Source organism: Hydrogenophaga sp. L76 (assembly GCF_057654755.1).
Genome location: NZ_CM172807.1, coordinates 223,859 through 281,308, shown reverse-complemented (window position 1 = coordinate 281,308; position 57,450 = coordinate 223,859). Strand labels below are relative to the sequence as shown.

The following is a 57,450-nucleotide window of genomic DNA, read 5'->3' as shown; positions in this document are numbered from 1 at the left end:
TGTGCCGTCGAAATCGGTCAGGCGAACCTCGGTCAGCAGGGCGGGCGTTCCACAGGAACCCTGCTTGTCGATGCCCCGCTCGGGCACCAGCAGGCTGACCGTGGCGGTGGTCTCGGTCATGCCAAAACCCTGGTTGACCGGGATCTGGCGTTCGGCGTAGCGCTGCAGCAGCGGCACCGGCATGGGCGCACCCCCCACGGCGATGGTGCGCAGGCTCGACAGATCGGCCGCGGCAAAGGCGGGGTGCTGGCTCATGAAGAGCAGCATGGAGGGCACGGCAAAGGTCACGCTCACGCGGTACCTCGCCATGTCGCGCATCACGCCCTCGGCGTCCCAGGCACGGTGCAGCACCAGGTGGGCGCCGGCCTGCAGGGCCGGCAAAGACACCGAACAGAGGCCACCCACATGAAACAGCGGTGCGAAGTTGAGCACCACGTCTTCGCAGCGCAGACCGTTGCTCAGGATGCCGTTGAGGTTGTTGGTCCAGAAGTTGCCATGCGTGAGCATGGCCCCCTTGGGATGGCCGGTGGTCCCCGAGGTGTACATGATCAGCGCCACTTCGTCGGGCTGCACGGGCACCTCGGGCGGCACGCTGGCAGGCGCCACGTCCAGCGGTGGCAGCGCACCCCAGCCCGTCGCCGCGCCGTCCGTCGACAGGTAGTGCCGGCAGCCCAGGCCGCTGCGAATGCCGTCGATCACGGGCCGGTGGTGCACATCGGCCAGCAGCAGGCTCACGCCGGCATCTTCGGCAATGAAGGCGATCTCCGGCCCGGTGAGCCGGAAGTTCAGTGGCACGAAGATGGCATTCAGACGCGCGCTGGCGAACATCGCGACCAGGAAATGCGGATCGTTGAAGCCAAGGTACCCGACGCGATCACCGGGCAGCACGCCATGCGCAGCCAGCACGGCTGAAAACGCCTCGACCCGGCGCTGCAGTTCGGCATAGGTCCAGGTGTGCTCATCACAGGTGAGCGCGGGGCGTGCGGGGTGGCGCCCGGCCACGCGTCGCAGCCACACGGCCAAGCCCAGCACGGGGCTGGGCACGGCGGCCCGGGAGCCGGGCCACTGGGGTTGGGTGCTCATGAAGGGGCTCCGGGTAACGCGGGACTCAGCGGCCGGTCCACACGGGCTTGCGGCGTTCGTTGAACGCGGCCAGGCCTTCCTTGGCGTCTTCGGTCATGGCCAGCAGCGCGATCTGGCTCTCGGTGTAGGCGATGGCCTGGTCGAAGGACATGGCCTCGATGGCGCGCATGGCGTACTTGCCGCGCCGGATGGCCGTGGGCGACTTGTCCACCAGTCGCGCAAGCAGCCAGCTGGTCCTGGCGTCCAGTTCCGATGCCGGCACCACGTGGTTCACCAGGCCGGCGGCCAGCGCATCCTGGGCGCTGATGGGTTCGCCGGTCAGCGCCCACTCGCGCACCAGCCGGCGCGGCACCAGATCCTGCAGCAGGCTGAGCACCTGCATCGGGAACACGCCCACCTTCACCTCGGGCAGGCCGAACAGCGCGTGGTCGGCCACCACGGCCATGTCGGCCATGCACAGCAATCCCATGCCACCGGCCATGCAGGTGCCGTTGATGCGGGCGATGATGGGCAGGGTGGCGTTCTGCGCATCGCGCAGCAGGTCGGCGTAGTCCACGCTGGGCTTGGCGTAGTCGAAGGCAAAGCCTTTGCCGGGCTGCAGGTCGCCGCCGGCGCAGAAGGCCTTGTCGCCCGCGCCGGTGATGACGATGGCGCGCACCTCGGGATCGGCATGCGCCTGCCGGATGCCCTCGCGCATGGCGGCCACCACGCCACCGTGGATGGCATTGCGCTTCTCGGGGCGGTTGATGGTGATCCAGAACGCCTGGCCCCGGCGTTCGAGCAGCACGTCTTGCACGTCACTCATGGGGGTCTCCTTGGTTTGGCTCAGGCGGCGACGGGCGCCTCGATCTCGGCCAGCACGCGGCGCAGGGTGACCTGCTCGCCCACGCCCACGCTCAAGGCGTTCACGCGCCCGCTCACCGGCGCCAGGTGCACGTGTTCCATCTTCATGGCTTCCAGCGTGACGATGGGCTGGCCCGCCTCGACCTGGTCGCCCTCGGCCACCAGCACGGCGACCACGCGCCCGTTCATCGAAGCGCGCACCTTGCCGTCGCCCCCTCCATCGGCTGCGCGCTCGGCCGCGCTGCGGGTGTGGTCATTCACGGCGAGGGGCTGGCCGCGGTAATGCAGCAGCAGCTGGGGGCCGTCGCGCAGGAACACGGCGGTCTCCATCACGCCGTCCAACACCACGCGCACCTGGTGCGGGGTGATCTCCACCAGGTCAAGGGCGTGCTGCCGGCCTTCGACCTGGATGTCGAAGCGGTGCGCGCCGCTCTGGGTGAGCTGGGCATTGTGCTTGGTGCCGTCGATCTCCAGCCGCATGCCCACCGGCAGCGAGTGCGCCAGGCGGCGCAGGCCGGCACGCGTGGGGCTGTGGTTGGCGGTCTCGAACAGCAGCAGCGCGGCCAGGGCCACGGCGCGTTCGCGGGCCGCGGTGTCCACCTGCAGCAGCTCGTCCTGGTGCTGGGCAATGAAGGCGGTGGTGGCGCCGCCGGCGGCAAACACCGGGTGGCGCAGGCAACTGCCCAGGAACACCTGGTTGGTGGTCACGCCCAGCGCCACCGTCTGGTGCAGGCCGAGCAGCAGGCGCCGGCGCGCCTCGTCGCGCGTGGCGCCGTGGGCGATGACCTTGGCGATCATCGAGTCGTAGTAGGGCGGGATCTCGGCGCCGGTGCGCAGCGCCTGCTCCACGCGCAGGTTCTCGGCGGCATGCCACAGCAGCATGGTGCCGCTCTGGGGCATGAAACCCTTGCCCACGTCTTCGGCGCACAGGCGCACTTCGATGGCGTGGCCCTGGAAGGTGACGTCCTCCTGCCGCAGGGGCAGCGCCTCGCCGGCGGCCACCCGCAGCTGCAGCTCCACCAGGTCCAGGCCGGTGATGGCCTCGGTGACCGGGTGCTCCACCTGCAGGCGGGTGTTCATCTCCATGAAGAAGTAGTTCCCTTCCTGGTCCAGCAGGAACTCCAGGGTCCCGGCCCCCTCGTAGCGGATCGCCTTCACAGCGGCCACGGCGGTGGCACCCATGCGCTCGCGCAGCTCGGCATTGACAGCCGGTGACGGAGCCTCTTCGATCACCTTCTGGTGGCGTCGTTGCACCGAACAGTCGCGCTCGCCCAGATGGATGGCGTTGCCATGACGGTCGGCAAAGATCTGGATCTCGATGTGGCGCGGCTCGATGATGGCGCGTTCCAGGATGACCTCGGGATCACCGAAGGCGTTCTGCGCTTCGGACTGCGCGCTGCGCAGCAGGTCGGGGAACTCCCTGGCGCTGTGCACCAGGCGCATGCCACGCCCGCCGCCACCGGCGGTGGCCTTGATCATGACCGGGAAACCGATGCGCCCGGCCTCGGCCAGCAGACGGCCTTCGCTCTGGTCTTCGCCCTGGTAGCCGGGGATGCAGGGCACATCCGCGTCCATCATGATTTTCTTGGCGCCGGCCTTGTGGCCCATGGCGATGATGGCCTCGGGCGAGGGACCGATGAACACCAGCCCCGCCTCGCGGCAGGCGCGGGCAAAGTCTTCGTTCTCGGCCAGGAAGCCGTAGCCCGGGTGCACCGCATCCGCGCCGGTCTGGCGCGCCGCCTCCAGGATGGCGTCGATGCGCAGGTAGGACTGCGAGGGCAGCGGCTCGCCGATGCACACGGCCTGGTCGGCTTCGAGCACATGGCGCGAACCGGTATCGGCGGTGGAGTACACGGCCACCGTCTGGTAGCCCATGGTGCGTGCGGTACGGATCACGCGCAGCGCGATTTCACCGCGGTTGGCGATCAGGATCTTGTGGAAAGGAGTGGATGTGGTCATGGCAGGCATCGGGGGTCAGGCGGCTTTGGGGAAGATGCCCATGTTCTTGCACAGGATCTGGAGCATGACTTCGTCGGCGCCACCACCGATGGAGGGCAGGCGCATGTCGCGGTACAGGCGGGAGATGAGGCTTTCCTTGACGAAGCCCATGCCACCCCAGTACTGCAGGCAGCCGTCGGTGACCTGGCGCACCAGGCGCCCCGCCTTGAGTTTGGCCATGGTGGCGATGTGCGTGGCGTCCTCCTGGCGCACGACCATCTCCACCCCGCGCCAGCACAGCGTGCGCACGGTCTCCACGTCGGCCTGGAACTCGGCCAGCTTGAAGTGCACGAGCTGGTTGTCCAGCAGCGGCCGGCCAAAGACCTTGCGCTCGCGCGTGTATTCGATGGTGATGTCGATGGCGCGCTGGGCGAAGGCCGTGGTGTTCAGCGCGCCCCACAGGCGCTCGATCTGGAACTGCTCCATCTGGTAGATGAAGCCCATGCCCTCCTCGCCGATGCGGTAGCGCTGCGGCACGCGCACTTCGTCGAAAAACAGCTGCGCGGTGTCGGAGGAATCCATGCCGATCTTGCGGATCTTCTTGGCCACCTCGACGCCCCTGGTCTTCATGGGCACGACGATGAGCGACTTGTTCTTGTGCACCGGCCCGTCGGATGTGTTGGCCAGCACGCAGCAGAAGTCGGCCTGGGTGCCATTGGTGGTCCACATCTTGCCGCCGTTGATGACGTAGTCACCGCCGTCCTTGCGGGCCGTGGTCTTGATGGATGCCACGTCGGAGCCGCTGCCCACCTCGGACACTCCCAGGCAGCCCACGAACTCGCCCGAGATGGCCGGTGCCAGGAACTCGGCGCGCAGCTCGTCGCTGCCGCGCTCGGCCAGGGCCGGGGTGCACATGTCGGTCTGCACGCCAATGGCCATGGGGATGCCACCGCAGTTGATCTGCGCCAGCTCTTCGGCCAGCAGCGCGCCGTAGGAATAGTCCAGACCCATGCCGCCGTTCTCGACGGGCTTGTTCAGGCCCAGCAGGCCGAGCTCGCCCATCTGGCAGAACAGTTCGTGGGCGGGAAAGATCTCGGCCTCTTCCCAGGCGTCCACGTGGGGGTTGACCTTCTCGGCGATCCAGCGGCGGATGGTGGACCGGATCTGTTCGTGTTCGTGCGTGAATTGCATGGTGTGACTCCTCGGGCCTCAGGGACGGGCAACGGAAAACTGCATGGTCTGTGGCTCGCGCGCGGCCGATTCGCGGCAGACGGCCAGCACATTGGCCAGCACGGCACGCGTGTCGCGTGGATCGATCACGCCGTCGTCGAGCAGTTGCGCGCTGGTGGTGAACACACTCATCTGGCGATCGAAGCGGTCGATGATGTTCTGCTTGAGCGTGTCGATCTTGGCCTGGTCCACCTCGCCCTTGCGGCGCATGGCCGCCTCGGTGACGATGGCCATGGTCTGTGCGGCCTGCTCGCCACCCATCACCGCCGTCTTGGCGTTGGGCCACGAGAAGCAGAAGCGCGGATGGAAGCCCCGGCCGCACATGCCGTAGTTGCCGGCACCGAACGAGGCGCCGCAGTAGATGGTGATCTGGGGCACCGTGGCACTGGTCACGGCCTGGATCATCTTGGAGCCGTGCTTGATGATGCCGCCCTCTTCATAGGCCCGGCCCACCATGAAACCGGTGGTGTTGTTCAGGTAGAGGATGGGCGTCTTCGACTGGCAGCAGGCCTGGATGAAGTGGGTGGCCTTGGTGGCACCGGCCGGATCGATCGGACCGTTGTTGGTGATGACACCCAGCGGCCAGCCTTCGATCTTGATGTGGCCGCACACGGTCGCGCCGCCGTAGTTTTCGCCAAACTCCAGGAACTCGGAATCGTCCGCGATGCGGGCGATCACCTCTTTCATGTTGACCGGGCGCTTGTGGTCCATCGGCATGACGCCCAGCAGTTCCTCGCTGTCGTAGCGCGGGAGCTTGAAACGGCGTGGCGCGTCGGCTGGCATGCCGTGGTTCCAGTCGATCTGGCCCAGCACTTCGCGGGCGATGCGCAGGGCGTCGCGATCGTCTTCGGCCAGGTAGTCTCCCAGGCCCGAGATCGAGGTGTGCATCGCCGCACCGCCGAGTTCTTCTTCGGTGGCGATTTCGCCCGTGGCGGCCATGAGCAGCGGCGGGCCGGCCAGGAAGGCCCTGGAACGCCCCCGCACCAGGATGATGTAGTCGGACAGGCCCGTCTGGTAGGCACCACCGGCGGTGGACGAACCGTGCGTGACCGTGACCACCGGCAGACCGGCCGCCGACAGCCGCGCCAGATTGCGGAAGCTGCTGCCGCCCCGCACGAAATCCTCGACACGGTAGGTCAAGAGGTTGGCCCCCGCGCTTTCCACGAGCTGCACGTAGGGCAGCTTGTTCTCCAGCGCCAGCTCCTGCACCCGCAGCAGCTTGTCCAGGCCCATGGGCTGGAGCGCGCCGGCGTCGATGCCGGAGTCGGACGCCAGCACCATGCACCGCACGCCATTGACGAAGCCGATGCCGGCGATCACCCCGCCACCGGGCGCGCTCTTGTCCAGATCGGGGTTGTCCAGCCCCAGGCCGGCCAGGGTGGAGAGTTCGAGGAACGGTGCGCCGGAGTCCAGCAGCAGCGACAGGCGTTCACGCGGCAGCATCTGGCCGCGCTTTTCAAAGCGCTCGCGCGAGGCGGCCGATTTCTGACGGGTGCGCGCTTCGTACAGCCGGACGCGGTCCAGCAATGCCTGCATGCCTTCGCGGTTGGCGCGGTAGGCATCGCTGGCGACGGACAAGGATGACTCGATGTTTGCCATGGTGTGCTCGGTTGATACGCTTGGTGCCACGGTGCAACATGGCACCGTGACCGCGCCGGCCGAAGGTCTGAGACCGACCGGTGTGATAGGCATCGTAGGCAGGCAGCGCCGGGCTGTCTTGCGACAATTGGCTGAGTCGGGCGAGGGTTGTCCCTCGGTGGGGCCGCCGGCCGCGCGCCGACGTACCGTGGGTCAGCGACAGCCCACGACGCGGCACTTGTCCAGCAGGGTTTCAGGCTGGTAGGACTGCTTGGTCTGGCGGAAATTGGGCAGGCCCAGGTCCTGCTCGAAGTTGAGCCAGTGCACCTCGGTGCGCTCGGTGCAGAAGTGGTGAAACATGTACTGCGCCAGCCCCTTGAAGCGGTTGAGGCTCTTGGCATAGCGCATGGCGTACACGCCGGGCTGCAACGCCTCGGCCAGCACGAAGCCGCCCGGTTCACCGTCGACGGCATAACCAAAACCTTCCAGGCCCAGCGCGCCGGCCGCGGCCAGGGCCTCCCTGCAAGGCAGCTCGTCGGCGCTGCCCGCGGGCTTGCCCTTGTCGTGCATCCAGCCGTCCAGCACCGCCCGTGCCTGGTCGTGCCATCCGGGGCCATAAGGAGCCGCCTGCACGCCATGGCCCTTGAGCAGCTGCTTCATGAGGTTGCGCTTCTTGTTGAGCAGCGCGCCGCGGTAGTGGCGGAAGTGGTCGGCCGGATACAGGTAGTCGGCGTCATCGCGGCTGGCCGTGTGCTGGTAGCGCAACGGGTCCAGCTGTTGTGCCTGCGCCAGCGGCACGGGGTAGAGGCAGTCGTGGTGGCGCAGCAGGCCGTCGATCACATCGGCGGGCGCGCGATCCAGTGCGAACAGCGGCATGGCGTGGTGCGCGCCATCGTAGGTGAAGCCGCTGATGTACGGCCAGGGTCCGTCGGTGAAGCGGTAGCGGTGTTCGCGGCGGAACAGCCAGAGGTTGGTGAAGGAATACTCGGACAGGCAACGTTCGCCGGTGCCTGCGCACAGGGCGCTGATGAGCGCCCCCACCCGGGTGGCGTGGCTGCGGTCCAGCGCTTGCGGCTCACCGGCCATCATGGGCGGGGTAGACCTCAGATCGCGGGGCGTTGCCCGGGCGCCGGTCCATCGACCGGTGGTCCGGCGAAGCACTGGGCAAAACGGGTCCACTGCTCGGCGGCATCGCCGGACCACTGCAGGCGCGTGTCGGCACGGTTGCGGCGCTGGGTGACGAGCAGGCAGAAGTCCTGCAGGCTGCCACGCACGAAATCGGTCTCCGAAGGATCGCCCCACGCCAGCGGACTGCCGTCCGGCGCCATCAGTTCGACACAGGGTTGCGTGGCGGGCACGGGCAGCTTGCGGTTGACGAAGGTCCAGCCGAAGGTGCTCACGCCGATGTGGGCGATGGCCTTGAGCCGGTGACTGCCAGGACGCGGACGGCGCATCACGTCCCAGACATCCTGCCCGTGAGCCCAGGTCTCCATCAGTCGCGCGGTCGCAAAGGACCGGGCGCTCATGGTCGGGCCATACCAGTTCAGCCGGGCCTTCGGGTCCTGCCGGGCCAGCGCGGCCACCAGCGGCTCAAAAGACGCGCGCCACTGCTCCAGCAGCGCCGGGCCATCCAGGTGCCCAAAGGTGTCGCGTGCCACGGCGCTGATGTGCTCGCCAGAGGCCATAAGCCGATTGAGTGTCTTCGCACCTTCAATGAAACCCTCGGGGTCGGTGACCGACTGCAGGGCGGTCTGGTCGAAGTAGCAGAGGTGCGCCACCTCGTCCCACGGCGTCCAGTCGTAGAAAGCGGTGCGCCGGCGCCAGTCGTCCGGGCTCAGCGTGGCACACAGGTCCGCCAGTTCGCGGTATTCGTCGAGCAGGTCGCGGCAGGTGGATTGCATGGTGGTTCTGTTCTCAAATGCCCAGCTGGCGCGCACCCAGGTCTTTCATGATCTCCTCGGACCCGCCGCCGATCATCATCACCTTGACCTCGCGGTAGATCCGCTCGCTGCGCGTGCCGCGCATGAAGCCCATGCCCCCCAGGATCTGCACCGCCTGGTCCGCGCAGTATTGCATGGCCTGGGTGGACAGCACCTTGGCCATGCAGGTCCGGGCCACGAGCTGGTTGGGGTCCCCCACACGCTCGCGCAAACGCCAAGCCAGGTCATAGATCAGGCTGCGCGCGGCATCGATGCGGGCATACATGTCCATCAGCTTGTGCCGGATGACCTGCCGTTCCGACAGGGGCACGCCGAAGGTCTTGCGCTCGCGCGCCCAGTCCACGGCCTCCTCCAGACACACCTGGGCGTAGGCACAGGCCTGGGCGGACATGCCCAGGCGCTCGCTGTTGAAGTTGTTCATGAACACCTTGAACCCCTGGTTCTCGGTTCCGATCAGGTTGCTGGCCGGGACGCGCACATTGTCAAAGCGCAGGTGGGCCGTATCGGAGGCCCACCAACCCATCTTCTTGAGCGCGGTGCGCGACAGGCCGGCTGCGTCGCCCTCGATGAGCAGGGCGGAGATGCCCGCGGGACCTTTGCTCGCCGGGTCGGTACGGACAGCCACGGTGATGTAGTCTGCGCGCATGCCGGAGGTGATGAACACCTTCTCACCATTGACCACATAGTGGTCACCGTCGCGCACCGCCGTGGTCTTGAGCGCCGCCACGTCCGAGCCGCCCCCGGGTTCGGTCACCGCGAGGGCGGCGATCTTCTCGCCGCTGAGCACCCGGGGAATGATGCGCTGCTTCATGTCGGCGCTGCCATGAGCGGCCACCGGCGGCAGGCCGATGGTGTGCGAGAGCAGCGAAGCGGCGACGCCACCCACACCGCAGCGCGCCATCTCCTCCGAGACGATCAGGTGGTAGAAGACATCGGCGGGTGTGCCGCCGTAGGCTTCGTCATAGCCCACCCCGAGAATCCCCAGATCGGCCGCCTTGCGGTAGAGCTCGCGCGGGAAGGTCTCGGCCTCGTCCCAGTCCGGGGCAAAAGGCGTGATCTCCTTGGCAACGAAGTCGCGCAGCGCGTCGCGAAAAGCGTCGTGCTCGGGCGTGAAATAGTGGGGAGCGGAAGGAAAATCGAACATGGCCGTGGGGTGTTGGGCAACTGGACCGGGGTGCCGGCTGCAGGTTTCGGTTCATTCTAGGATCGGGGTGCCAAGGCAGCTTGTGCCGACTGGCTAAGCTGCCTGGCGCTCAGAGCACGGCGGGGTCGAGCGTGGCGAACTGGTCGTCGGCGTCGATCACCGAGGCCAGCCAGGCCTGTACCTGGGGCAGCTCGTGCGCAAAGAAATAGCGCGCCGCCTCCAGCTTGCCGCGCAGCAGGACCGATTCACCTTCACCGGCGGACAGCCGCTGGGCGGCCAGGCCGGCCACGTCGAGCCACAGCCAGGCCAGCACGGTGTGGCCGAAGCCGCGCAGGTAGCCCATGGCGTTGTGCATCGCCACATCGGCGCGTCCATCGCGCCAGGCCACCTGTGTCGCCGCTCCGATCAGCGCGGCCGCATCCTCCAGCGCATCGGCCATTTGCCCGAGTGACGCCACCCGGCGTGCGCGGGTCGCCGTTTCCTGCACGCGGGCCAGCCACAGCGCCAGGGCGCGCCCGCCTTCGGCACGCACCTTGCGGCCCAGCAGGTCCTGGGCCTGGATGCCGTGCGTGCCTTCGTGAATCATGTTCAGGCGGTTGTCGCGCCAGTGCTGCTCCACCGGGAAGTCCCGTGTGTAGCCGTAGCCCCCGTGCACCTGGATGGCCAGGCTGTTGGCCTCCAGGCACCACTCGCTGGGCCAGCTCTTGGCGACGGGCGTGAGCAGCTCCAGCAAGGTGGCCGCATCGGCTGCGCTGGTGGCTTCGCCGGTGGCCTTTTCATCGACCAGCCGCGCACAGTACAGGCCCAGCGCCAGCCCCCCTTCGGCATAGGCCTTCTGGGCCAGCAGCATGCGCCGCACATCCGGGTGTTCGATGATGGCCTGCTGGGGAACTCCCGGGTCCTTGCCCGCGGGACCACTGGAACGCCCCTGTGGGCGCTGACGCGCATACGCCAGCGACGCTTCGTAGCCGGCGTAACCCAGCATGGTGGCCCCCAGGCCGACCTGGATGCGCGCCTCGTTCATCATGTGGAACATGCACCGGAGCCCGTCACCCGGCGCACCGACGCGGTAACCGACCGCCCCGGCCTGCCCCCGCACCGGGTGGCGGCCCTCGCCGAAGTTCAGCAGGGTGTTGACCGTGCCGCGATAGCCCAGCTTGTGGTTCAGCCCCGCCAGCGACACGTCGTTGCGCTGGCCGCTCAGGCATCCGTCGGCCTCGACCAGCATGCGCGGCACGATGAACAGCGAAAGGCCCTTGACACCTGCCGGCAGCTTGCCGTCGGGGCCGGGAATCTTGGCCAACACGAGATGGATGATGTTGTCGGCCATCTCGTGCTCGCCGCCGGAGATCCACATCTTGTGGCCGGTGATGCGGTAGCGTGGCCCCAGCGGGTCGCTCTCGGCCCCCGCGCCGTCCGGCACCGCGCGGGTGAGGATGTCCCCCAGACTGGATCCGGCCTGGGGCTCGCTCAGGCACATGGTGCCGGTGTAGCGCCCATCGAGCTCGGGCAGGGCGAAGGCGGTCCGTTGCGCCGGCGTGCCGTGGGCCATGAGCAGGTTGGCGTTGGCCGTGGTGAGCATGGCGTAGGCATCGATGCCGATGCTGGCCTTCATGAAGAAGGTGCGCGAGGCGGCCTCCACCACATAAGGCAGCTGCATGCCCCCCACCTCGGCGTCCTGGCCCGCCGCCCGCAGGCCCGCCTCGGCGTGCGCCCGCACCGCCTCCTTCGTCACCTGTGGCAGGGTGACCCGCTCGCCATCAAAGCTGGGCTCCTCGGTATCGACCAGCCGGTTGTGCGGCGCAAATTTGTCCTGGGCCAGCCTCTCGCTGAGGTCCAGCACCGCAGCAAACGTATCGGCCGAGTGGTCGGCAAAGCGCGGGCGCGCGGCAAGCCGGGTGGCTTGCAACCAGTCAAGCAGCAGGAAATCGAGGGTGTTGCGGAAAGTCATGGTGTCGTCGGGGGGCCTTCGTCAGCCCGTTTCAATCATCGTCCACCGATTGTTCAGAACAGCTGCCCACCTGTCTTGCGCGCATTGGCTGAGACACCGGTCGCAGACGGGTCCGCGCTGACCTGCAAGGCACACAGCAGTCGCATCACATCGACATGACGGGCCGCACGCACGGGTTCGTGCAGATCCCCGGGCGGGATGGCGCCGACACAGGGAATGCCGGCGGCACAGGCCATCGGCTGCGGTCCGGACTGCACCCAGGCCACCACCCGCAGCCCGCGGGCCCGCAGATGCGACACGAGCCCGCAGGCCTTCTGCAGACCCTGTTCGCTGCCCTCGCACGCGATGACCACGGGCAGACCCAGTGCCTGCGCCACGTCCCCCATGTTCGGTGTCGGCCCTCCGTCCGGATCTCCCAGCGCATCCACGACGACGACATCCACCCAGGTCGCCAGCACGGCATGGCTGTCGACCACGGCCTCCACATCCACCTCACCGTCGGGCTGGTCCCGCAGATCGGGCTGCGCCGCGGTGCACAGGGCCGACGCTGGGAAGGCAAACGAACTCGCGCCCTGCAGCTGAGCCACCCGATCGCTGCGCCATCTGCCCTGGCGCCACTGCGCATCGCCGGCCAGGGGCAGCAGGCCGGTGATGCGGTAGCCCCGGGTCCGCAGGCTCTCCATCAGGGCGAGCGATGCCCAGTGGACCGCGTCCCCGAAACCGAGCACACAAAAGGAAACTGGTGCGACCCCGTCGGCGGGGCCCTGCAATCGGGCAGACGTCATGACCAAACCGGGGTCCCGGGACGAGAGGTGAAAGATGGCCGCCAGGCGGCCGTCGGGCCAGTGTGGTGGACACCCCCGGTGACCGTCTTGTGCCAACTGGTCAACCCCCGGCGGGCATCGGGTTTTGCGCCACACCGCCTGAACCAGCCACTTGCCGCAAGCCACTGGTGGTACCGCCTGCTACGCTGCCATCGCATTCCATTCATCGGAGACCGACATGGCACAACAAGACAGCATCGTCCGCATCGGCGGCGCCTCGGGTTTCTGGGGCGACAGCATGTTGGGCGCCCCACAGCTCGTCAATTCCGGGCAGATCGACTACCTGGTGTTCGACTACCTGGCCGAGACCACCATGGCCATCCTGGCCGCTGCGCGCAGCAAGAAGCCCGAGCTGGGCTACGCCACCGACTTCGTGGACATCGCCATGAAGGCGGTGCTGCCCGAGGTCATGCGCCGGGGCATCAAGGTGGTGGCCAACGCGGGTGGCATCAACCCGCAGGGCTGTGCCGATGCGCTCAAGGCCTTGGCGGAGTGCCTGGGGCTGGCTCCGCGCATTGCCGTGGTGCTCGGCGACGACATCAGCGCGCAGATGCCCCGCCTGCGCGAACAGGGCACGCGAGACATGTTCACCGGCGAGGCCTTGCCCGAGAAGATTCTCAGCGCCAATGCCTATCTGGGCGCGTTCCCGGTGGCCCAGGCCCTGGCGGCCGGTGCCGACATCGTCATCACCGGCCGCGGCGTGGACAGCGCCACCACCCTGGGCATCCTGATTCATGAGTTTGGCTGGTCTTCGGCCGAACTGGACCAGCTGGCGGGCGGCAGCCTGGCGGGCCACATCATCGAGTGCGGCTGCCAGGCCACCGGCGGCCTGCACACCGACTGGGAGCGCGTGGAGGACTGGCCCAACATCGGCTACCCCATCATCGAGTGCCGCGCCGACGGCAGCTTCGAGGTCACCAAGCCTGCGGGCACCGGCGGTCTCATCGCACGCGCCGCCGTGGCCGAACAGCTGCTCTACGAGATCGGGGACCCAGGCGCCTACCTGTTGCCCGATGTGACCTGCGATTTCCGCTCCGTGGTGATCGAGCAGGTGGCGAGCGAGCGCGTGCGTGTCAGCGGGGCCCGGGGACGGGCGCCCACCGACAGCTACAAGGTCTCGGCCACGCAGCTCGACGGCTACCGCTGCGCGGGCACCATGGTCATCATCGGCATCGATGCCGCGGCCAAGGCCCGCCGCACCGGCGAGGCGGTGATCGCCCGCACGCGCAGCATTCTCCGGTCGCTGGGCATGCCCGACTACACCAGCGCCAATGTCGCCCTGCTGGGTGCGGAAACCCTGTATGGCCCGCACGCCCGGACCAGCGCCTCGCGTGAGGTGATGGTGCGCATCGCGGTCACCCACCCGATGAAGCAGGCGCTGGAGATTTTCGCCCGCGAGATCGTGCCGTCCGGCACCTCCTGGTCGCCTGGCACGACCGGACCGAGCAGCGGACGGCCCAGCGCTTCGCCCAACATCAAGCCCCTGTCGCTGCTGGTGAAGAAAAGCGATGTGCCCGTGAGCGTTGTCGTCGATGGCCAGAGCCATCCCGCCGTCATTGCGCCAGGCACGGGCAGTGCCGAGCCACCGGCCCCGCTGGCACCGGCGGGGTGGGACGATCCCGCCGGCCCGCAGGTCGAGGTGCCACTGGTGCGCCTGGCCTGGGCCCGCAGCGGCGACAAGGGCGATATCTCCAACATCGGCATCATCGCGCGCGACCCGGCCTGGATGTCACTGATCTGGGCCCGCCTGACCCCCGAGGTGGTCAAGGCCTACTTCGCCCACCTCGTCCAGGGTGAGGTGCGGCGCTTCTACCTGCCCGGCATCCATGCCCTGAACATCACCATGAACGACGCCCTGGACGGCGGCGGCCCCGCATCCAGCCGCATGGACCCGCTGGGCAAGGGCATGGGACAGATGCTGCTGGACCTGCCGGTGGCCATTCCGGCGGCACTGGCCCGGCAACTGGACTGACCTGGTCCCAGGCCCATGCCTGCGGCCCAACAAAAAGCCCGCCATCGGCGGGCTTTTTGTTGCATCAGCGGGCGGGGCCGATGTTCACATCGGCCGCCGTCGCTCACTGCATGCCGTAGGTGGCGGGATTCACTTTGGAAAACACCTCGCGCCAGTAGAGCTCTGCATACTGTTCCTCGGTGGTCACGCCCTGCACCAGGTCCGCCCATTTGGCCAGGATGGGACGGAACTCGGCCAGCATCTGCGCGCTGCGCTTGACGCCGTGCTTGGACGCAAAGTAGTCGGCGATGGTCTTCATGTCCTGCTCGATGAAGACCTGCGACTTCTGGACCAGGCCAGGGTCGGTTTCATGCAGGCGGGCGCCGCGCTTCTTCATCTGCTCCAGCACCTCGTTTTCGACACGGTGGTAGGCAAAGGGGACGTTGGCTGCCGCCACAGCGGCGCCACGCAGCAGCGCCGCACGCTGCTCACTGGTCAGACTGCGCCATACCTTGGTGTTCACGTTGGAGCCTGCCGTGGAGAAGATGCCGCCGGGCGCGCCCATTGAGATGTCGGTCACCACCTCGGTCAGACCGAAGTTGCGGATTTCCGGCGATGACAGCACGATGCAGTCGACCACGCCCTGCTTGAGGGCTTCCAGCATTTCATTGGCCGACATGGTGACGGGCGATCCCCCCATCTGAGTGACCCAGCGCGACCAGTTGGCGGCGCCCACACGGAAGCGCTTGCCCTTCATGTCGGCCTCGGACCGGACCGGCTTGTTGCAGATCAGGCCATAGCTCGAACCGCCAACATGCCCGGTGTAGACCTGGTTCTGTTTGGCGAACTCCTGGTGGCATTCAGGACACTTGGTGAAGATGAACTCGGTCATGGCCGGGATGTACACCAGCCCTTCCTTGCCACGCACCTTGTCGCCCATGAGGCGCAGCATCATGGAGGCTTCGGAGATCACGTTGGTGTGCGGATACTCGGACGGGAAATACGGCGTGAGCACAAAGCCGATGTCGGCCATGCCGTCGCGCAGGCCGGCCGAGGTCTCCGCCATGTTGAGCAGCGACATGGCATAGACCTTGACGGTGAGTTTGCCGTCGGTGGCCTTGCCCACCGCCTTGGCCAGCTCCTGCCCGCCCAGGACCGGCAAGGCGCTGGGGGGCTGTCCGATGGCGTAGCGCAGTTCGCGGTTCTGTGCGTGCGAGGGGATGGCGGTGGTGGCGAGTGCGGCCACGGCGGTGGCCGTGCCGAGCACGCGGCGAATCCAGGGGGTCATGCCTTGTCTCCTTGGGCCGTCAAAGGCCCGGTTGGTCGTTGGGTTGAACGCCGAAGCCGCACACACCGGACACCATCACGAAACGGCTTCGAGCCTCTCCATGCTAGGAAGCCAGGCCCCGGCCCGCTTGCGCCCACTGGCTGCGATCGAGCGGGTTTTCCCTAGACCTGATCCACGGCGCGGGGCACCGGTCCCACCTGCGTGCCCAGGTAGGTGCCCGCGAAGACCATGAGCAAGGCCACGGCATGCCAGATCGTCAGCGGCTCGCCCAGCAGGCCGACGGCCGAAACCACCCCGAACAGCGGCACCCAGTACAGCCACACCGCCGCGCGCGCCATGCCCACCAGGCCGATGGCGCGGTTCCACATCAGGTTGCCGATGCCCGTGGACAACATGCCCGACACGATGGCAATGCCCCAGATGTCGGCCGCGCCCGGCATGGCCGGCGCCTCGCCCGTCCACACCGTCTGGACCAGGGTGTGCAGCACCAGGCAGGCCGAGCCCACCGCATGCACGCCGATGCCGATCACCACCGCGTTGAGCCGGGCCGCCAGGCGCTGGATGAACACGGCCCCCAGGGTGAACACCAGCACCGCCAGCACCACCAGGCCGTCACCCACGCCGCCCTGCGCCAGCTCCGCGCCGGGGCGCTGCAGGATGACCAGCGTCACACCGGCCAGCCCCAGCCCCACGCCGGACAGCCGCCGGCCACTGATCCGCTCGCGCAGCAGCCACAGCGCCAGCACGGCCGACATCAGCGGATTCAGCGCGGTGATGAGCGCACCATGGGTGGCCGTGCTGCGCGCCAGACCCGCGGCCAGCAGCCACTGGTTGAGGTACACCATGAGCACACCGCACGCGGCCAGCTGCAGCCACTGCGCCCGGTCGGGCGACTGCCAGCAACGCCAGTACCGCAGCAGCACCAGCATGGGCAGGATGGCCGAGACCATGCGCACGGCCGACAGCAGCACCGGGTCGAACACCCCGGTGAGCCACTTGAGGACCGCCAGGTTCAAGCCCCACAGCAGCGTGGTCAGCAACAGCAGGACGCGAACGCGCGCGGCGGCGTCAGCCACCGTGGGCCTGCGCGTGGAACGGTCGCATGGCCTGCAGCCAGCGGTCGTGGTCCTGACCTCGCCGACGCATGAACTCGCGCACCTGCGGGTGCGGCAGGATCAGGAAATCGCCCGCGGCCAGGCCTTGCATCACCACCTGTGCCACAGCATCGGCACTCAGCAGGCAGTCCGACATCAGTGCGCGCCGCACATCGCCTTCGGCCTGCAGCATGGGGGTGTCCACCCCCAGCGGGCACAGACAGCTCACACCCAGGCCCTGGTTTCCGTAGGTGATGGACAACCATTCCGCGTGCGCCACCGCCGCGTGCTTGGTCACCGCATACGGAGCATCGAACTGCGACAGCAAGCCTGCCGCCGATGCCGTGAACAGCAGGTGGCCGCCGCCCCGTGCCAGCATGCGGGGCACCAGCATGCGCGCCGCATGCACATGGGCCATCACGTTGATCTGCCACAGCCGCTGCCAGTCGGCATCGGGCAGCTCCACCCCGCCCCGGGCCGTCACACCCGCGTTGGCACAGAACAGGCCGATGGGGCCGCAACGGTGTTCGGTCTCATCAATGAGCGCGCGGGTCTGCGCCTCGTCGGCCACGTCGGCCGCGATGGCCAGGCCACCGATCTCGCGCGCGACCGCCTCGGCCGCCGCCGCATGGCGGTCGCTCACGACCACCCGGGCCGCGCCTTCGAGCGCGCAGCGCCGGGCCAGGGCCGCGCCGATGCCGCTGCCCCCGCCGGTGATCACCACCACCTGTCCGGCCACGTTCATGGCAAGCCCGCAGCGCGACCCAGCGCCGTCGTGAGCACGATCTTGCCCAGCGCCCGGCGCTGGCCCACCGTGTCCAGCGCCTGGGCAGCGGCCTCGATGGGCAGATGCGCGCTGATGACCGGGCGGATGCGTCCCTCGCGCAGCCAGCCCAGCAGCTGCTGCATCAGTTCATCGGCCCGTACCGGGTCGCGTTCGGTGAAACCGCCATAGAAAACGCCCACCAGAGAGCAGCCCTTGAGCAACGGCAGGTTCAGCGGCGGGCGCGCAATGGTGCCGGTGGTGAAGCCGATGATCAGCAGGCGGCCGTCCCAGGCCATGCTGCGCAGCGCCGCCTCGGTGTAGTCGCCACCGACCGGGTCGTAGACCACGTCCACGCCCCGCCCGCCGGTGAGTCGCTTGATGCCCGCGCGCAAATCCTCCGTGGCGTAGTTGATGACCTCGTCCGCACCGGCGGCCCGGCACAGCGCCAGCTTCTCGTCGCTGGAGGCCGCGGCAATCACTCGCGCGCCCATCAGCTTGCCCAGCTCCACCGCCGACAGTCCGGTACCGCCGGCAGCGCCCAGCACCAGCAGGGTTTCGCCCGGCTGCAGATGGCCTCGCAGCTGGAGCGCGTAGTGCGTGGTGCCGTAGGTGATGACCAGCGCCGAGGCTGCGTCCATGGCAATGCCCTCGGGCAACCGGATGAGTTTGCGCGCGGGAACACGCACCTCATCGGCAAAGCCACCCCAGCCGCACACCGCAATCACCCGGTCCCCCACCGACCAGCCCGTCACGCCCGGACCGATGGCGCCGATCGTGCCCGCCACCTCGCCACCGGGCGAGAACGGCAGCTCGGGCTTGAACTGGTACTTGTTCTCGATGATCAGGCCGTCGGGGAAGTTGACCGAGGCCGCGTGCACCGCCACCACCACCTCGCCCGGACCGGGCTGCAGCGCAGGGATGTCTTTGACCACCAGCGACGAGGGCGGACCGTACTGTGTGCAGAGCACCGCTTTCATGATGTGCCTTTCACAGGGAAGCGATGGTCAGGCCACCATCGACCACGAGGCTGGCGCCGGTGACGAAGGCCGCGCCGGGGCTGCTGAGGTAAAGCACGGCGTTGCCGATGTCCTCGCCCTCGCCCAGGCGACCCACCGGTGTGCGTGCGATGGTGCGCGCCTGCTGTTCGGGGTCGTACGCATCGGCCAGCTTGGTCTTGATCAGACCGGGCATCACCGTGTTGACGCGAATGCCGAAGCTGCCGTATTCCAGCGCAAAGCTGCGGCTCATGCCGATCAGTGCTGTCTTGAGGGTGGAGTAAAGGCCCAGGTTGCGGTCCGGGTGCAGCGCCGCGATGGAGGCGATGTTGACGATGCTGCCACCGCCGCGCGGCTTCATGCGCCTGGTCGCTTCGAGCGACAGGTACCAGTAGCCGCGCAGGTTGACCTCCACCGCCTTGGCGAACAGGCCGGGCTCGGTGTCGTCGATGCTGCGCAGCGGGCTGAGCACGGCGTTGTTCACCAGAATGTCCAGCCCGCCGTGCGTGGCCTGCAGGTACTCGCCCATGGCGGCAATGTCTTCCATCCGGCCGATGTGGCAGGCACGCCCTTCGGCGCTCAGCCCCTCGTCACGAAACCCGCTCGCCACCCGCTCACAGTCCTCGGGCTTTCGGCTGCTGATGATCACATGCGCACCCGCCTTCGCCAGCGCGCGGGCGGTGGCTTCGCCGATACCCATGGTGGAGCCCGTGACGAGGGCCACCTGGCCGGTGAGATCAAAAGGATGGCGCGGTGCGCCGGCGGGGGTGCTCATGGGCAGTCTCCTGAAGGGTTGGGATCGGCGGGCGTGCTCAGGCCCACCTGGTGGAACAGCGCGGGATCGACGCGGGCACGGTCGGCCGCCCGCTTGTAAACGTAGGTGCGGCAGGGCATGCCCGGCGCCATCTGGGCGTGGCCGTCGATCACGAAGAACAGCGGCACGGCCGGGTCGGCCGCGCCGCGCAACTGCGCGCGGTTCGACGCGGCGCAATGGGTGCAGTACGACGGTGCGTTGCGCCGCATGAAGTTGATGGGTTGCGGCTCGGCGATCAGGGGAGAGAGCGGCGCGCCGTAACGGAACATGTCGCGCCACATCTGCCCGCGCAACAGGCGCCCGCCGCTGCCACAGGGATCGAGCGTGAAGACGAAACGCTCGTCCTCCTCGTGCAGGCGAAAGTCGGCGCAGTGGTAGTTCCAGGTGCGGGCGATCTCCCGCGCCAGCGCCTCATCGTCCAGCCCGGCGTAGCGCGGAAAACCGGCCACGAAGGCCGGCTCGTAGGTCTGGGCCAGCAGCTCGTCCAGGTAGGGCTGACCGCCGATCTCCAGCGCGGCGGCGTACAGGTGGGCCAGCCAGACCACCGCGAAGTCGTGCCAGGGCATCCATTCCTTGCGCTGCCCGTCGAGCAGGGGGGCAACGTCTGCACCGCCCTGCGCGAGCTGCTCACGGGCGCGCTGGACGCGGGTCTGCGTGAGGTCGCGGCGCTCGGCCCCGGTGAACAGGGCCTGGCCGCGCTGCGCGCCCTTGTCAAAGCGCAGCACGCAGGCGCCGTCGGCGCGCTTCTCGCTGGTCCAGGCGGCAAAGCCCAGGCTGGCGTTCAGGGCGCGCTGCTGGGCCTTGCAGCCCTGGCAGTAGCTGTTCACGCCATCGCTCCAGCCGCCGTAGGCCGCCGGGTGTTTCTCGGCCAGGCGCTGGCGGTCCACCCGGCCACCGCTGCCGCAGGGCGAGAGGCAGAGGATGACGTGCTCGTCGTCCTCTGCGATCGGGGCCAGCCCCGCGCCCGCCTGGTGGCGGAACACGGCCACCAGGTCGGCAATGGCGCCGCGCACGTCACCCGCCTGCCACTGCGCGGTCCAGGTGGCCATGAGCTGGCGGCCCACACGCTCCAGGGTCTGCAGGGCCTGTTCTTCGCCCACGTCCTGCCGCAGCTTGCCGGCCTTGCGCGCCAGCGCGTGCAGCGAAAGTGCGTCCAGCCCGGCGTGCCCTGCGGCCATCTCGTCCAGCCAGCGCTGCACGGCCGGCACATCGCCGCGCTGCAGGGCGGCCAGGGCATGTTGTTCGGGCGGCAGCGCGATCTGGTGCAGCTGCTCGTCGGTGAAGGTGCGGGCCATGGCTGCCTTCCTTGTCAATCCACGTCGGGCGCGGCCAGCACGGCCAGACCGGTGTGGGCGAAGACCTCGGTGGTCTCCCCGAATGCGAGCGCACTCTCGGCCACCGCCGTGCCATCGCGCGCGCGGCGCAACAGACCGGCCGACATGGCCGCCTGCCGGAACAGGGCAAAGGCCTTGTAGAAGCGCAGGTCGGTGGACGTGTCCATTCCCATGCGCCCCAGGTAGTAGTCCGCCATCTCGCGCTGGCCGGGTATGCCCAGCGAAGCCCGGTCCACTCCGGCCAGACCGGGCAGCAGGTAGTCGGGTGGCAGCTCCTGCACGCCCAGGAACTGCCCCAGGTCGGCCAGCGGATGTCCCAGGGTGGACAGTTCCCAGTCGAGCACGGCGCGCACCCGCGTGCTGCCCCGCTCGAACATCAGGTTGTCGAGCCGGCAGTCGCCATGCAGCAGCACGGTCGGTGCGGGCCCCTGCGGGACGATCGGCGCCAGGGCATCGATGAGCGCGTCCACCGCTGGCAGCCCTTCGGGGAGCGCTGTGCGGTATTGCTGTGTCCACCGGTGCAGCTGGCGCTCGAAGTAGTTGCCGGGCCGGCCGAAATCCGTCAGTCCGGTCGCCTGCAGGTCCGTGCGGTGAATGACAACCAGTGTGTCGAGCGCGGCGCGGTAGATGCCGGTGCGCCGCTGGCGCGACAGACCGGGCAGCGCCACCTCGCGGTGCACCTCGCCGTCCACGCAGTCCATCAGGTAGAACTGCACACCGATGATGTCCAGGTCGCTGCACAGGTGATGGATGCGCGCCACCGGTACCGCCGTGCCATCGAGCGCCTGGATCACGCGCACCTCGCGGTCCAGTGCATGGGCCGACTTGAGCAGGGCACCCGCAGGTTGTGTGCGCAGGATGTACAGACCGCCCTCGGCCCGCACGTGCCAGATGGGATTGGAGTTGCCGCCCACAAGGCGCCTGGCCTCGATCAGCCGCCCCACCGCCAGCAAGCGTGCGGCAAGGTAGCGCTCCAGCCGGGGGAGATCCAGCGCAGGGGCGCTGACGACGCTGCTCACTGGACTACCCTCCGTGCTGCGCACTGCGGGGCTGAGCGCCTTCGGAACGGCCGAGCGGCGCTCATGCCGCCTCAGGGGTTCCGTGCTGCCGGAGCAGCTGCTTGCCCAGCGCGGACAGGTGCACCTGATCCGGCCCGTCACCGATGCGGATGAAACGTGCGTAGACGTAGGCCTCCGGCAAAAAAGTGTCCTGAGAAACGCCCGCCGCCCCGTGCACCTGGATGGCGCGGTCGATCACGCGCGCCGCCATCGACGGCACAACGATCTTGGCTGCGGCGATCAGGTCGCGCGCCGCCTTGTTGCCCTCCCGGTCCATCTTCCCGGCGGCCAGCATGGTCAGCAGCCGGGCCTGCTCGATCTCACAGTAGGAATGCGCAATGTCCTCGCGCACCGATCCGTGCTCACCCAACGCCTTGCCAAAGGCTGAGCGGGAGGTGGCCCGCTGGCACATGAGTTCCAGCGCGCGCTGCGCGCAGCCGATGAGGCGCATGCAGTGGTGAATGCGCCCCGGGCCCAGCCGGCCCTGCGCGATCTCGAAGCCCCGACCCTCGCCCAGCAGCAGGTTGTCTGCCGGTACACGCACGTTGTCATACACCACCTCGGGATGCCCACCGGGGTGGTCTTCATAACCGAAGGCCGCCATGTTGCGCACGATGCGCACGCCCGCGGTGTCGATGGGCACCAGAATCATCGACTGCTGCCGGTGCTTGTCGGCGTTGTCCGGGTCGGTCTTTCCCATCACGATGAGCAGCTTGCAGGCCGCATTCATCGCGCCCGAGGTGTACCACTTGCGGCCGTTGATGACGTAGTGATCGCCGTCGCGGAGGATTTCGCACTGGATGTTGGTGGCGTCGCTGGACGCCACCGCCGGCTCGGTCATGGAGAAGGCCGAGCGGATTTCGCCCGCCATCAGGGGCTTGAGCCAGCGCTCTTTCTGCGCTTCGGTGCCGTAGAGCGAGAGGATCTCCATGTTGCCGGTGTCGGGGGCCGAGCAGTTGAACACCTCGGACGCCCAGGACACCCGGCCCATGAGCTCGGCCAGCGGCGCGTACTCGGCGTTGCTCAGACCCGCGCCGTGGAGGCCGGGCAGGAACAGGTTCCACAGGCCCTGCTCCCGGGCCTGGGCCTTGAGCTCCTGGAGCAGGGCCGGCGCATGGCCATTGTGCGAGTGCCTGAGCGCCTCGGCATAGCGCACCTCATTGGGATAGATGTGCTCGGCCATGAAGGCGTCGACGCGCTGCCTCAGTTCGTTGGCCCGGGGGTTTGGCTGGTGTGTCATGTTGGTCCTTCACATTTCCGATGGAAACCCATGGCGAGGCCCGATCACCCCGCCCGGCGCTGCCCGGACGGACGAGCGCCACCCTGGCCCACCCGCGGGGTGGGCCTCTTGACTCAATCCCGGGCTGACCGGGTGGGGTTGGGCGCCAGCGGGCCCCGAAGCCTCAGGCGAACTGGCCTGGGCCGATCACGCGCAACTTGCGCGAGCCGGCGAAGATGTCCTTGGGCGTCAGCCCGTAGACCTGACGGATGGAATGGCTGAAGTGCGTCGAGTCCGGGTAGCCCGAGTCCAGCGCCACGTCGGTCAGGGTGGTGCGCTGGTCCATCACATAGTGCAGCAGACTGCGGGCACGCTTCCAGGTGCGAAAGCTGCGAAACGACGCGCCCACTTCACTCTTGAAGAGGTGCAAAAAGCGGGAAAACGAAAGGTGAACCTGTTCGGCACAGTCCTGGGCCAGCGCCTGGCCGGACGGGTCACTTCGAATGCGATCAAGCACCCGTGCAATGCGCGGATCCACAGAGCGCACGGGCAACCGCGCCCCGAAGACCAATTCGTCAAAGTCAAACATGGGTGCATCGACGCGCTGGCCGTTGCGGATCAAGGCTTCATGGCTTCGCAGCACGCTGGCGCGGAAACCGTCTGCTTGCACCGGCCCGCTTCCCGAGCGCAGCAGGGCGGGCAAGCAAGCGATATTGACCGACTCTGGCTCGACGTGGATAACGGCGATGTGACGCGCGTCGCTGGCCACTCGGTGGCTGGTGAAGGGCTGCACCACGGCCACATTGCCGGTCTGCCACTCCCCGCCATCCACGCTGATGCGCACCGGACTCTCCAGCGCGACATACAGGCTGATGGCACCGAAGTTGCGGGTGGAAGGCGCACCGAGCAGTCCCACGTAAAACACGCGGTCCGGGGTGATCCACATCACCCGATCGGCACTGCCGGGTCGGCGCACGCTGGTGGCGCCTGGACAATCATGGTCAACACGCATCTCTGTCTCCTGGTGTTCAACGACGCGCCGGTCGGCGGCGCATCATGTGGCGGGTGTTCTGTTCTGCCGCCTTCCTGATGATCCTCGTCTGGATGCCAGTGTAGGCAAGCCCCCACCCACCGTCTTGTGTCTTATGGCTACAGACACCCGCCTTGGCGACACCTGGCCGCCATTTTTCTCAGGGTTTACCCCAGGACGGGGCGGCGAGGCTGGTGTTTTCTGAGTTCCAGCTTGCCAATCTGGTTGCGGTGCACCTCGTCGGGTCCGTCGGCAAGGCGCAGCAGACGCGCCATGGCATAGGCATGGGTCAGCCCGAAATCGTTGCTGGTGCCGCCGCCGCCGTGCACCTGGATGGCCCAGTCCACGACCTGGCATGCCATGTTGGGTGCGGCCACCTTGATCATGGCGATCTCGGCCTTGGCCTCCTTGTTGCCCACGGTGTCCATGCGCTCGGCCGCATTGAGCGTGAGCAGGCGCGTCTGCTCGATCATGATGCGTGCCTGTGCGATGCGCTCCACCGTCACGCCCTGGGTCGCCACCGGCTGGCCAAAGGCCACCCGCTCCAGCGCACGGCGACACATTTTTTCCAGCGTGCGCTCGGCAAGGCCGATCAGGCGCATGCAGTGGTGGATGCGGCCCGGACCCAGACGCCCCTGCGCGATCTCGAAGCCCCGCCCCTGGCCCAGCAGCATGTTCGATGCGGGCACGCGCACGTTCTCGAAGACCACCTCGGCCGCCCGGTCGGGCATGCCGTAGAAACCGAACACCGGCAACGAGCGCTTGACATGGATGCCCGGGCTGTCCATCGGCACCAGGATCATGGACTGCTGCAGGTGACGGTCCGGGTTGTCCGGATCGGACTTGCCCATGAAAATGGAAATCTTGCAGCGCGGATCGGTGGCGCCGGTGGTGTACCACTTGTGGCCGCTGACAACGTACTCGTCGCCCTCGCGCCGGATCAAGCTCTCGATGTTGGTGGCGTCGCTGGAAGCGACCTTGGGCTCGGTCATGGCGAAGCAGGAGCGGATCTCGCCCGCCAGCAGCGGCTTGAGCCAGCGCTCCTGCTGCTCTGGCGTGCCGTAACGCGCCAGCACCTCCATGTTGCCCGTATCGGGGGCCGAGCAGTTGAACACCTCGGGTGCCAGCAGGGAACGCCCCATGATCTCGCACAGCGGCGCGTATTCCAGATTGCTCAGACCGGGTCCGTGACCGCTCTCCGGCAGAAAGAGGTTCCACAGTCCCGCCGCCTGTGCCTGGGGCTTGAGCTCGTCGATCACCGGCAGCACCTTCCAGGGCCCCAGGGACTCGGCCTCCTGCAGGTGGCGCTCTTCGTTCGGATAGATGTGCTCTTCCATGAAGGCCGTCAGGCGCTTCTGGAGATCGAGAACTCGTGGGGTGGGCTCAAATGCCATGGTGATCCTTGCGGTGTGGGGAATTCAAGTTGCGCCCAGACGCTGGCGCGCCAGCTTCCAGGCGATGTCTGCGACAGGTTTCGCCTGGGCGCCGGTTTCCTGCGCGTTGGCGCTGGCTGCCGTTCCATCGCGTGCGCGCCGCGCAATGCCCTGGAGGATGGCGGCCAGGCGAAACAAGTTGTAGATCAGGTACACGCTCCAGGTTTCCTCCGACACCGGCGGGGAGCCGGTGCGCTGCCGCCAGAGATCCAGGTACTCGCGCTCAGCCGGTATCTCCAGCGAACGCAGGTCACTGCCCGCCATGCCCCGGAACTCCTGGGCCGTGAGGTGCCAGGGCAACATGTGATAAGCCAGATCGGCCAGGGGGTCACCCAGGGTCGACAGCTCCCAGTCCAGCAGCGCGACGACGCGAGGCTCGGTCGGATGGATGATCATGTTGTCCAGCCGCAGGTCGCCATGGACAATGCCGTGCGCTTCGCTGACGGGGATGTGCGCGGGCAGCCAGGCCATCAGCTGGTGCATCGCTTCGATCGGCTCGGTCTCCGATGCCTGGTACTGGCGCGTCCAGCGCGCCATCTGACGCGCCAGAAAATGCCCTTGTCGCCCGTAGTCCTGCAGCCCCACCCGCTCGGGCCGCACGGCATGCAGTGCGGCCACGACGCGGTTGATGTCGTCGTAGAGTGCACGGCGCCCCGGTCCCGTGAGCTCAGGCAGGGCGGGGTCCCAGAAGATCCGGCCCTGGACAAAATCCATCACATAGAAGGGGGTGCCGATGACCGTGGGGTCCTCGCACAGGCAGATCGTCCGCGCCACCGGCACGCCCGTCCCCTGCAGGGCATTGATCACTCGGTATTCGCGATCGACCGCGTGCGCCGACGGCAGCAGGTCCCCGGCCGGCTTCTTGCGCAGGACGTAGCGACGCTGGCCGTCGGTCACCAGGTAGGTGGGGTTGGACTGTCCACCGGCAAACGGCTCCACCTCCAGCACGGGACCCAGATCCTGGATGTACGCCAGAAGATAGCGCCGCAACGCCAGGACATCGATCGACGGGGTTTCGGTTTTCATGGGTACATGGGCTCATGGATCGCCGTCACTGGCGCAATGGAGGTGAGGCCCTCAGGGCTGCGCCTGCGGCGCAACACCCACGCCACCCAGCGGGTTGTCGGGGGCTCCGCCTGCGAGCACAGCCTGCAGGCGGCTCTCCACGCCCGACACCGCGCTGCGATGGGGCAGGATGTAAAAGCGCCCTTCCCGCACGCCCGCCAGGGTGCGCTGCGCCACGTCGCGTGCGCTCAGCCGTCCGGCCTGCATGGCCTTCTTGGTGCGTTCAAGGATGGCCGGGTCTTCCGGATTGCGCTCGGCCAGTTCGGGTGGCCGGTGGCGGTGGGCGTCGGCTATGCCGGTGTCCACATAGGCCGGGCACAGCACCGATGCACCCACCGGACGGCCGCTGGCGGCCAGTTCGTGGTGAAGGCACTCGGAGAGGGCCACCACCGCGTGCTTGCTGGCGGCATACACCGACAGCTCCGGCGGACAGACCAGGCCCGCCACCGACGCCGTGTTCACCACCCAGGCCGGCTCGCCGTGCGCGAGCATGCCCGGCACGAAACTGCGCACACCGTTGGCCACGCCCATGACGTTGACACCGAAGACCCATTGCCAGTCCTGCGGGGTCGCCTTCCAGACAGCCCCTGCAGCGATGACGCCCGCATTGTTGAACAGCAGATGCACGGCGCCAAAGCGCTCGGCCGCGAGCGCTGCGAGCCGGTCGACTTCGCCGGCGTCGGCCACATTGCAGCGCTGCGCGCACACGGCTTGCGGCGGCAGGCCGGTCAGCTCGGCGGTCCGTGCCAGACCGATCTCGTCCACATCAGCGAGCACGAGCCGCATGCCCTCGGCCGCGCAGAGCAGCGCCAGTTCACGCCCAAAGCCGCTGGCAGCACCGGTGATCACCGCGGTTCCGCCCGGTCGCAGCGCCAGAGAAGGATCAAAGGAATGCGCCATGGTCGTCACATCCAGCTGAGCAGCTGTCCGCCATCGACCACCAGCGCCACGCCGGTCATGTAGCGACCCGCGTCGGAGGCCAGCAGCAGCGCCGCGCCGTCCAGATCGGGCAACTGCCCGAAGCGGCGCAGCGGCGTGCGGGCGATCAGGGTCTGGTCGAAGCCCTTGTCGCGAAAGGTGTCGGCCATGTCGGTCTCGAAGTTGCCGGGGCACAGCGCGTTGACCCGGATGCCGCGGGAGGCCAGCTCCAGCGCCATGATGCGCGTGAGGTGCGCCAGTCCGGCTTTCGACGCGCAATAGCTCGAGAGCTGGGCCCCGGTGCCGAAGGCCGCCGTCGATGCCACGTTGATGATCACCCCGTCGCGCTGCTGGCTCATGCGGCGCGCGGCCTCCTGCGCCACGCGGAAGTTGCCACGCAGGTTGGTGTCGAACACCTTGTCCACCTCAGCCATGTCCTGGTCGAGAAAGCGCGCGGCGTAGAGCACGCCGGCGTTGTTGAACAGCAGGTTCAGCGGTGCCCCGAGCTGCGCCTCGGCGCTGTCCATGGCCGCGCCGATCGAGGCGTCGTCGAGCAGGTCCATCGGCACCGCACAGGCGCGGTGTCCGGCATCGCGCAGCTGCTGTGCAGCGGCCTCGATGCGGTCAACGCGCCGGGCAGCCAGCGCCACCGCCGCACCGGCGCTGGCGTACAGCCGTGCCACGTGCAAGCCGATACCGCTGGAGGCCCCGGTGATGAGCGCGGTCTTGCCACGCAGGTTGAACAGGGCGTCGTAGTTGAGGGTACTCAAGGCAGGCTCCGGTGGATGGGCTTCAGGTGTTGGCGAACAGGTCGCGGACCTGGGCACGGATGAGGTGTTTCTGGATCTTGCCGGTGCCGGTGCGCGGGAACTCCTGCACGATGACGATCGACTTGGGCACCTTGAAGCCCCCCAGGCGCTCCCGGCAATGCCCGATGAGGGCTGCCTCGTCGGTGGTCTGCCCGGGTGCCAGCACCACGCTGGCCACCACCGCCTCGCCCCAGCGCTCATGCGGCGCACCGACCACGGCCGCATCGGCCACCGCCGGGTGCTCCATGAGGCAGCGTTCGACCTCGATGGAGGTGACGTTCTCACCTCCGGACTTGATCACGTCCTTGTAGCGATCCTTGAACCAGATCGCGCCGTCCTCGTCGATGTGGGCCACGTCGCCGCTGTGGAACCAGCCATGGCGGAAGCTCTGGCGGTTTTCCCCGGGCAGGTTCAGGTAGCCCTGCATGCACTGGGGGCCACGGTAGACGATTTCGCCGGACTCCCCGCGCGGCAGCAGCCGGCCCTCCTCGTCCATGATGGCCACGCGGGTCATCACGGTCGCGGTACCCCAGGTGGCGGCCTTGGACCACTGGTGTTCTGGCCGCTGCATGCAGGTGGCCGGCGTGAATTCGGTCTGCCCGGACCCGAGCACCACGTCGGCGTTGGGGAACAGCCCGTGGATGGCCTTGAGCCGCTCCGGGGGCATCGGGGCCATGGCGTACATGGCGCGCCGCATCGACGGGAAGGTGCGCCCCTGGTAGACCGGGTCGCCCAGCCACAGGCCGTACATCATCGGCAGCAACACCATGACACTGACCTGCTGCTCGTCGATCAGGCGTGCGGCCTGCGCCGGCTCGAAACCCTGGGTGAGCACCACCTTGCCGCCAACGATGAGGAAGGGCATGGTCACGGAGTTGAGCATCGCGCAGTGGAACAGCGGCAGCGCCACCAGGGCGACCGAATCGGGGTCGCAGCGGTGTCCGATCGCATTGGACAGGCCCGCCATGGTGACGGCCAGGTGGCTGGTCAGCACCCCCTTGGGATGGGCGGTTGTTCCGCTGGTGTAGAGCAGCTGGACGATGTCCCGGTCGCCCACGAACACCTCCAGGGGCTCGGCGCGGCCGGACATCAGCAAGGCATCAAAGTCTTCCTCGGGCGGCACATCCTCGTCACCGAACCAGAACACGCGCTGCAGCTCGGCGGGCCCGTCCTTCATGGCCGCCTGCACCACCTCGCGCAGGGCGGACTCGGCAATCATCACGCGTGCCTTGGCGTCCCGCAGACAGAAGGCGATCTCGTTCGCGCGAAGGCCCAGGTTCACCGGCATGCAGATCAGGCCAGCCCGGGCACAGGCGAAGTAAGTCACCAGCAGTTCCAGGGTGTTGCGCGAGGCCAGCGCCACCACATCCTGGTGCTTCAGGCCCAGGCCCAGCAGGGCGTGACCCAGACGGTCCACCAGGGTGTTGAACTGCTGGTAGCTCACCTGGTGGTCGCCGTCGACGACAGCCACCCGGTCGGGATAGACATCGGCGCTGCGCTGGATGATGTCACCCACACAGACGCGTTCAATGAGATTCATCTCCAGGACAGGGGTCGACGCCTGACCGGCATGGGGGTTGTTGGTGTTCATGGGGAAACTTGTTTCCATTTGAAAAGTCTTGCCGGGAACCGCCGCCCGGCCGGCATGCGACCCATCCTATGCACCGCCCATGTGCAGGTCTTGTGCCAACTGGCTGCCCGGTGCCGACCATGCCTCGCCGGAGTCACCTGTGCATCAGCCCTCGGTCAGCCGCTGTCGGGGGCGGCGGGCGACGCCAGAGCTCGGCCAGCGCCGCCTTGCGCCGCGCATGCACATGGCGCACGTTTTCCACACGATGGATCCAGTGATGGGCCAGACCCACACGCCGCGGCTCAAGCGCAGCCATCACGCCGCCACAGCCGTGGTGACCGACCACCATGATGTGCCGCACCTCCAGCACATCCACGGCGTACTGAATGGCCGACAGGCAGTTCAGGTCGGTGTGAATCCAGTGGCTGCGCGGCGAACAGACAGCCAGTGCGCACAAGACCTTCGCCACACCGAGTACGGACACTGTGGTGATGACCAAGCCATCCCCCTCCCCTGACGCCTCCAGCCGCTGCGACGCCACAAACGGCAACGCCATGACCGATGCCCTCTTTCGCCTGCTTCGCCTGAAGACCACCCCTGTGGCCATGAAGCTGTTTGGGGACGTGCAGGACATGCTGGCGGTACCGCGCATCCGCCGCCCTTCGGCCATCCATACCGCCGACCAGATCGTAGGCCAGGCTGCACGCATGGGTTACACGATCGGCATCACCGCCGACGACCTGGTGGGTCCCCAGTGCAGCGCCGTGCTGGGCCTGACGCCGCGCGACGACACATTCAACCAAGGCGAACCGTTCGTGGGTGTGTGGTTTGCCACCCCCGAGGACGCCGCCGCGCACCAGAAAGCCATGCATTGCGCGCCGCATGGCCGCTACAGCGCCATGGCCGTGTCTCCGCTCAATGCCGGTCGCCTGGTCGATCCCGACATTGCCCTGGTCTACGCCAATCCGGCCCAGATGATCCTGCTGATCAATGGCCTGCAGTGGGCAGGCTACCGGAAACTGGAATGGGGCGCGGTCGGCGAGTCTGCCTGCTCTGACTCCTGGGGCAGGGCCCTGGCCACCGGCGAACCCAGCCTCGCCCTGCCCTGTTTTCCCGAGCGTCGCTACGGCGGCGTGGCCGACGACGAGTTGCTGCTGGCGCTGAAACCGGCACAGCTGGCCCAGGCCATCGACGGGCTGGAGCGCCTGTCAGCCAATGGCTTGCGCTACCCGATACCGCCTTATGGCGTGCAGATGGATGTGCGCGCGGGCATGGCGCGCAGCTACAGCCCGAAGGCCGGCTGAAAGCCAGCCAGCGTCACGTCGATGGCGCAACCACCGCCGCCTCGCGATACCAGAGTGGCAGGAACTCGCGCACCACAGGCCCATCGCTCATGAGCGCATGGCAACCATCGAGTCCGATCGGCCGGGTCTGCGGATCCCGGTCCACCGAACCGGCCAAGGTCTGCAACACGCCTGTGCCCATGGTGAGGAGAAGTTCGGTCAAATGGGCACATCCGCCGGAGGCCGGGAACAGCTCCTGCACCCGTCGCCGAAATCCCGGACCGACCTGCAGCCCCACTATTTTTTCGTAGGCTGGTGTGATCCCGCCGCACACGCCGACGTAGGGGTGCGCGTCCGACGCAGCCACGGCGGCCCTGATCCGGGCACTTCCGTCGACGGTCAGGCGAAGACTCATGGCATGCATGGACTCACCGGCACGGAGCCAGCGACCGCCCACTTCAACATCGCGCGCGAGTGTGTCGATCAGGTGACCCTCCACATCCCAGAGAGCGTCATCACGGCGGAAGCCTTCGATACGGATATGTCGCTGCTGGGCAGATACACGCGGACGATCGGGAGCTGGCAATGGCATGCAGATGGACCTTTCTCATCGAAGAAGTGGCAGGTGCGGACACATCAGTCTGCTGGCAATTCGGTACCGAGTCTTGCGCCCAATGGCTGCACCGCCCTCCCGGGCTGCTGCCTCTCGCAAGGCCTGGCGCCCGACCAGATTCCGCAAGACGCACCATGCCAGGCGCCAGGAAAATGCCGTCGCATGACGTCTCCATACCCCTGTCTGCTCTCGCCCTTCACCATCACCCATGCAGACGGCAGCCAGATCACGCTGCGCTGCCGCGTCATGATGGGTTCGATGCACACCGGCCTCGAGGAGCACCCCGAAGGCATCGCCCGGATGGCGGCCTACTATGCAGAGCGCGCTGCTGGCGGCGTGGCCCTCATCGTCACCGGCGGCCTCTCGCCCAATGCAGAAGGCAACATGTTCGCCGGCATGCGCACGATGTCCGTGCCGGCCGACGCAGCGCCCCACCGCGCCATCACCGATGCGGTGCATGCCCAAGGATCACTCATTGCCTTGCAACTGCTGCACGCCGGCCGCTATGCCCACCACCCGCACGGCATCTCGCCATCCGCACTGAAATCGCCCCTGTCGGCCGCCACGCCTCGCGCCATGAGCGAGGCCGACATCCAGCGAACGCTCGATGACTACGCCCACGCAGCGCGTCTGGCGCAGAGCGCAGGCTATGACGGCGTCGAAGTGATGGGCGCAGAAGGCTACCTGATCAACCAGTTTGCTGCACCCCGATCCAACCAGCGCACCGACGGATGGGGCGGCAGCGCCGAGAACCGCATCCGCTTTGCCGTCGAAGCCGTTCGCCGCGTGCGCGCCGCCACCGGCCCCCGCTTCATTCTCATCTACCGGCTCTCGATGCTTGACCTGGTCGAAGGCGGCTGCACCTGGGACGAAGTGGTCATGCTGGCGCGCGCCATCGAGGACGCCGGCGCCTCCATCATCAACCCCTATGTGGGCTGGCATGAGGCGCGCGTGCCCACCATCGCCACCTTGGTGCCGCGCGCGGCCTTTGTCGGGATGACCGCGCGGTTGAAGAAGTTGCTGCGCATCCCCGTGGTGGCCAGCAACCGCATCAACGACCCCGACGTCGCCGAACAGATACTGGCTCGCGGCGATGCCGACCTGGTGTCGATGGCCAGGCCTTTGCTGGCCGACCCGGAGTTTGTGAACAAGGCCCGGGTCGGGCAGAGCCAGAACATCAACACCTGCATAGCCTGCAACCAGGGGTGCCTGGATGCCGTCTTCTCGGGCCGGATCTCCGGCTGCCTGGTCAATCCCCGGGCCTGCCGGGAGACCGAGCTGAACATCACCCCCGCCGCCTCGCGGCGCAAGATCGCGGTGGTCGGCGCAGGTCCGGGCGGTCTGAGCGCCGCCGTCACGGCCGCCGAGCGTGGCCATGACGTCACGCTGTACGACGCCGCGGCGGACATCGGTGGTCAGTTCAACCTGGCTCGCCGCATCCCCGGCAAGGAAGAGTACACACAGACCTTGCGCTACTACGGGCATCGTCTGCAGCAGCTTGGCGTGCGAATGCAGCTGGGAGCCGCCGTCAACGCCACGGACCTTGCCGCCACCGGCGTCGATCACGTCGTGCTGGCCACCGGCGTGCGCCCACGGCAACCCGACCTGCCCGGCATCGATCTGCCGGGGGTGGCTGGTTATGCCGACGTCATCGAGGGCCGCGTGCCGGTGGGCCAGCGGGTGGCCATCATCGGGGCGGGCGGCATTGGTTTTGACGTCGCCGAGATGCTGACCCACGAGGACCTGGGTACTGCTGATGAACGGGCACACTTTGCGGCGACGTGGGGCATCGATGAAAGCGTGCGCCACCGCGGGGGTCTGGTCGCGCCACAGCCGGCGCAGCCGGCACGGCAGGTCTGGCTGCTGCAACGCACCGATGAAGCCCCGGGAAAGCGCCTGGGCAAGACCACTGGCTGGATCCGTCGCGCCCTGCTGGGACGACGTCAGGTGCCGATCTGGACAGGTGTGCACTACGAACGCATCACGCGCCACCGTGACGGTCAGGCGCTGGAACTGCACATGACCGTGCGGGGCGAACCTCGCACGCTGGTGGTGGACAACGTCGTGATCTGTGCGGGTCAGGAGCCCGAGGACAGTCTGCGTCCAGGCCTTGAGGCCGCGGGCATCGCCGTGACTCCGATCGGCGGCGCAAGGATCGCCAGCGGACTCGATGCCACACGCGCCATCGACGAAGGCATGCGACTGGCAGCGTCTCTCTAGCGGCACAGGTCGCCGTGGCCCGTGACTGCCCGGCCTGCACACCGCAACAGCCAGTCAACGCAAGACGCAAGGCAGCGCTACTTCCACACTGTGGCGCATGAACCCTCCCATCCTGCTGAGCATTCAAGACGCCGTCGCGCACATCACGCTCAATCGGCCCGAACAGGCCAATGTGCTTGACGAGGCCACCGGACAGACCCTCATCAAGGTCACGCATGAACTGACGCAGGCCTGCGACCGGGGTGAGGTGCGCGCCGTGCTGATCTCGGCGCGGGGTCCTCATTTCTGCGCGGGTGGCGACATCCGGGGTTTTGCCGCGTCGGACAACATCGCCGCCCTGCTCGACCGCAGCATCCCGCCCCTGCACGCCTGTATCCACACCCTGTCCACGCTGCCGGTGCCGGTCGTGAGCGCGGTCAATGGATCGCTGGGTGGCGGCGGCATCGGCGTGGCCCTGTGTGCCGATATCGTCCTGGCCTCACAGTCCATGAAGCTGCGAGGAGGCTACTCGGCCATCGGACTGAGTCCGGACGTGGGGGTCTCCTGGGCCCTGACCCGCCTGGTCGGCCCCATGCGCGCCAAACACATCCTGTTCACCAACCGACCCCTCTCGGCGGAGCAATGTCTGGCAGCCGGCCTGGTGGCCGAGGTGCATGCCGATGACGAACTGATGCCTGCTGCCCAGGCGCTGGTCCGTTCGCTGGCACAGGGGGCCAGCGGTTCACTCGCACGCATCAAGGCCCTGGTGGACCAGGCCGCCTCGCACAGCCTGCAACAACACCTGAACATGGAGCACCTGGGGATGGTGGCCTGCGGTGCGAGCGATGATGCCCGCGAGGGCGTGCGCGCATTCCTTGAAAAACGCGCGCCGCGCTTCTCTTGCAGGGGCTGAGACCATGCAGATACCGGTTTTCGAGACCCTCTCCGTCAGCCTGGATCAAGGGGTTGCGCGCATTGCGCTGAACCGCCCCGACAAGGCCAATGCCATCAACCTGCGCATGTGGGACGAGTTGCGCGAGTCCATGCGCTGGCTCGCTCGCACCGAGGCAGCGCGCGTCGGCATTCTTGAGGCGCGGGGTCGACACTTCTGCGCGGGCCTTGATCTGGGCACGTTTGATGCGCTCAGGCAGCTCACCGCCGACGGCTGCGAGGGTCGCGCGCGGGAAAGGCTGCGGGAACACATTCTCGACATCCAGGACACGGTCACCGCCATCGAGCGCTGCCCCAAGCCGGTGATCGCGTCCGTGCATGCGGCCTGCGTGGGTGGCGGCATCGACATCATTGCGGCATGCGATCTCCGGTATGCCAGCACCCAGGCCTGGTTCTGCGTCAAGGAGATCGATGTGGGTCTGGTGGCCGACGTGGGCACCCTGCAGCGCCTGCCACGGCTGGTCGGCGAAGGTCTGGCACGTGAGATGGCCTTCACCGGCCGTCGCGTGGATGGAACCGAAGCCCAGGCGATTCGCCTGGTCAACCGCTGCTTCGCAAGCGATGAGGCGCTTGCTGAAGGCGTGGGTGCCGTGGCACGAACGCTGGCCGAAAAGTCACCGCTGGCCATGCGCGGCACCAAGCACATGCTCAACCACGCACGCGACCACCGCATTGGCGACGGGCTCGAACACGTCGCCACCTGGAACGCGGCCATGCTGTATTCGCAGGACCTGGAAGAAGCCGTCAACGCCGCCCGCGAGAAGCGTCGCCCGGTCTTCCGTGACTGAGCCGGCCCGCTCGGCCCGGCCACTGGCATCTCTTCGCCGCCAGCGGCCCTCCGACAGAGCACCAAAGATTCCCACCCACCTCCCGGCGACGGGAACATTCCTGAAAGAGACAAACCGATCATGCGACACATCCGTCCATTGCTCATCGCCGCCACCCTGACCTCCGGTCTGCTGGCCTCCGCCACGGCCAGCGCACAGACCACGCTGCGCTACGCCGTCGGATTTCCGACCGGCGCCGCCCCTGAGGCGGCCCGGATCTACGCTGAAGCGGTCAAAAAGCACACGAACAACTCCGTCAGCCTTCGTGTGTACGACCTGTCGCTGCTGAACCTCGCCGAGATGTCGTCAGGCCTCAAACAAGGTCTGGCCGATATCGGCTACGTGCTCACACCCTACAGCCCGGCCGAGTTCCCCCATGTGAACATGGCATCCGAACTGTCCATGTTGCTGGCCCTGCAGAACGACCCCAGCGGCAAGGCCGGCATGGCGTTCGGTGGCGCAATGGCCGAGTTCGTGTTCAACCACTGCCCCGAATGCAACGTCGACTACGGCAAGCAGAACCAGGTGTTCACGGGCACGGGTGCCAGCTCCCCCTACATGTTGCTGTGCACCAAACCCATGCGCACGCTCGATGACCTCAAGGGGGCTCGCCTGCGCGCCGGCGGCGCAGCGTGGGCACGCTGGGCACGCCAGGTGGGCGCCACACCGGTCTCCATGCCAGGCAACGAGATCTTCGAAGCCATGAAGCAGAAGGTCGTGGAGTGCAGCATCCAGTCGGCGCCCGAGCTCAGCGGACTGAACCTCAAGGAGGTGACCTCCGACATCACGCCCGAGCTGCCTGGCGGAGTCTTCAACGGTGCTACCACCAACATCAACCGGGATGTCTGGCGAAAGCTGACCGAAGAGCAGCGCCGCGGCATACTGCGTGCCGGCACCGTGATGGGGGCGCAGACCACCTACCGCTACTTCACTTACGCCAAACGCGACATGGAGCAGGCGGTTGCCAAGGGCGCCAAGGTGCACCAGGCCTCGCCGGAATTCCTCAAGACCTCGCGGGGAGCCATCGAGGCCGACCTGCCCAATGTGGGTGCCCTGTACAGCAAGCAGCACGGTGTCAAACGCGCCGATGAGCTGATTGCCGCCATGCGGCCCCTGATCACCAAGTGGACAAAACTGGTGGAGCCGGTCAACAGCGCCGAAGCCCTGGCCGACCTGTACTGGAACGAGGTCTACTCCAAGGTCGACGTCAAAGTCCACGGCGTGAGCCAGTGATCCGCTGAACCGGGAGGGCCGTCATCCCTGGGCCCTCCCACCCCCCACACCTCTGCCGAAGACATCCCCATGCTGCCCCAACGCCTGCATTCCCACGGCTGGTACCACCGCACCATCCCCCAGCTGTTCGGCCAGACCTGTGCCCTCAGGGGCGACCACGTGGCCATCGTGTTCGAGGAGCAGGCGATTCGATACCGCGACCTCCACGACCAGGTGCAGCGCGTCGCGCAGGGCCTGATCGATCTGGGCATCGGCAAGGGCGATGTCGTGTCCACCCTGCCCAGTTCCACGCCCGAGTTCGCGGTGCTCTACTTCGCCACCCTGCAGGTCGGCGCCATCGTGAATCCGCTGAACCTGCTGTGGGGCACGCAGGAACTGCGGGGCGTGCTGCAGCGCAACGCGCCCAAGCTGATCGTCACCGTCGACCGCCAGGGGCCGCGCGATGTGCTGGCCCTGCTGCAGGGCGCGCTGCCGGATCTGGCCAGCGAGGCCGGGCGGATGCGCGCGACCTCCCTGCCCTCGCTGGAGCAGGTGGTCTGCGTCGGCCGATCGGGGGTTGTACCGCATGGTTATCTCGACTTCGAGACCCTGCGAGATCCGTCCCGCCCCGTGGACCAGGCCCGCCTGCAAGGCCTCATCGACGCGGGCCAGCCCACCGACATCCAGTTCATGTGCCAGACCTCGGGCACCACCTCGCTGTCCAAGAGCGCGCTGTGGGACCACCGGCCACCGCTGGCCACGGCCCACTTCGGCGCGCGCAACCTGCGCATCACCGAAGACGACCGGTACATCAACCTCGCGCCCTTCTATCACAACAGTGGCATTTTCGCCCTCACCATGAACCTGGCGTACTGCGGTACGACCCTGGTGCTCATGGACGGGTTTCATCCCCTCGGGGCGCTCAAGCTCATCGACCGCCACCGCTGCACCTGCACCTTCGGCTTTGATGCGCACTGGCAAGGCATGCGTCGCCTGCCGGCGTTCGGGCAACACCAGTTCACCATCTGCAAGGCCATCCTCGCGGGTGAACCCCGCACCTACGATCTGGTCCGAGCCATGTGCCCGCCCGGGGCCACCATCAACAACCTGTACGCCCAAACAGAGAACGGCCCCCTGGTTTCCCTGGCCGATCACGACTGCGTGGACGAGGCGATCAACAAGCACACGCACGGACGACCGCTGCCCGGCGTGCAGGTCGTCATCAAGGACATCGAGACCGGCGAGCGCCTGCCCCAGGGCCAGCCCGGCGAGATCTGCTACCGAAGCCCCTTCCTGTTCCGCGGCTACCACGCCCAGCCGGACGAAACCCTCAAGGCATTCGACGCCGAAGGCTATTTCCACAGCGGAGACTACGGCCACCTGGACAACGGCTACGTCACCTACCTGGGCCGTCTGGGCGGCGTCATCAAGTCCGGGGGCGAAAACGTCTCGACAACCCGTGTCACCACACAGCTGCTGGAAATCCTCATCGACAGCGTCGACGACGTCAAGACACTGGGCGTGGACGACGCCTACTGGGGCGCCAAGGTGGTGAGCTTCGTGCGCATGCGCAGTGGCCATGGCATGCCGGGCGCCATCGCACTGCGTGAGGCATGCAAAGGGCGAATGGCGGCCTATGAGGTGCCCAAGGAGTTTCTACCGTGGGAAGGCGAGTGGCCCGTGACGCCCGAGGGCAAAATCGATTTCAAGTCCCTTCTGAAAAAGGCCCTTGAACTGCTTGCCCCAGAACGATAGCCCCATGTCCACCACCACCACCAGCGAGCTCATCCACTCTTTACACGGTCGCGTGCTCGAACTGCGGCTGAATCGACCCGCTCGGCTGAACGCGCTCACGCATCAGCTGGCCAGGGAACTCGCGAAGGCCGTCAATGACGGCATGCACAACGACCAGGTCCGCGTGATCCTCATCACCGCAGAAGGACGAGGATTCTGTGCCGGCAAGGACCGCGACGATCCGCCCACCGATGGCTTCGTACAGACGCTGCAGACACTCGCATCCGGGCTGCTTCAGGGGCCCAAACCGGTGATCGCAGCGGTCCAGGGATGGGCCGTGGGTGCGGGCTTTGAATTGGCACTGGGTTGCGATTTGATCGTCGCGGGCACCGATGCGCGTTTCAAGCTGCCCGAGACTCCGCTGGGATTGCCGGCCACGGGTGGCATCCATATGCTGCTGCCAAGCATCGTGGGCACCAGCCGCGCGAAGGGACTGCTGTGGCTGGGGCAGGAAATCCACGCGGAGCAGGCACACCAATGGGGGATCGTCTGGGAGCTGGCCGAGCCGGCTGATCTGCGCGAACGTGCGCTTGAGCTGGCACAAACCCTGGCAGCGTTGCCCACCGAGGCGCTCGTCAGGGTCAAGCGCCTGGTTCACGCTGAGCACCTGCCCGACGTCCCCGCCGCTCTCGGGCGCGAGTCCCGGCCCTGAAGAGAAAGCCGAAGTCCGCTCCACCATCCTCGGCCGTCGGCTGTTTTTTGGGGGAAGGGGAAAACACCCGGGTCGGTCTTGATCGACAACCACGGTTGCATTCCCCACGCCGTAGACCGGCGCAAGCCCGCGGAAACAGGGGCTTCAGAAAGACAAAAGGCCCCCACTTGCGTGGGAGCCTTGTCTTACTGGCGGAGCGAGAGGGATTCGAACCCTCGATGAGGCTCTACACCCCATACTCCCTTAGCAGGGGAGCACCTTCGGCCACTCGGTCATCGCTCCGGAACCACATATTATGCCTCAAGTTGCCCGGCTCTCACAGGGCAACACAGGCCATTTCAGCCGGCAATGCTGTCTTCGGTGCGGTCCAGATCGAACTCGCGGTGCAGTGCGCGCACGGCCAGCTCCATGTACTTCTCGTCGATCACGACCGAGGTCTTGATTTCCGAGGTGGAGATCATCTGGATGTTGATGCCTTCGTCGCTCAGGCACTTGAACATGCGGCTGGCCACGCCGACATGGCTGCGCATGCCGATGCCGACGATGCTGACCTTGCAGATGCGCGCGTCGCCCACCACGTCGGCCGCGCCGAGCTCGGGCACGACCTTGCCCTTGAGCAGGTCCATGGCCTTCTGGAAATCGTTGCGGTGCACCGTGAAGCTGAAGTCGGTCTTGCCGTCCTTGCTCAGGTTCTGGATGATCACGTCGACCTCGATGTTGGCCTCGGCCACCGCACCCAGGATCTGGTAGGCAATGCCCGGCTTGTCGGGCACGCCGAGCACGGAGATCTTGGCTTCGTCGCGGTTGAAGGCAATGCCGGAAACGACGGCTTGTTCCATTTGTTCGTCTTCCTCAAAAGTGATCAGGGTGCCGGAGGCGGCTTCTTCATTCAGGTCGATGTCCCAGGGCGTGAAACTCGAAAGCACACGCAGGGGCACCTTGTACTTGCCGGCAAATTCCACCGAACGGATCTGCAGCACCTTGCTGCCCATGCTGGCCATTTCCAGCATTTCTTCAAAGCTCACGCGCAACAGGCGGCGCGCTTCGGGCACCACGCGCGGGTCGGTCGTGTAGACGCCGTCCACGTCGGTGTAGATCAGGCATTCGGCCGCCTTCAGCGCGGCGGCCACGGCCACGGCCGACGTGTCGCTGCCGCCGCGGCCGAGGGTGGTGATGTTGCCGTCCGGGTCCACACCCTGAAAGCCGGTCACGATCACCACCTTGCGTGCATCCAGGTCGGCGCGCACACGCTGGTCGTCGATCGATTCGATGCGTGCCTTGGTGTAGGCGCTGTTGGTCTTGATCGGCACCTGCCAGCCGGCGTAGCTCACCGACTCCAAGCCTTCGGCCTGCAGCGCAATCGCCAGCAGGGCCGAAGAGGCCTGTTCGCCCGTGGCGGCCAGCATGTCGAGTTCGCGGCCATAGGCGCTGCCGGCCTTGCTCGGGGCCAGCTCCTTGGCCAGGCCCAGCAGGCGGTTGGTTTCGCCGCTCATGGCGCTGGGCACCACCACCATCTGGTGACCGGCCCGGTGCCACTTGGCCACGCGCCGGGCCACGTTGCGGATGCGCTCGGTCGACCCCATGGAGGTGCCGCCGTACTTGTGAACAATCAAAGCCATCGGGTTGGAATGGGTTGGAAAAATCGAGGAAACAGGGCGCACAACACCTGACATGGCGGCCCAGGCGAGGGCGCAAAACGCGCCCGGCAAAGCCTTGGAATTATATCGACGGGACGCCGTCCACCGGTGCAAAGGCCAGATGCCCGCCTTCGCGCGTGACGAAACCGCTGGCCACCTTGATGCGGATGCGGTGGCCGCGCGTGCGGCAATCGGCCACCTGGTCCAACAACTCGTCCAGCTGAGCCGTGCTCGCGGCCACACCCGCAATCTGGCGCAACCAGTGGCGCAGTGCATTGCCCTGGCGCTCGCGGCTGAGCAACTGCAACGCCGGGATGGCGGGGGGCATGCCGGCCTGCGCCAGATCGATCCGGGCCAGATCGTCCAGCAACACCTGCGCCTGAGCCGCATGACCCGCGCTGCGCGCGAGCAGCGGTCGAAAGCCCGGAAAACAGGCCTCCCAGGCCGGCATCAGGATTGCCCGGATGCGGTTGCGGGTGTAGCGCAGGTCGGTGTTGGTCGGGTCTTCCACAAAGGCGTGTCCCGTTACATCCAGCCATTCGCGCAAAGCGGCAGACGGCAAGCCCAACAAGGGACGGCCAAACACCACGCCATGCCGCACGAACCGGTCGGGCATGGCCGCCAAGCCGGGCAGTCCGGCGCCCCGGCTGAGCGCGAGCAGCAAGGTCTCGGCCTGGTCGTCGGCGTGCTGCCCGAGCAGCACCATGGACGCACCCGCCTGCTGCGCCATGTCGGCGAGCGCGGTGTAGCGCACGGCCCGCGCGGCATCTTCAGGGCTCTGTCCCGGAGCATGTGCCGCCTGCACGCGGCGCACCTGCAGGCCAATGCCGTGGAGCTCGCAAAAACTGCTGGCGAAGGCTTCAAAACCGTCGGCCGCCGCCTGCAGCCCGTGGTGAACATGCAGGGCCAGCACCCTGCCCGGCCAGCGCTGATGGGCTGCTAGCAACAAGGCCGTCGAGTCGGCACCGCCGCTGTAGGCCACCGCCACCGTGATTTGAAATGCGCTGGCCTCTGCGCTCGCGGGCATCCAGCGGGCACACCACGCCGCCAACGCCTGCTCGCAGGGATCGGCGGGTGCGGGCGAAACGTTCATTTCAGAGTCTGAGAGTTTTTCGGGCGTGACCGAGCAACGCGCCACAACGTGCCCGATCAAGGCGCAAAGCACAGCCATAGCTCGGGCTATGGCGCGCATTTGCAACGACGAGCGGGTGCGTTTTGGCGTGGTGAGCGGGCATGAGCGAAAGACTCTCAGACTCTCAGTGCTTGTCCGACTTGCTCTCGGCCTTGGTGTCGGTGTAACGACCGTAGCTGTTGAGGCGCGCGTAGCGGCGGTCCACCAGCTCCTTGACCTTGAGGTCGGCCACCTGGCGCCACGCGTCGGTCAGCGCGCGCTTGAGGAACGCGGCCATCTGCCTGTGGTCGCGGTGCGCGCCACCCACCGGTTCGTTGACGATCTTGTCCACCAGGCCCAGCGCCTTGAGGCGGTGCGCGGTGATGCCCAGCGCATCGGCGGCATCGCTGGCACGGTCGCTTGTCTTCCAGAGAATGGAAGCACAGCCCTCGGGACTGATCACCGAGTAAACCGAATATTGCAACATCAGCACCTGGTCGGCCACCGAAATAGCCAGCGCACCGCCCGAGCCACCTTCACCGATGATGGTGGAGATGATCGGCACCTCGAGTTGCGCCATCTCGAAGATGTTGCGGCCAATGGCTTCGGACTGGCCACGTTCCTCGGCGTCGATGCCGGGATAGGCGCCCGGGGTATCCACGAAGGTGAACACCGGCAGCCTGAACTTCTCGGCCAGCTTCATCAGGCGCAGCGCCTTGCGGTAGCCCTCGGGCTTGGTCATGCCGAAGTTGCGCAGACCACGCTCTTTCGTGTCGCGCCCTTTCTGATGGCCCAGCACCATGCAGGGCTGCCCGTTGAAGCGGGCCAGGCCGCCGACGATGCTCAGGTCGTCGGAGAAGTGGCGGTCACCGTGCAGTTCCTGGAAGTGCGTGAAGATGTCGCGCACATAGTCCAGCGTATAGGGCCGATCGGCGTGGCGCGCGATCTTGGTGATCTGCCAGGGCGTGAGGTTGCTGTAGATGTCTTTGGTGAGCTGCAGGCTTTTGCCCGACAGCTGCTCGATCTCGGCGGAGATGTCGACCGCCGATTCGGTCTGGACGTAGCGCAGTTCTTCGATTTTGGTTTCGAGATCGGCAATCGGTTGTTCGAAATCGAGAAAGTTCTTTTTGGCCAAGGTGTGACTCCTGTGGTCTTGTGACGACCCTTCCGCGCTCCGCACGCATGCGGCTCGCGGTTCCGTGTCCTGAAGGAATCAGAACGGTGTTTCAACGACGTCTTTTTGTATCAATAGGCCACGGGGGCCGGGTCCAGCGAGCGCCAAATATACCAAGTCGCCACACTGCAGAACGGCGCCCAGGAAGCGGCCACTTCGCGTATCTCGCTGCGGCTCACCGGTTCGCCCGAAAAATAGCAGCGGCTGATGCCATTCTGCAAGCCCACGTCGTCCAGCGGCAGCACGTTGGGCCGCATCAGGTGGAAGATCAGGAACATCTCGGCGGTCCAGCGACCGATGCCGCGGATCGCCACCAGCTCGGCGATGATGGCCTCGTCGTCCATATCGGCCCAGGCATTCACATGCACCTGGTCGTTGGCAAAGTGCAGGGCCAGGTCCACCAGGTACTCGACCTTGCGGGCCGACAGGCCGGCCGCGCGCATGTCGTCCACCTTGAGCTTGAGCACCTGGGCGGGCAACATCTTCTTGGGCAACACGGCAAACCGGTCCCAGACCGATTGCGCGGCCTTCACCGAAATCTGCTGGCCCACGATGCTGCGCGCCAGCGTGACAAACGCGTCACCCCGCGACTGCAGGCTCACGCCGCTGTGCAGGGGAATGAGCTTTTTCATCACCCGGTCGCGCTTCATCAGGTGACGACAGGCCTCCTGCCAGTACACCGGGGCCTCGGGTCCCACGTCGGGCAACACAGACGCCATCAGCTGCGCTCCCAGGTGGTGCCCTGGGCGCTGTCTTTCAGCACCACGCCCTGCGCTAGCAGCTCCTGACGTATGCGGTCGGCTTCGGCAAAATTCTTCGCCTGCTTGGCAACGGCACGGTCCCCGATCAGCGCCTGAATCGCCGCCTCGTCCAGCCCACCTGCCGCGCCACCACCGCCCTGCAAGAAGGCCGCCGGCTCAACCTGCAGCAGTCCCAGCGTGCCGCCGAGGGCACGCAACAGCCCGGCCAGCGCCGCATCCTTGCTGCGATTGACTTCGCTCGCGAGATCAAACAGCACGGCCACCGCTTCGGGCGTGCCAAAGTCCTCGTCCATCGCGGCGCGGAAACGCTGGGCAAACGGATGCGACCAGTCGATGGTGGCCACCGCTTCGGCAGACACCATCGACAAGGCGGTGTACAGGCGCTTGAGGGCTGCACGGGCATCGTCCAGATGCGCATCGCTGTAATTGAGCGGGCTGCGGTAGTGGGTGCGAACAATGAAAAAACGCACCGTCTCGGCGTCGTACTTGGCCAGCACCTCGCGGATGGTGAAAAAGTTGCCCAGGCTCTTGGACATTTTTTCGTTGTCCACGCGGACAAAACCGTTGTGCATCCAGAAGCGCGCCAGCGGCTTTCCGCTCGCCCCTTCGGACTGGGCAATTTCGTTCTCGTGGTGCGGAAACTGCAGATCGGCCCCGCCACCATGGATATCGAAGGTCTCACCCAGCAGCGCGCAACTCATGGCAGAGCACTCGATATGCCATCCCGGTCGTCCTGGCCCATAGGGTCCTTCCCATCGGGCTTCTGCCGGTTCATCGGGCTTGGCGGACTTCCAGAGCACAAAATCCAGTGGATCGTTCTTTTCGCTGGCCACCGCCACCCGCTCGCCGGCACGCAGATCGTCCAGCGACTTGCCCGACAACTTGCCGTAGCCGGGAAACCGGCGCACCGCGAAATTCACGTCGCCATCCTGAGCGCGATAGGCCAGGCCTTTGGCTTCGAGCTGGCCAATCATTGACAGCATCTGCGGCACGTAGGCCGTGGCGCGCGGCTCGAAGCTGGGCGCCTCGATGCCCAGCGCAGCGATGTCCTGGTGCATGGCCAGCGTCATTTCGTCGGTCAGTGCCCGGAGGGTGATGCCTCTGGCGAGCGCCCGCTGGATGATCTTGTCGTCGATGTCCGTGATGTTGCGGACATAGGTCACACGGTAGCCACTGACCTTGAGCCAGCGTTGCACCACATCGAACGCCATCATCATCCGGGCGTGGCCGATGTGGCACAGGTCGTAGATGGTCATGCCGCAGACATACATGCGCACATGACCCGGCTCCAGGGGTTCGAACGGCTCCGGCCGACGGGACAGGGTATTGAAAATGCTCAGGGTCATGGGAACAGGATTCGGGGAGTGAACGGAAGCGGGGGGGCCGAACACAGCACCTTCCACTTCGCACCTGCCAGCAGGTCCGAAACGGAACAAAAAGTCGGAACAGTGGGTGTGAGCGGGCCGAATGTCACGCCCGACCGGCATCAGGAAGCCATTGGACTTACACCCTCAGATACAATCTGCCAGTATAGCCAGCTTGGTCTTGGGCGAGCGCACTCGGACAGGCGCTATATTCATGTTTACAGGCCCGCCCGCGGTCTTCGGTCTGCCCGCATTCGCTCTTCTGAGGTCCCATGCATCACCCCGTCAAACCTTCGTCCATGCTGTCCGCTTCCAGTCGCGGCGGCACCTCCACCCTGGTCACATCCCGGCTGCGCCTGCTGGCGCTCTCGGTGGCTGTTTCGGCCGCGCTGGGGGCAACCGTGGTCATGGCCCAGACCGACGATTACGCCGAGGTCAACCGCCTCATGCGGGCCGGGCAACTCAGCGAGGCCTTGAGCAAGGTGGATCAGTACCTCACCAGCAAGCCTCGCGATCCCCAGATGCGCTTCCTCAAAGGCGTGATCCAGACCGAAGGCGGCAAACACAGCGATGCCATTGCCACCTTTTCCAAGCTGACCGAAGAATTTCCCGAACTGCCCGAGCCCTACAACAACCTGGCCGTTCTATACGCCGGACAGAGCCAGTTTGACAAGGCGCGCGCAGCCCTCGAAATGGCCATCCGCACCAACCCCAGCTACGCCACAGCCCATGAGAACCTGGGTGACGTGTACGCCAAGCTGGCCAGCCAGTCGTACAGCAAGGCACTTCAACTGGATTCCGGCAACACCGCCGTGGCCCCCAAGCTCAGCCTGATCCGCACCCTGTTCAGCGCCGACGCCAAGGGCGGTGCCCGCCCGGGTGCGGCGCTGACTCCGGCGGCGGTGGCCAAGCCCGCAGTCCCGGCTCCGACGCCCGCACCCGCCGCTTCGGGCAACGCCGAAGCCGCCGTGGAAGCCGCCGTGGCTTCCTGGGCCAAGGCCTGGTCCAGCAAGAACATGCAGGCTTACCTGGGTGCCTACGCCGGCAACTTCACGCCCCCCGGCGGCCAGGCCCGCAGTGCGTGGGAAGCGGACCGCGAGGCCCGCATCGTGCCTCGTTCGCGCATCGGCGTGGACATCAGCGATCTGTCGGTATCGGTTGATGGTGATCGCGCATCGGCCAGCTTCAAGCAGGACTACAGTTCCGACACGCTCAATGCCACCAGCCAAAAAAAACTTGATTTCGTCAAGAACGGCAGCCGCTGGTTGATCGTGCGCGAATCCACGGGTTCCTGATGGCCGGTCGGCGGTACTTCCAGCGTGGCCACGCCAGCATCACAACCGCCAACCTGAGCTCGGGCATTGGCAGCCTGCTGCGCCCGGCCACTGGACTGGCCGTTCTGGCTGCAGTGGCGCTGTCCATCGGTTTGATCAGTTCCTGCGTGGGTCCGATGGGCTTGTCTGGCGGTCTGCTGGACCGGATGGCCGCCGTGGTCACCACCGCCGATCCAGCAAATGCATCATCCGCTCCGTCCATGCTCGACAACGCGCTGAGCAAGGTACAGGACGCAGCCCAGTTGCTTGGGACACCCAAAATCGCATCCGGACTGCAATCCAGCCCGCTCTCCGGTGAAGCGCTCCAGCAGGTGATGCCTCTGATGGGCCAGGCCGAGGCCCGGCTGATTGAGATCTACCAACTGATCAGCCAGGGCCTGGCGCGCGAAGCGCTGACCAAGGCCGACACCTTGGTGCGTGACCATCCGAACTTTCACCTGGCGCACCTGGTGCACGGCGACTTGCTGAGCCTGCAAACGCGCCCAGTCCGCCAGCTCGGCGATGTGCCAGACACCAAGGCGCTGGCCGCTTCTGAGCAGCTCAAGACGCTGCGAGAAGAGTCGCACCGCCGTCTGCGGGCCCTGATGGAGCGACCACCCGCCGGGAGTATTCCCGCTCAGTTCCTCGCCCTGTCATCGCAGAGCCGGCATGCGATTGCCATCGATGCATCCCGTTCACGCCTGTACCTGTTTGAAAATCAAACCCCATCTGCGTCGGGCAGCCTGATCGCAAAAACACCCCAGTTGCGCCTGGTGGGTGATTTCTACATTTCCGTTGGCCTGTCCGGCATCGAGAAAACCGTTGAGGGCGACAAGCGCACACCGCTGGGCGTCTACTACATCACCAGCAACCTCAACCCGGACAACCTGCCCGACCTGTACGGCGTGGGTGCACTGCCGATTAACTACCCCAACCCGCTCGACGTGCAACGCGGCAAGACCGGCAGTGGCATCTGGCTGCACGGCACGCCCAGCGAACAATTTGTGCGGGCCCCTCAGGCCTCCGATGGCTGCGTGGTGCTGTCCAACCCCGATCTGGAGCGGCTGCTCAAGACCGTGCAGATCCGCACCACGCCGGTCGTGATCGCGCCCGAACTCCACTGGGTGCGACCCGAGGCACTCGACACCGAGCGTCACGTCTTTGAGGCAGCCCTGGAAGCCTGGCGCGTCGCCAAGAGCGAAGGCAATCTCGGGCAGCTCAAGGGGTTTTACTCCAGCCGTTTCCTGAACCAGGGCCGCGATCTGGCCCAATGGTGGCCGCGCGTCGAGAGCGAACTGAGCCCCGAGAAAGGCCCCCGGGAACTGCAGCTCAAGGAGCTCTCCCTGCTTCGCTGGCGCGACGCTCAGGACACCATGGTGGTGACCTTCGGCGAGGTTCCTCTGGGCCAATCCCGCGGCGTCACACGCCGGCAGTACTGGGCGCTGGAACGCGACCAGTGGAAAATATTCTCAGAAGGTACCCTTTGATGCAAAACACCCCTTTCAAGCAGCGCCCTTTGCGCCGTCATCTGGCTTCCCTGCTCGTCGCAAGTGCTGCAGCGGTCCTGCTTCCGGTGGCCGCATGGGCCCAAGGCACGCCGGTCGCCGAGACGCCCAAGGTGCGCCTGAGCACCTCCATGGGTGACATCGTGCTGGAGCTGTATCCCGACAAGAGTCCGAAAACGGTCGAGAACTTTCTGCAATACGTGCGCGACAAACACTATGACGGCACCGTGTTCCACCGCGTGATCAACAACTTCATGATCCAGGGCGGCGGTTTCAACGCCGACTTCCAGCAAAAAGCAACCCGCCCGTCCATTCCGCTGGAAGCCAGCAATGGGCTGAAAAACGACCGTGGCACGATCGCCATGGCCCGAACACAAAATCCCAACTCCGCCACGGCACAGTTCTTCATCAACGTGGTCGACAACGCCGCCTTGAACGCACCCAACCCCGACGGATACGGCTATGCCGTTTTTGGCAAGGTCACCGCGGGCATGGATGTGGTGGACAAGATCAAGCTCGTTCCAGTCGGCAACCAGGGCATGCACCAGAACGTGCCCAAGACACCCCTCACCATCCTCAAAGCCACCCTGGAGAAATGAACATGGCCAATCCCCAAGTCGAACTGCACATCGCCAACTTCGGCGTCGTCACCCTGGAACTGGACGCCGAAAAAGCGCCCCTGTCCACCGCCAACTTCCTGTCATACGTGAACAAGGGTCACTACAACAACACGGTGTTTCACCGCGTCATCCCCGGCTTCATGGTGCAGGGTGGCGGCTTTGAGCCGGGCATGAACCAGAAGCCCGCCGACGCCCCCATCAACAACGAAGCCAACAACGGCCTGAAAAACGAGCTCTACACCGTGGCCATGGCGCGCACCAGCGACCCGCACTCGGCCAGCGCCCAGTTCTTCATCAACGTGGCCAACAACGCTTTCCTCAACCACACCGCACCCAGCGCCCAGGGCTGGGGCTACGCCGTGTTCGGCAAGGTGGTTTCCGGGTCTGACATCGTGAAGAAGATCGAGGGCGTTGCCACCGGCCGCAAAGGCTTCCATGACGACGTGCCCAAGGAAGACGTCGTCATCGAAAAAGCCGTCGCCCTTTGATGGCAGGGGCTCCTTGCCCCTCTCCCATGCCAGACACGACCTCCGACCGCTTCGCCACCCTGCGCGCACCCGCGCACTGGCAAGCGGTCGATTTCATTTCCGACCTCCATTTGCAGGCGTCGGAACCGGCCACACTGGCCCTGTGGCAACGCTATCTGCAGCAGGCCCCTGCCCTGCGGGCCGATGCCCTGTTCATCCTGGGCGATCTCTTTGAAGTCTGGATCGGCGACGACGTGCTCGCGCCCCAGACCTCCGACACCCCGTCCCTATGGCACACCTGCGCCCAATTGCTGCGGGAGCACAGCCGTCACACCCCGGTGTATTTCATGCACGGCAACCGCGATTTCCTGCTCGGTGCCCAGGCGCTGGCCGCCTGCGGGATGGTCGGGCTGAACGATCCGACGGTGCTGGAATTTCACGGCCAACACTGGCTGCTCAGCCATGGCGACGCCCTGTGCCTGGCCGATACCGACTACCAGCGCTTCCGCGCCGTGGTGCGTTCTGCCGACTGGCAGCGCGATTTCCTGGCCAGGCCGCTGAACGAGCGTGAAGCGATTGCACGCGGGCTGCGCGAGCAAAGCGAGGCCCGCAAACGCGGCAACGCGCACGATCACACCCTCTGGGCCGACGTCGATGCGGATGCGGCCAGACAGTGGCTGCAAGCGACCGGTTCACAGACCCTGATCCACGGCCACACCCACCGCCCGGATCAGCACGATCTGGGACAGGGCCTGCGGCGCGTGGTGCTCAGCGACTGGGATCCGACCGCCCAGCCACCGCGTGCCGATGTGCTGCGCCTCAGCGCGCAGGACGGGTTGCAGCGATTGCCCCTGTGTTGAAGCCGGTGGTCCGACTGCTGCAACGCTGGCTCCCCAGGCGCTGGCGCAGCCCGCAGCCGCTGCCCGCAGCGCTGTGGCGCGAAACGCAGGCACAACACCCCTTCCTGGCCGAACTCACCGCAACGGAACAAAGCCACCTGCAGCAGCTGTGCAGCCATTTCCTGCTGGAGAAGGAGTTCCACGGCGCCCACGGCCTGAAGATCACCGACACCATGGCGTTGAGCATCGCGGCGCAGGCCTGCCTGCCGCTGCTGCACATCGCCAGTCCGGCGGACCGGGACCACCAGAACCCGATGGATGCGCTGGACTGGTACGACGATTTCGTCGGCATTGTGGTGCAGCCGGGTGCTGCGGTGGCCATGAGGGAAACGGCCGACGCCGCGGGTGTGGTGCACCGCTACCGCGAAGTCCTCGCGGGCGAAGCCATGGACCGTGGCCCCGTGATGCTGAGCTGGGAGGAAGTCGCGCAAGCCGGCCAGACCGCGACCAGCGGAAACAACGTGGTGATCCACGAGTTCGTGCACAAGATGGACATGCGCGGCATGCAAGCCGGCGAAACCCCGGATGGTGCACCCGTGCTGCCCCAGGGTTTGTGGGGCGCGACCCGTCCGGCCCAGGCGAGGAAGCACTGGCGCGACACCATGTCCATCGCCTTCACCCAGTTTCGCGAAACGCTGAGTCTGGCCGAACGCTTCGGTGGCGAACGCCCCTGGCTGGACAGCTATGCCGCCAAGGACCCGGCCGAGTTTTTCGCGGTGACCTGCGAGGCCTACTTTGTCAACCGCGAGCGCTTCGCTCTCGAGTTCCCGACCCTGCTTTCGCTGTATGACGGGTTTTTTCGGGCTGACCAGGCATAGTGGTCGGTCGGTAGCCCGCCAATGGCAGGCAGGCCACCGACGTCCGCTCAACGCTTGAGCAGGACCTTGAGCGTGTTCTGCAAACGGCGCGCAGCGCCTGCGTCGTAAACACCAGCCAGCACACGCGACACATCCTGAGCCCAGGTATCGACCGGCGCAGCTTCGTGGCGGCGCGTGAGCAACTGCAGTTGCAGCATGCGGCGGGTATCCAGCAGTTCGGCCGGCGTGGGTACTTCGGCCGCCATTTCCAGCCGCAACAAGGCGTCGGCAGGCACCGCGGCGGGCGCACCCCCGTTCAGGCTCTGGGACCACGCGCTGCGGGTTGCCGCGTTGACCCGCGAACCCAGCGCCTGCGCAGTCGGCAACTGCGACGCATCGCGCTGCTCCCAGGCGGTCAGCAACTGGGTCAACACCTCACCATGCGCTTGGGCCGCAAGCTTGCGCAACGCCGCTTCGGCGTGTTCGATCGCCTGGCGCTGGGCGCGGAAAGCGGCGTCCCCCAGGCGCGGGCCCCGCGGCTCACGATCAAAGCGGTCACCCCCTCGCCCATCCCGCGCATCACCGCGAGCACCAAAACCACCCCGTGCATCGCGGCTGTCACGGCCCGGGGGGCCACGGCGGTCGTCACGTCCGGCGGGCTCGGTCTTTTTCATGCCCGGGCGGTCATCACCACGCACCGCCACGATCTTCTTCGGCGGGGCGGCTGGTTTGGCGGGCACGGCGGCTTCCACCGCGGGAGCTTCGCCTTCGCCTTCGGCATCGGCCGGTGCAGATCCCTCCGCAGCCGGAGCCAGGGGTTGATCCTCTGCCATCGCCTCCGTGGACCCGACCCCGGCCTGCGACGCAACAGCCTTCACCGTGCCGCTGGCCGGTTCGTCTGCGGCCGCGGCCTGGCCGCGCAAGGCGGCCTCCAGCGCCGCCATGGCGGCGCGGATCTGCTGGACATCGCCGCTCGCACTGGCAGCATCCACCGCCTGCGAAGCATCAAGCACGCGCTGGTCGTGGGCGTTGAGTGCCGTGGACGCCTTCTCGCGTTCGCTGCTCTTGCGGGCAAAAGCCTCGTCAATGGGCTGGCGGAAGGCCTCCCACAGCTTCTGTTCCTGCTTGCGCTCCAGCGGCACCGCGTGCGCCTCGGCCTGCCAGCGCTGCTGCAGCGCCTTGACCGCGTCGATGCGCAACTGGGGCGCGGCGCCCATGGCCTTGGCTTCGTCGATCAGGGCCCGGCGGCGCTCGACGCTTTGTGCCTGCGCAGCTTCGAGACCGGCGTGAGCGGCGTGCATGGCGGTTTTCCAGAGCGGCTGCATTTCGGCAAACGCCTTTTCGCTCAGGTGGCCCGCTTCCCGCCAGCGCTCGGAGAACGCGTGCAGTTCACGCACCTGGGCCTTCCAGTCGGTGCTCTCCACGTGCGCAGCCGTCCAGGCCTTGAGTTCTTCAATGATGGCCATGCGCTGGGTCTTGTGGGCCTCCGCCTGCTGGCGGACCTGGGTCAGCCAGGCCTCGACGCCTTTGTGGGCCTCGGTGCAGGCTTCGTCAAAACGCTTCCACAACGCGTGGTTGGGCTGGCCGCCCTGATCGGTTGCTTTCCATTGATCGCGCAGGCTGCGCAGGGTCTCCTGCATCTTGCGCCCGCCGAGCCGCTGGCCTTCGGGCGGCTGCAACAGGGCCTCGGCCTTTTTCACCAGCTCTTCGCGCAGCTGATCGGCGCGCCAGCGCTGCCAGTCTTCCAGATCACCGGCCTGGGTCAGCGCCGCGTGGGCGCGGGCCTCCAGCTCGGGACCGATGAGGCGGGCGTGCGACTTCAGCACCGCACGCACATCGGCCGCGGCCTTCGGCGTGGCTTTGCCATGCCCCTCGGCCAGCTCGCGCTCCAGCACACCCAGGGCACGGTCCAGCTCGGCCAGCACCTTGGCCCGGCGTTCCTGGGCGGCCTGGGCATCGTGAGCGGCTTTTTCACCTGGCACGGCGGCGTCGACACCGCGCGCGGCGCGCAACTCGTCCGCCCACACCGGCACGGCAGGCAGCGGCGCCTGCGGGTTCGCATCGGCCGCAACCGCCTGGGCCAGGGCCGCTTCGAAAGCCTCCCACACCAGTTGCAGCTGACTGCGGGAAGCCTGGAGCATCGGGGGAAACTTGGGCTCGACGCTGGGCCACTGGGCGTCGTCGGCCAGGGTGCTGGCCTGCTGCTGCCATTGAGCCACGTCGGTGCGCAGCGCTTCGGCGCTCTGCAGGGCTTCGCGCCACGGCTTGGTCGACATCACTTCGATGCGCTGGGCCATCAGCACCGCCGACTCGCGCTCCACCTGAACGCGGTGCTGCACATCCTCGATCGCCTTGACGCGTTCGGCCAGGGCCTGCTTCAGCCCCGCCAGGGGTTCGCGCGACAACGGCGCTCCGGCACGCGCGGCGTCGCGCTGCCAGGCCATGGCATCGGCCAGGTTCAGACGGGACTGCCCGATGAGGGCCTCGGCCTTGACGGCCCACTCGGCGGCAATCTGTTCCTGGGCCTTCAAACGTTTCTGTTCGTCCAGCTTTTCCTTCAGCGGCTTGGCCGCACCCCGGTCGCGCTGCGACAGCTCCTTGAACACCTCGGTCATCTGCTCCAGACCCGGTTCGCTGGCCAGCCATTCACGGATGCGGGACGCGCGTTCGCCCGAGGTGGGCGCAGAAAACGCGCCACCGGTCAGGGCATCCAGGGGATGAGCGGCGCTGGCGGCGGCTGGCTTGGAGCTGGCGGGCGTGTTCACGGCAGATTCCGGGGCATTGGACTGGGGGGGACTTCTTCGCAGGGAAAACAGCGACATACAGGGATCGTTCTATATAGGAGCCGGCGCGTCGAAGCGCCTGGCGAAGCCCGTATTGTCGCTGCTGTTGCTTCCGATGCCGATCAAGCACGTCCAAAAACAAGAAACCCCGGTGAGCAGAACCCACCGGGGTTGACGGCGGGCAACTTGCACTTGCCGTCAGTTTTGGCGGAGGGAGTTGGATGTCTCTCCAGCCTGGAAGCAACAGATTGCTCCCGTTTGGAACCGGTTGGCGGATGCTCCGCGTCGCCGGTTTGATGCCCATCAACGACGGGCAACTGCAGATTAACCGGGTTCCGGATCGGGTTCAAGGTGTTGACCGGAACAAGGTCATGGAAATTTTCAATCGCGATGCGAGCGTGATACAAGCCACCCGGTTAGCAGCCGTAACAACCACCCGCCCCCACCCGAATCGACCAGCGGCGCCCTGATCGCTGACCGGCGAGCAGCGCCGGGCCGGGCTGGTATCCGTGCTAGCACGAGACTCAAAGGATGGCCAAAACCACCATTCAATATACTTTTAAGTAGTTAGAGTTTAAATCTTAAACATTGACTTGATATTAAACATCCCCTAAGGAAGGTCTGCACAACACCCGCCGCAGCGTGAGTTGAAGCATCCGATTTCAGATGATGGTGATTGCAGGCTCGCAAGGTCGGTTTGAAAGGCGATTTCGCCCCGTTTTGCGGTCCTCTGGCCATCTGCAGGCGCACTCATCCCCGCATCTCCTGAAGCAACGTGCGCCGCACCATCCACAGGTTGGACAGCGCGAACAGCGTGTGCAGTTGCGCCGTGTTCTTGGCCAGTCCCCGGTAGCGCACCTTCACATGCCCGAACTGGCGCTTGATCACCCGAAACGGATGTTCGACCTTGGCCCGGATGCGCGCCTTGGCCTGCTCCAACTGGTCCATGATCGAGCCCATCGGCGTGCTCTTGTCCAGTACCTTGCGCTTGCCCGGTCGCATGGCCACATGCCAGTTGACCGTAATGCCTTGCGTCTCTTCCCGTTTGCCCACGCCTTGGTAGCCCGCGTCGGCAAAGACGTCCGTCTCTTCCCCGTGCACCAGTGCGTGCGCCTGCGTCACGTCATTGACGTTGGCCGCTGTGCCCACCACCGTGTGCACCAAGCCCGATTCCGCATCGACACCAATGTGCGCCTTCATCCCGAAGTGCCACTGATTGCCCTTCTTGGTCTGGTGCATCTCGGGGTCACGTTCACCGCTGCTGTTCTTGGTCGAGCTCGGCGCGGCGATCAGCGTGGCATCGACTACCGTGCCGCTTTTGAGCAGCAACCCCTTGGCTGCCAGCGTGGCGTTGACGGTGGCCAGGATCTGCAAGCTCAGGTTGTGCGCTTCGAGCAGGTGGCGAAATCGAAGAATCGTGCTCTCGTCGGGCAGGTTGTCTTCACCCGCATCCAGGCCCACGAACTCGCGGAACAGTGCCATGTCGTACAGCGCCTCTTCCATAGCCGGGTCTGAGAGGTTGAACCACTGTTGGATGAAGTGGATGCGCAGCATGGTCTCAACGGCGAACGGTGGGCGTCCGCCCTTGGCGCCAGGGGCGGGTGCGAGTGGCGTGATCAGCGAAACCAGTTCGGCCCAAGGCACCACCAGGTTCATCTCGTCGAGGAACTCGCGTTTGCGCGTCCTCTTGGTCTTGCGCTCGAATCCGCTCTCGCCCAGGCTCATTTGCTTCATGACGTCACTGTCTCACATCGGGCAAGGGGCGCCGAGGTTTTGCAGACCTTCCCTAACATTCGCCGGTTTTGCCCATTCAGGGTAAACCCGAGCCGCTGACCCAGCAGGGTCCATCGACCGCATGGCTCACAAAGCCCGCCTCGATGAGGTGCCCAGCCAGCCGCACCGACCCATCCGGTCACCGCGGCACCGACAGGAGAGACCACATGAACGATATCCACCGCCCACACAAGAGCACCTCAGGTGCCACGGCATCCCTCAAGACCACCCTGAGCGACGCGTACCAGGGTTTTGTCGCCATCACCCACAATGGCCTGGCCCTGATGGGCATGGCCCTCGCGCTGGGCCTGATCACCCTCGCAGCACGCAGCGACCTGCGCCAGGACGCCGAGCAACACCTGCTCGGCTGGTTGCAGCAACGCCAGGAGGCCAACGAGCCTGTGATCGCGTTTGAACCCGAACCCGACGCCGTGCAACGGGTGACCGCCGTGTTGCCCCACCACCTGCCCAAACAGCAGGCCAACGTGGCCTTCTGGCTGAGCCGCAAGTACCGGGTCGCGCCCGAACCACTGGGCGTGCTGGTGGCCGAAGCCTTTGAGGTCGGCGAAAAGGCGCGCATGGACCCGACCCTGATCCTCGCCGTCATGGCCGTGGAGTCGCGCTTCAACCCGTTTGCCCAGAGCCCCGTGGGCGCTCAAGGCTTGATGCAGGTGCTCACGCGCGTGCACACCGAAAAATACGAGGACTTCGGTGGCCAGCTGGCGGCGTTCGATCCCGTGTCCAACTTGCGGGTGGGTGCGCGGGTGCTGCAGGAATGCATCAAACGGGCGGGCTCCATCGAAGGCGGCTTGCGCCTGTACGTCGGTGCGGTCACCACCGATGGCAGCGGCTACATCAACAAAGTGATGGCTGAACACCTGCGCATCCAGAGCGTGGCGCTGGGCAAGCCCATGCCCACCCGCTTCCCGGTCTACAGAAGAGCCACGCCGGTCGTCGCACCCGCGGAGACCGAGGCTTTGCCAGCGTCCGAAGCGCCCGAACTGGAAGCCGCCGATGCTGCGCCCCCCGCTGCGGAAATCATGGAACCCCTGCTGCTGGTCCGTTCGTGACCGGCTCGGGCCCCGGGAATATCCTCCTCCCGGGCGTCGGGCAGCCCTGCTCGGCTAAACTAGGCCCCGTACGCAACTGGCGATAGGCACCCAAGGCGCAGGGCTCCCTGCCCGACCTTCGGTGCTGACGTGGCCCCCCTGCCCCCATCCGGGACCGCAGGGACAACCACTGGGAAGCGTGCCGCCTGGCTGCCAAGACAGGTGATCAGCCGTTCGCCTGGGCAGCCCCTGCCGTCGTCACCCCGCTGACGCGCGCCGGGATCCACGTTACCCAAGACTGCCAACCATGTACGACCGCAACATCCTCATCGAGCAAACCGACCCCGAGCTGTTTGCCGCCATTCAGGCCGAAAACGCGCGCCAGGAACACCACATCGAGCTGATCGCCAGCGAGAACTACGCCTCGCCCGCCGTCATGGCCGCCCAGGGCACCCAGCTCACCAACAAATACGCCGAAGGCTACCCCGGCCGTCGTTACTACGGCGGCTGCGAATACGTCGACATCGCCGAGCAACTGGCGATCGACCGCGTCAAGCAGATCTTCGGCGCCGACGCGGCCAACGTGCAGCCCCACTGCGGTGCCTCCGCCAACGAAGCCGTGTTCCTGGCTTTTCTGAAACCCGGCGACACCATCATGGGCATGAGCCTGGCCGAAGGTGGCCACCTCACCCACGGCATGGCGCTCAACATGAGCGGCAAGTGGTTCAACGTGGTCAGCTACGGCCTGGACGCCAACGAGGCGATCGACTACGAAGCCATGGAGCGCAAGG

The 57,450-nt window shown here is 66.6% G+C and carries 48 protein-coding genes, 1 tRNA gene and 1 pseudogene (2 of these 50 only partly in view); 16 read left to right on the top strand and 34 right to left on the bottom strand.

What is annotated here, in order from left to right:
* The 10 genes from AC23D4_RS01330 to AC23D4_RS01285 form a co-directional block, all read right to left on the bottom strand.
* Positions 1–1,083: the 5' portion of an acyl-CoA synthetase gene (locus AC23D4_RS01330; protein WP_472888544.1), read on the bottom strand. It extends 489 nt beyond the left edge of the window; the window shows 1,083 of its 1,572 coding nt (coding positions 1–1,083); the start codon lies at positions 1,081–1,083; its stop codon lies off the left edge, out of view.
* Between the two features lie 25 nt (positions 1,084–1,108).
* The gene (locus AC23D4_RS01325) at positions 1,109–1,888 is read right to left on the bottom strand and encodes an enoyl-CoA hydratase/isomerase family protein (RefSeq protein WP_472888543.1); all 780 of its coding nucleotides are present in this window, start codon (positions 1,886–1,888) and stop codon (positions 1,109–1,111) included.
* Positions 1,889–1,908: 20 nt separating this feature from the next.
* Positions 1,909–3,885, bottom strand: coding sequence for an acetyl/propionyl/methylcrotonyl-CoA carboxylase subunit alpha (locus AC23D4_RS01320; protein ID WP_472888542.1), 1,977 nt, complete (start codon positions 3,883–3,885; stop codon positions 1,909–1,911).
* A 15-nt stretch (positions 3,886–3,900) separates the two neighbouring features.
* Entirely contained in the window at positions 3,901–5,055 is a 1,155-nt protein-coding gene (locus tag AC23D4_RS01315; protein WP_472888541.1) for an acyl-CoA dehydrogenase family protein, read from the bottom strand.
* An 18-nt stretch (positions 5,056–5,073) separates the two neighbouring features.
* The gene (locus AC23D4_RS01310) at positions 5,074–6,693 is read right to left on the bottom strand and encodes an acyl-CoA carboxylase subunit beta (protein ID WP_472888540.1); all 1,620 of its coding nucleotides are present in this window, start codon (positions 6,691–6,693) and stop codon (positions 5,074–5,076) included.
* Positions 6,694–6,885: 192 nt separating this feature from the next.
* On the bottom strand, positions 6,886–7,761 hold the full coding sequence (locus AC23D4_RS01305; protein ID WP_472888539.1) for a phosphatidylglycerol lysyltransferase domain-containing protein: 876 nt from the start codon (positions 7,759–7,761) through the stop codon (positions 6,886–6,888).
* A gap of 14 nt (positions 7,762–7,775) precedes the next feature.
* Positions 7,776–8,573: a TIGR03084 family metal-binding protein gene (locus tag AC23D4_RS01300; RefSeq protein WP_472888538.1), complete on the bottom strand. Its 798-nt coding sequence runs from the start codon at positions 8,571–8,573 to the stop codon at positions 7,776–7,778.
* Between the two features lie 13 nt (positions 8,574–8,586).
* Positions 8,587–9,756, bottom strand: coding sequence for an acyl-CoA dehydrogenase family protein (locus AC23D4_RS01295; RefSeq protein ID WP_472888537.1), 1,170 nt, complete (start codon positions 9,754–9,756; stop codon positions 8,587–8,589).
* A gap of 109 nt (positions 9,757–9,865) precedes the next feature.
* Positions 9,866–11,707 carry an acyl-CoA dehydrogenase family protein gene (locus AC23D4_RS01290; protein WP_472888536.1) on the bottom strand — a complete coding sequence of 614 codons (1,842 nt, stop codon included), beginning with the start codon at positions 11,705–11,707 and terminating at the stop codon, positions 9,866–9,868.
* A gap of 53 nt (positions 11,708–11,760) precedes the next feature.
* The gene (locus AC23D4_RS01285) at positions 11,761–12,492 is read right to left on the bottom strand and encodes an AAA family ATPase (RefSeq protein WP_472888535.1); all 732 of its coding nucleotides are present in this window, start codon (positions 12,490–12,492) and stop codon (positions 11,761–11,763) included.
* A gap of 217 nt (positions 12,493–12,709) precedes the next feature.
* On the opposite strand from AC23D4_RS01285, the gene AC23D4_RS01280 reads away from it, so the two are divergent.
* Complete coding sequence (locus AC23D4_RS01280) at positions 12,710–14,503, top strand: acyclic terpene utilization AtuA family protein (RefSeq protein ID WP_472888534.1); 1,794 nt, start codon at positions 12,710–12,712, stop codon at positions 14,501–14,503.
* Between the two features lie 103 nt (positions 14,504–14,606).
* On the opposite strand, the gene AC23D4_RS01275 is transcribed toward AC23D4_RS01280, so the two are convergent.
* The 15 genes and pseudogenes from AC23D4_RS01275 to AC23D4_RS01205 all read right to left on the bottom strand — a co-directional run.
* Positions 14,607–15,770: a C4-dicarboxylate TRAP transporter substrate-binding protein gene (locus AC23D4_RS01275; RefSeq protein WP_472888533.1), complete on the bottom strand. Its 1,164-nt coding sequence runs from the start codon at positions 15,768–15,770 to the stop codon at positions 14,607–14,609.
* 161 nt (positions 15,771–15,931) lie between these two features.
* A complete protein-coding gene (locus tag AC23D4_RS01270) occupies positions 15,932–16,846 on the bottom strand; it encodes a DMT family transporter (protein ID WP_472888532.1) in 915 nt (304 codons plus the stop codon).
* Positions 16,839–17,609 (bottom strand): SDR family oxidoreductase, encoded by a 771-nt coding sequence (locus AC23D4_RS01265; RefSeq protein WP_472888531.1) that lies wholly within the window; start codon positions 17,607–17,609, stop codon positions 16,839–16,841. The genes AC23D4_RS01270 and AC23D4_RS01265 overlap by 8 nt, the downstream gene beginning before the upstream one ends.
* Entirely contained in the window at positions 17,606–18,607 is a 1,002-nt protein-coding gene (locus AC23D4_RS01260) for an NADPH:quinone oxidoreductase family protein (RefSeq protein ID WP_472888530.1), read from the bottom strand. Before AC23D4_RS01260 ends, AC23D4_RS01265 begins: the two co-directional genes overlap by 4 nt.
* 10 nt (positions 18,608–18,617) lie before the next feature.
* Entirely contained in the window at positions 18,618–19,400 is a 783-nt protein-coding gene (locus AC23D4_RS01255; RefSeq protein ID WP_472888529.1) for a glucose 1-dehydrogenase, read from the bottom strand.
* Positions 19,397–20,734 carry a hypothetical protein gene (locus AC23D4_RS01250; protein ID WP_472888528.1) on the bottom strand — a complete coding sequence of 446 codons (1,338 nt, stop codon included), beginning with the start codon at positions 20,732–20,734 and terminating at the stop codon, positions 19,397–19,399. Before AC23D4_RS01250 ends, AC23D4_RS01255 begins: the two co-directional genes overlap by 4 nt.
* A 14-nt stretch (positions 20,735–20,748) precedes the next feature.
* The gene (locus AC23D4_RS01245) at positions 20,749–21,792 is read right to left on the bottom strand and encodes a phosphotransferase family protein (RefSeq protein WP_472888527.1); all 1,044 of its coding nucleotides are present in this window, start codon (positions 21,790–21,792) and stop codon (positions 20,749–20,751) included.
* Between the two features lie 61 nt (positions 21,793–21,853).
* Positions 21,854–23,071: an acyl-CoA dehydrogenase family protein gene (locus AC23D4_RS01240; RefSeq protein ID WP_472888526.1), complete on the bottom strand. Its 1,218-nt coding sequence runs from the start codon at positions 23,069–23,071 to the stop codon at positions 21,854–21,856.
* 163 nt (positions 23,072–23,234) lie between these two features.
* Complete coding sequence (locus AC23D4_RS01235; RefSeq protein WP_472888525.1) at positions 23,235–24,062, bottom strand: helix-turn-helix transcriptional regulator; 828 nt, start codon at positions 24,060–24,062, stop codon at positions 23,235–23,237.
* 185 nt (positions 24,063–24,247) lie between these two features.
* Entirely contained in the window at positions 24,248–25,474 is a 1,227-nt protein-coding gene (locus AC23D4_RS01230) for an acyl-CoA dehydrogenase family protein (RefSeq protein ID WP_472888524.1), read from the bottom strand.
* A gap of 24 nt (positions 25,475–25,498) precedes the next feature.
* Positions 25,499–26,539, bottom strand: a complete 1,041-nt coding sequence (locus AC23D4_RS01225; RefSeq protein WP_472888523.1) for a phosphotransferase family protein — start codon at positions 26,537–26,539, stop codon at positions 25,499–25,501.
* A gap of 51 nt (positions 26,540–26,590) precedes the next feature.
* Entirely contained in the window at positions 26,591–27,478 is an 888-nt protein-coding gene (locus tag AC23D4_RS01220; RefSeq protein WP_472888522.1) for an SDR family NAD(P)-dependent oxidoreductase, read from the bottom strand.
* A 5-nt stretch (positions 27,479–27,483) separates the two neighbouring features.
* On the bottom strand, positions 27,484–28,266 hold the full coding sequence (locus tag AC23D4_RS01215; protein WP_472888521.1) for an SDR family NAD(P)-dependent oxidoreductase: 783 nt from the start codon (positions 28,264–28,266) through the stop codon (positions 27,484–27,486).
* A 22-nt stretch (positions 28,267–28,288) separates the two neighbouring features.
* Positions 28,289–29,896 carry a class I adenylate-forming enzyme family protein gene (locus tag AC23D4_RS01210; RefSeq protein ID WP_472888520.1) on the bottom strand — a complete coding sequence of 536 codons (1,608 nt, stop codon included), beginning with the start codon at positions 29,894–29,896 and terminating at the stop codon, positions 28,289–28,291.
* Positions 29,897–30,080: 184 nt separating this feature from the next.
* Positions 30,081–30,293 (bottom strand): annotated as a pseudogene (locus tag AC23D4_RS01205) (carbonic anhydrase); the annotation flags it as partial.
* A 73-nt stretch (positions 30,294–30,366) separates the two neighbouring features.
* On the opposite strand from AC23D4_RS01205, the gene AC23D4_RS01200 reads away from it, so the two are divergent.
* Positions 30,367–31,179 carry a DUF169 domain-containing protein gene (locus AC23D4_RS01200; protein ID WP_472888519.1) on the top strand — a complete coding sequence of 271 codons (813 nt, stop codon included), beginning with the start codon at positions 30,367–30,369 and terminating at the stop codon, positions 31,177–31,179.
* Positions 31,180–31,192: 13 nt separating this feature from the next.
* Here AC23D4_RS01200 and AC23D4_RS01195 read toward each other — a convergent pair whose 3' ends face one another.
* Positions 31,193–31,750 (bottom strand): DUF2889 domain-containing protein, encoded by a 558-nt coding sequence (locus tag AC23D4_RS01195; RefSeq protein WP_472888518.1) that lies wholly within the window; start codon positions 31,748–31,750, stop codon positions 31,193–31,195.
* 183 nt (positions 31,751–31,933) lie between these two features.
* On the opposite strand from AC23D4_RS01195, the gene AC23D4_RS01190 reads away from it, so the two are divergent.
* The 6 genes from AC23D4_RS01190 to AC23D4_RS01165 all read left to right on the top strand — a co-directional run bounded on the left by AC23D4_RS01190 (position 31,934) and on the right by AC23D4_RS01165 (position 39,406).
* A complete protein-coding gene (locus tag AC23D4_RS01190; protein WP_472888517.1) occupies positions 31,934–33,991 on the top strand; it encodes an oxidoreductase in 2,058 nt (685 codons plus the stop codon).
* Between the two features lie 97 nt (positions 33,992–34,088).
* Complete coding sequence (locus AC23D4_RS01185; RefSeq protein WP_472888516.1) at positions 34,089–34,883, top strand: enoyl-CoA hydratase/isomerase family protein; 795 nt, start codon at positions 34,089–34,091, stop codon at positions 34,881–34,883.
* A gap of 4 nt (positions 34,884–34,887) precedes the next feature.
* Positions 34,888–35,709, top strand: a complete 822-nt coding sequence (locus AC23D4_RS01180; RefSeq protein ID WP_472888515.1) for a crotonase/enoyl-CoA hydratase family protein — start codon at positions 34,888–34,890, stop codon at positions 35,707–35,709.
* Between the two features lie 120 nt (positions 35,710–35,829).
* On the top strand, positions 35,830–36,981 hold the full coding sequence (locus AC23D4_RS01175; RefSeq protein ID WP_472888514.1) for a C4-dicarboxylate TRAP transporter substrate-binding protein: 1,152 nt from the start codon (positions 35,830–35,832) through the stop codon (positions 36,979–36,981).
* A 69-nt stretch (positions 36,982–37,050) separates the two neighbouring features.
* Positions 37,051–38,715 carry a class I adenylate-forming enzyme family protein gene (locus AC23D4_RS01170; protein ID WP_472888513.1) on the top strand — a complete coding sequence of 555 codons (1,665 nt, stop codon included), beginning with the start codon at positions 37,051–37,053 and terminating at the stop codon, positions 38,713–38,715.
* Between the two features lie 4 nt (positions 38,716–38,719).
* Entirely contained in the window at positions 38,720–39,406 is a 687-nt protein-coding gene (locus AC23D4_RS01165; RefSeq protein WP_472888512.1) for an enoyl-CoA hydratase/isomerase family protein, read from the top strand.
* Between the two features lie 189 nt (positions 39,407–39,595).
* Here the strand turns inward: AC23D4_RS01165 and AC23D4_RS01160 are convergent.
* The 6 genes from AC23D4_RS01160 to cysS form a co-directional block, all read right to left on the bottom strand.
* Positions 39,596–39,688 (bottom strand) — tRNA-Ser (locus AC23D4_RS01160).
* A 56-nt stretch (positions 39,689–39,744) separates the two neighbouring features.
* The gene (locus AC23D4_RS01155) at positions 39,745–41,025 is read right to left on the bottom strand and encodes an aspartate kinase (protein ID WP_472888511.1); all 1,281 of its coding nucleotides are present in this window, start codon (positions 41,023–41,025) and stop codon (positions 39,745–39,747) included.
* 100 nt (positions 41,026–41,125) lie between these two features.
* A complete protein-coding gene (tilS, locus tag AC23D4_RS01150; RefSeq protein ID WP_472888555.1) occupies positions 41,126–42,070 on the bottom strand; it encodes a tRNA lysidine(34) synthetase TilS in 945 nt (314 codons plus the stop codon).
* A 229-nt stretch (positions 42,071–42,299) separates the two neighbouring features.
* Positions 42,300–43,289 carry an acetyl-CoA carboxylase carboxyltransferase subunit alpha gene (locus AC23D4_RS01145; protein ID WP_472888510.1) on the bottom strand — a complete coding sequence of 330 codons (990 nt, stop codon included), beginning with the start codon at positions 43,287–43,289 and terminating at the stop codon, positions 42,300–42,302.
* Between the two features lie 110 nt (positions 43,290–43,399).
* Entirely contained in the window at positions 43,400–44,047 is a 648-nt protein-coding gene (locus tag AC23D4_RS01140) for a DNA-3-methyladenine glycosylase family protein (protein WP_305363049.1), read from the bottom strand.
* Positions 44,047–45,435, bottom strand: a complete 1,389-nt coding sequence (gene cysS, locus AC23D4_RS01135; RefSeq protein WP_472888509.1) for a cysteine--tRNA ligase — start codon at positions 45,433–45,435, stop codon at positions 44,047–44,049. The genes AC23D4_RS01140 and cysS overlap by 1 nt, the downstream gene beginning before the upstream one ends.
* Before the next feature lie 317 nt (positions 45,436–45,752).
* Between cysS and AC23D4_RS01130 the strand changes: the two genes are divergently transcribed.
* The 6 genes from AC23D4_RS01130 to AC23D4_RS01105 are packed head-to-tail and all read left to right on the top strand — an operon-like array spanning position 45,753 to position 51,075.
* Entirely contained in the window at positions 45,753–46,748 is a 996-nt protein-coding gene (locus AC23D4_RS01130) for a tetratricopeptide repeat protein (protein ID WP_472888508.1), read from the top strand.
* The gene (locus AC23D4_RS01125; protein ID WP_472888507.1) at positions 46,748–48,253 is read left to right on the top strand and encodes a L,D-transpeptidase family protein; all 1,506 of its coding nucleotides are present in this window, start codon (positions 46,748–46,750) and stop codon (positions 48,251–48,253) included. Before AC23D4_RS01130 ends, AC23D4_RS01125 begins: the two co-directional genes overlap by 1 nt.
* Positions 48,253–48,870, top strand: a complete 618-nt coding sequence (locus tag AC23D4_RS01120; RefSeq protein WP_472888506.1) for a peptidylprolyl isomerase — start codon at positions 48,253–48,255, stop codon at positions 48,868–48,870. Before AC23D4_RS01125 ends, AC23D4_RS01120 begins: the two co-directional genes overlap by 1 nt.
* A gap of 2 nt (positions 48,871–48,872) precedes the next feature.
* On the top strand, positions 48,873–49,379 hold the full coding sequence (locus tag AC23D4_RS01115) for a peptidylprolyl isomerase (RefSeq protein WP_472888505.1): 507 nt from the start codon (positions 48,873–48,875) through the stop codon (positions 49,377–49,379).
* Between the two features lie 26 nt (positions 49,380–49,405).
* The gene (locus AC23D4_RS01110; RefSeq protein WP_472888504.1) at positions 49,406–50,218 is read left to right on the top strand and encodes a UDP-2,3-diacylglucosamine diphosphatase; all 813 of its coding nucleotides are present in this window, start codon (positions 49,406–49,408) and stop codon (positions 50,216–50,218) included.
* A 5-nt stretch (positions 50,219–50,223) separates the two neighbouring features.
* Complete coding sequence (locus AC23D4_RS01105) at positions 50,224–51,075, top strand: M90 family metallopeptidase (RefSeq protein ID WP_472888554.1); 852 nt, start codon at positions 50,224–50,226, stop codon at positions 51,073–51,075.
* Positions 51,076–51,122: 47 nt separating this feature from the next.
* Here the strand turns inward: AC23D4_RS01105 and AC23D4_RS01100 are convergent, their stop codons facing one another.
* Together AC23D4_RS01100 and AC23D4_RS01095 are read right to left on the bottom strand one after the other, a co-directional pair.
* A complete protein-coding gene (locus tag AC23D4_RS01100; protein WP_472888503.1) occupies positions 51,123–53,876 on the bottom strand; it encodes a DUF349 domain-containing protein in 2,754 nt (917 codons plus the stop codon).
* A gap of 711 nt (positions 53,877–54,587) precedes the next feature.
* The gene (locus tag AC23D4_RS01095) at positions 54,588–55,571 is read right to left on the bottom strand and encodes an IS5 family transposase (protein WP_472887108.1); all 984 of its coding nucleotides are present in this window, start codon (positions 55,569–55,571) and stop codon (positions 54,588–54,590) included.
* A 206-nt stretch (positions 55,572–55,777) separates the two neighbouring features.
* Between AC23D4_RS01095 and AC23D4_RS01090 the strand changes: the two genes are divergently transcribed.
* Positions 55,778–56,680 carry a lytic transglycosylase domain-containing protein gene (locus AC23D4_RS01090; RefSeq protein ID WP_472888502.1) on the top strand — a complete coding sequence of 301 codons (903 nt, stop codon included), beginning with the start codon at positions 55,778–55,780 and terminating at the stop codon, positions 56,678–56,680.
* Between the two features lie 286 nt (positions 56,681–56,966).
* A protein-coding gene (gene glyA / locus AC23D4_RS01085) for a serine hydroxymethyltransferase (RefSeq protein ID WP_472888501.1) crosses the window boundary here: on the top strand, positions 56,967–57,450 show its 5' end (the start). It continues 761 nt past the right edge of the window; only the first 484 of its 1,245 coding nucleotides appear in the window; its start codon is at positions 56,967–56,969; its stop codon lies beyond the right edge, outside the window.

What these genes read in the sequence shown, in the direction of transcription:
- AC23D4_RS01165 (WP_472888512.1), top strand. Translation starts at nt 38,720, where the DNA reads ATGTCCACCACCACCACCAGCGAGCTCATCCACTCTTTACACGGTCGC.
- AC23D4_RS01220 (WP_472888522.1), bottom strand. Translation starts at nt 27,478, where the DNA reads ATGGCGCATTCCTTTGATCCTTCTCTGGCGCTGCGACCGGGCGGAACC.
- AC23D4_RS01275 (WP_472888533.1), bottom strand. Translation starts at nt 15,770, where the DNA reads ATGACCCCCTGGATTCGCCGCGTGCTCGGCACGGCCACCGCCGTGGCC.
- AC23D4_RS01110 (WP_472888504.1), top strand. Translation starts at nt 49,406, where the DNA reads ATGCCAGACACGACCTCCGACCGCTTCGCCACCCTGCGCGCACCCGCG.
- AC23D4_RS01115 (WP_472888505.1), top strand. Translation starts at nt 48,873, where the DNA reads ATGGCCAATCCCCAAGTCGAACTGCACATCGCCAACTTCGGCGTCGTC.
- AC23D4_RS01170 (WP_472888513.1), top strand. Translation starts at nt 37,051, where the DNA reads ATGCTGCCCCAACGCCTGCATTCCCACGGCTGGTACCACCGCACCATC.
- AC23D4_RS01200 (WP_472888519.1), top strand. Translation starts at nt 30,367, where the DNA reads ATGACCAAGCCATCCCCCTCCCCTGACGCCTCCAGCCGCTGCGACGCC.
- AC23D4_RS01320 (WP_472888542.1), bottom strand. Translation starts at nt 3,885, where the DNA reads ATGACCACATCCACTCCTTTCCACAAGATCCTGATCGCCAACCGCGGT.
- AC23D4_RS01125 (WP_472888507.1), top strand. Translation starts at nt 46,748, where the DNA reads ATGGCCGGTCGGCGGTACTTCCAGCGTGGCCACGCCAGCATCACAACC.
- AC23D4_RS01090 (WP_472888502.1), top strand. Translation starts at nt 55,778, where the DNA reads ATGAACGATATCCACCGCCCACACAAGAGCACCTCAGGTGCCACGGCA.
- AC23D4_RS01180 (WP_472888515.1), top strand. Translation starts at nt 34,888, where the DNA reads ATGCAGATACCGGTTTTCGAGACCCTCTCCGTCAGCCTGGATCAAGGG.
- AC23D4_RS01140 (WP_305363049.1), bottom strand. Translation starts at nt 44,047, where the DNA reads ATGGCGTCTGTGTTGCCCGACGTGGGACCCGAGGCCCCGGTGTACTGG.
- AC23D4_RS01100 (WP_472888503.1), bottom strand. Translation starts at nt 53,876, where the DNA reads ATGTCGCTGTTTTCCCTGCGAAGAAGTCCCCCCCAGTCCAATGCCCCG.
- AC23D4_RS01155 (WP_472888511.1), bottom strand. Translation starts at nt 41,025, where the DNA reads ATGGCTTTGATTGTTCACAAGTACGGCGGCACCTCCATGGGGTCGACC.
- AC23D4_RS01310 (WP_472888540.1), bottom strand. Translation starts at nt 6,693, where the DNA reads ATGGCAAACATCGAGTCATCCTTGTCCGTCGCCAGCGATGCCTACCGC.
- AC23D4_RS01120 (WP_472888506.1), top strand. Translation starts at nt 48,253, where the DNA reads ATGCAAAACACCCCTTTCAAGCAGCGCCCTTTGCGCCGTCATCTGGCT.
- AC23D4_RS01315 (WP_472888541.1), bottom strand. Translation starts at nt 5,055, where the DNA reads ATGCAATTCACGCACGAACACGAACAGATCCGGTCCACCATCCGCCGC.
- AC23D4_RS01225 (WP_472888523.1), bottom strand. Translation starts at nt 26,539, where the DNA reads ATGAAAACCGAAACCCCGTCGATCGATGTCCTGGCGTTGCGGCGCTAT.
- AC23D4_RS01305 (WP_472888539.1), bottom strand. Translation starts at nt 7,761, where the DNA reads ATGATGGCCGGTGAGCCGCAAGCGCTGGACCGCAGCCACGCCACCCGG.
- AC23D4_RS01240 (WP_472888526.1), bottom strand. Translation starts at nt 23,071, where the DNA reads ATGACACACCAGCCAAACCCCCGGGCCAACGAACTGAGGCAGCGCGTC.
- AC23D4_RS01190 (WP_472888517.1), top strand. Translation starts at nt 31,934, where the DNA reads ATGACGTCTCCATACCCCTGTCTGCTCTCGCCCTTCACCATCACCCAT.
- AC23D4_RS01130 (WP_472888508.1), top strand. Translation starts at nt 45,753, where the DNA reads ATGCTGTCCGCTTCCAGTCGCGGCGGCACCTCCACCCTGGTCACATCC.
- AC23D4_RS01185 (WP_472888516.1), top strand. Translation starts at nt 34,089, where the DNA reads ATGAACCCTCCCATCCTGCTGAGCATTCAAGACGCCGTCGCGCACATC.
- AC23D4_RS01280 (WP_472888534.1), top strand. Translation starts at nt 12,710, where the DNA reads ATGGCACAACAAGACAGCATCGTCCGCATCGGCGGCGCCTCGGGTTTC.
- AC23D4_RS01265 (WP_472888531.1), bottom strand. Translation starts at nt 17,609, where the DNA reads ATGAACGTGGCCGGACAGGTGGTGGTGATCACCGGCGGGGGCAGCGGC.
- AC23D4_RS01175 (WP_472888514.1), top strand. Translation starts at nt 35,830, where the DNA reads ATGCGACACATCCGTCCATTGCTCATCGCCGCCACCCTGACCTCCGGT.
- AC23D4_RS01235 (WP_472888525.1), bottom strand. Translation starts at nt 24,062, where the DNA reads ATGCGTGTTGACCATGATTGTCCAGGCGCCACCAGCGTGCGCCGACCC.
- AC23D4_RS01095 (WP_472887108.1), bottom strand. Translation starts at nt 55,571, where the DNA reads ATGAAGCAAATGAGCCTGGGCGAGAGCGGATTCGAGCGCAAGACCAAG.
- AC23D4_RS01260 (WP_472888530.1), bottom strand. Translation starts at nt 18,607, where the DNA reads ATGAAAGCGGTGCTCTGCACACAGTACGGTCCGCCCTCGTCGCTGGTG.
- AC23D4_RS01195 (WP_472888518.1), bottom strand. Translation starts at nt 31,750, where the DNA reads ATGCCATTGCCAGCTCCCGATCGTCCGCGTGTATCTGCCCAGCAGCGA.
- cysS (WP_472888509.1), bottom strand. Translation starts at nt 45,435, where the DNA reads ATGACCCTGAGCATTTTCAATACCCTGTCCCGTCGGCCGGAGCCGTTC.
- AC23D4_RS01325 (WP_472888543.1), bottom strand. Translation starts at nt 1,888, where the DNA reads ATGAGTGACGTGCAAGACGTGCTGCTCGAACGCCGGGGCCAGGCGTTC.
- AC23D4_RS01230 (WP_472888524.1), bottom strand. Translation starts at nt 25,474, where the DNA reads ATGGCATTTGAGCCCACCCCACGAGTTCTCGATCTCCAGAAGCGCCTG.
- AC23D4_RS01255 (WP_472888529.1), bottom strand. Translation starts at nt 19,400, where the DNA reads ATGAGCACCCCCGCCGGCGCACCGCGCCATCCTTTTGATCTCACCGGC.
- AC23D4_RS01295 (WP_472888537.1), bottom strand. Translation starts at nt 9,756, where the DNA reads ATGTTCGATTTTCCTTCCGCTCCCCACTATTTCACGCCCGAGCACGAC.
- AC23D4_RS01210 (WP_472888520.1), bottom strand. Translation starts at nt 29,896, where the DNA reads ATGAACACCAACAACCCCCATGCCGGTCAGGCGTCGACCCCTGTCCTG.
- AC23D4_RS01250 (WP_472888528.1), bottom strand. Translation starts at nt 20,734, where the DNA reads ATGGCCCGCACCTTCACCGACGAGCAGCTGCACCAGATCGCGCTGCCG.
- tilS (WP_472888555.1), bottom strand. Translation starts at nt 42,070, where the DNA reads ATGCCCGCGAGCGCAGAGGCCAGCGCATTTCAAATCACGGTGGCGGTG.
- AC23D4_RS01285 (WP_472888535.1), bottom strand. Translation starts at nt 12,492, where the DNA reads ATGACGTCTGCCCGATTGCAGGGCCCCGCCGACGGGGTCGCACCAGTT.
- AC23D4_RS01290 (WP_472888536.1), bottom strand. Translation starts at nt 11,707, where the DNA reads ATGACTTTCCGCAACACCCTCGATTTCCTGCTGCTTGACTGGTTGCAA.
- AC23D4_RS01300 (WP_472888538.1), bottom strand. Translation starts at nt 8,573, where the DNA reads ATGCAATCCACCTGCCGCGACCTGCTCGACGAATACCGCGAACTGGCG.